Raw genomic sequence first — 43351 nt, forward strand, 5'->3', positions numbered from 1 at the left:
GCGGGCACGCGGCGGCCGGGGCAGCAGCGGCCTTGGCGGCGGAGTCGATACGGGCGATCAGCTCGCCCGAGGTCACCGAGCTGCCGTCACCCTTGACGATCTCGGCCAGCACGCCGGCCGACGGCGCGGGCACTTCGAGCACGACCTTGTCGGTCTCGATCTCGATGAGGATCTCGTCGATGGCGACGGCTTCACCGGGCTTCTTCTTCCAGGTGAGCAGCGTGCCTTCGGCAACGGATTCAGACAGTTGGGGGACGACGACGTCGATGTTGGCCATGGCGGGAATTCCTTAATCTGCGAAAAGACAATGCGGCGAAACAGCAAATCTGCGGCAAGCCAGGGCGCACCCCGCACGGGATGCACCCTGCTGAAACAGGATCAGCGGGTCAGCGCCACTCCTTTGAACTTGCCGAAAGCCTGTTCGATCAGTGCCTTCTGCTGTTCCTGGTGCTTGGCCAGGTAACCGACCGCGGGCGACGCCGACGGCGGACGACCGGCGTAGCCGAGCTTCTGGCCAGCACTCATGTTCTCGAACAGGTGGTGCTGGATGTAGAACCAGGGACCTTGGTTCTGCGGCTCATCCTGCGTCCAGATGAGTTCGGTGGCGTTCGGATAGCGCTTGAGCTCTTCGGACAGCGACTTGTGCGAGAACGGGTAGAGCTGTTCGACACGCAGCACGGCGACGTGGCTGGCTTCGCGCTCGGTGCGGGCGTTGATGAGGTCGTAGTAGACCTTGCCCGAGCACAGCACGACGCGCTTGACGTTCTCGTCCTGGATGTTGGCGTCGACTTCACCGATGATCGGCTTGAACTGGCCCGTGGCGAGATCGGCCAACGGGGAGCCTGCATCCTTGTTGCGCAGCAGCGACTTCGGCGTGAAGATCACGAGCGGCTTGCGGAACGGACGGATCATCTGGCGGCGCAGCAGATGGAAGATTTGCGCGGCGGTGGTGGGTTGCACCACTTGCATGTTGTTGTCCGCGCACAGCTGCAGGAAGCGCTCGATGCGGCCGGACGAGTGCTCCGGGCCCTGCCCTTCGTAGCCGTGCGGCAGCATCATCGTGAGGCCGGATTGACGGCCCCACTTGGCTTCGCCGGAGCTGATGAACTGGTCGATCAGCACTTGCGCGCCGTTCACGAAGTCACCGAACTGGGCTTCCCAGATCACGAGCGTGTTGGGCTCGGCGGCCGAGTAGCCGTATTCGAAGCCCAGCACCGCTTCTTCGGACAGCACCGAATCGATCACCGTGAACGCGGCCTGGTTCTCGGCGACGTTCTGCAGCGGGATGAAGGAGCCGTCGTTCCACTTCTCACGCTTCTGGTCGTGCAGCACGGCGTGACGGTGGGTGAAGGTGCCGCGGCCGGCGTCCTGACCGGTGATGCGCACGGGGTAACCCGAGGCCACCAGCGAGGCGTAGGCCAGGTGCTCGCCCATGCCCCAGTCCAGGTTCTGCTCGCCCAGCGCCATGTTGCGACGGTCGTTGATGACCTTCTGCACGATGGGGTGGACGTTGAAGCCTTCGGGCACCGTGGTGATGCGCTCACCCAGACGCTTCAATTCGGCCAGCGGCACGGCGGTGTCGGCGGCGTCCGTCCACTTGCGATTGAGGAACGGCGACCAGTCGACGGCGTACTTGCCCTTGTAGTCGGTGAGCACGGGCTCGATCGTGCGCTGACCATCGTCCATCAGGCGACGGTATTCAGCGACCATCTCGTCGGCTTCGCCTTCGCTCAGCACGCCCTGGGCTTCGAGCTTCTCTGCAAAGCGCTTGCGCGTGCCGGGATGCTGGCCGATGCGCTTGTACATCAGCGGCTGGGTGATGGCGGGAGTATCTTGCTCGTTGTGGCCGAGCTTGCGGAAGCAGATGATGTCGATCACGACGTCATGCTTGAATTCGCGGCGGAAATCCAGCGCGAGCTGGGTCACGAACACCACGGCTTCCGGATCGTCGCCGTTCACGTGGAAGATCGGGGCCTCGATCATCTTGGCCACGTCCGTGCAATACAGCGTGGAACGCGTGTCGCGCGGATCGGACGTGGTGAAGCCGATCTGGTTGTTGATGACGATGTGCAGCGTGCCGCCCGTACCGTAGCCGCGCGTTTGCGCGAGGTTGAGCGTTTCCATGACGACGCCCTGGCCGGCGAAGGCCGCGTCGCCGTGCACCAGCACCGGCAGCACCTGGCTGCCATCCTTGTCGCCGCGGCGTTCCTGACGGGCGCGGGCGCTGCCCTCGACGACCGGGTTGACGATTTCGAGGTGGGACGGGTTGAAGGCCAGCGACAGGTGGACGGGGCCTCCGGGGGTGGACACGTCGCTCGAGAAGCCCTTGTGGTACTTCACGTCGCCGTCGGACAGCTCTTCCTTGTACTTGCCTTCGAACTCGGCAAACAGATCGCCCGGCATCTTGCCGAGGATGTTCACGAGCATGTTCAGGCGGCCACGGTGAGCCATGCCGATGACGATTTCCTGGACCTGGTTCGAGCCCGCGTGCAGGACGACTTCGTCCATCGCGGCGATGAAGCTCTCGCCGCCTTCGAGCGAGAAGCGCTTCTGGCCGACGTACTTGGTGTGCAGGAAGCGCTCCAGGCCTTCGGCCTCGGTGAGCTGCTTGAGGATGTGCTTGCGCTTGTCGGCCGAGAAGGACGGGCTGCCCTGCGTGCTTTCCAGGCGCTGCTGCAACCAGCGCTTGACGGCCGGATTGCTGATGTGCGTCATTTCCGCGCCAATGGAGCGGCAGTACGTGTCACGCAGTGCCTTCACGATGTCGCGCAGCGTCATGTGCTCGGCGGTCGTGAAGTAGGTGTTCGTGGCCGAATAGACCTGGTCCATGTCGGCTTCGGTCAGGCCATAGAATTCCGGATCCAGTTCCGGGATCGCGGGGCGCTCCTGGCGCTGCAGCGGGTCGAGATCGGCCCAGCGCGAACCGAGCGAGCGGTAGGCGGCGATGATGGACTGGACGTGGACTTGCTTGCCGGCGACGGACAGATCGGCCTGCGGCTGCACGCGCGGCGCAAAGCCATTCTGGCGGGCGCGCTGGGCAAACGACTGGATGATCGGGGCGTGAGCGAAGTCGCGGGTGCTTTCCTGGCCGTCGACGGCAGGCGCCAGCTGGAGCTGGTCGAAGTACGCGCGCCACTTCTCCGAGACGGAGCCGGGATTGTCGAGGTATTGCTCGTAGAGCTCTTCGACGTACGGGGCGTTACCCGCAAACAAATAGGAAGTGGACTGACGTTCGGATTCAGAAGACATTTCTTACGCTTCACCTATCGGGTGTTTCACCCAAAACGATGCAGGACAAACCTTCCGCGTTACGGCCTGACCGGATGGCGGATAGCAAGTGAAAAGCAGAAGGCACCAACGCCGACATAAAGCCCCGGCGGATAAAACCAGGCCCAGCCGATTCCGGCTGGGCATTCTGACAAGGATAACACCCTTGTCATCTACGAAAAAGCCGCCTGGCAAGGCCAGGCGGCTTTTCGCAATGACACAACAGATCAGCGCTTGCCGATCTCAGCCACTTGACGCGGCTCGTGGCCGGTGAACAGCTGACGCGGACGACCGATCTTGAACTCCGGATCCGACAGCATCTCGTTCCACTGGGCGATCCAGCCCACCGTACGGGCCAGCGCGAAGATCGCGGTGAAGAGCGAGGTCGGGATGCCGATGGCGCGCTGGACGATGCCGGAGTAGAAGTCGACGTTCGGGTAGAGCTTGCGCTGCACGAAGTAGTCGTCTTCCAGGGCGATGCGCTCGAGCTCCATGGAGAGCTTGAAGAGCGGATCGTTCTCCAGACCCAGGGCCTGCAGCACTTCCTTGCACGTCTGCTGCATCAGCTTGGCGCGCGGATCGTAGTTCTTGTAGACGCGGTGACCGAAGCCCATGAGCTTGACGCCCGAGGACTTGTCCTTGACCTTCTCCATGAACTCGCCGACCTTCGCCACGCCGCCATTGGCCTGGATCTCTTCGAGCATGTTCAGGCAGGCTTCGTTCGCGCCACCGTGGGCCGGGCCCCACAGGCACGCCACGCCAGCGGCGATGGCCGCGAACGGGTTGGTGCCGGAGGAACCGCACAGACGCACGGTGGAGGTCGAGGCGTTCTGCTCGTGATCGGCGTGCAGGATGAAGATGCGGTCGAGCGCGCGCTCGACGACAGGGTTCACCTTGTACTCTTCGCACGGCGTGGCGAACATCATGCGCAGGAAGTTGCCCGTGTAGGACAGGTCGTTCTGCGGGTAGATGAAGGGCTGGCCTTGCGAGTACTTGTACGCCATCGCCACGAGCGTGGGCATCTTGGCGATCAGACGGATCGCGGAGATGTGACGGTGACGCGGATTGTTGATGTCGGTCGAGTCGTGATAGAAGGCCGACATGCCGCCCACCAGGCCCGTCAGCACGGCCATCGGGTGCGCGTCACGACGGAAGCCGCGCAGAAAGAAATGCATCTGCTCGTTGACCATCGTGTGGTGCGTCACCTGATGGTCGAAGTCAGCCTTCTGATCCGCGTTCGGCAGCTCGCCGTTCAGGATCAGGTAGGCCGTCTCGAGGAAATCGCAATTCGTGGCGAGTTGCTCGATCGGGTAGCCGCGGTACAGTAGCTCGCCCTTGTCGCCGTCGATGTACGTGATGCCCGAGGCGCACGCGGCCGTCGACAGGAAGCCCGGGTCATACGTGAACATGCCGGTCTGGCCGTACAGCTTGCGGATGTCGATGACTTCCGGGCCCACCGAGCCTTCGTAGACCGGGAATTCGATGGCTTCGCCACCATCGGAGAAAGACAGCGTGGCTTTCCTGTCGGACAGTTTCATCTCGATTTCCTTTGAGAATGGGGGTTAAGCCGAGCGCAAGCCTTGCAGCAGGCCGCGCATCGTCGCTGTATCCAGCGCCTGCGACGGCTCTTTGCGCCCCAGGAGCAGGTCCAACAAATCGTTGTCGGACAGCTCCAGCAAGGCGGTCAATGCAGCCACGTCCTCGTCGGTGAGACGGGTTTCGTGGGCATCGAGGAACCGCGTGATGATCAGGTCATTCTCGAGCATACCGCGCCGCGCGCGCCAACGCAGGCGCAGGCGGTCGCGTTCGCTGAGCGTACCAGTGGTCATCACACGGCCCGCCGGACCAGCATTTCCTTGATCTTGCCGATCGCGAGCGCCGGGTTCAGGCCCTTCGGACAGACGTCGACGCAGTTCATGATCGTGTGGCAACGGAACAGACGGTACGGATCGTCCAGGTTGTCCAGGCGGCTGCCGGTGGCTTCGTCACGGCTGTCCGCGAGGAAGCGATAGGCCTGCAGCAAACCGGCCGGGCCGACGTACTTGTCCGGATTCCACCAGAACGAGGGGCAGGACGTGGAACAGCACGCGCACAGAATGCACTCGTACAGACCATCCAGCTCTTCGCGCGCCTCAGGCGTCTGCAGGCGCTCGCGCTCGGGGGGGCGGCGTATCGTTGATGAGATACGGACGCACCGAGTGGTACTGGTTGAAGAAGTGCGTCATGTCCACGATCAGATCGCGGATGACGGGCAGGCCCGGCAGCGGACGCAGCACGATGGGCTCTTTGAGTTCGAGCAGGTTCGTGGTGCAGGCGAGGCCGTTCTTGCCGTTGATGTTCATGGCGTCCGAACCGCACACGCCTTCACGGCACGAACGGCGGATGGCCAGGCTGTCGTCCACGTCGTTCTTGATGCGCACGAGGGCGTCGAGCAGCATCTTGTCGGTGGGCTCCAGCTCGACATCGAGCTTCTGCATGTACGGACGCTCGTCCCGATCCGGGTCGTAGCGGTAGATTTCGAACTTGACGATTCGTTTCTTGCTCATGGCTCGATCCTGCTCAGAACGTCCGCGCCTTGGGCGGGACAGACTCGACGGTCAACGGCTGCATCTGCACCGGCTTGTATTCCAGGCGGCTGTCGCTGGAGTACCAAAGGGTGTGCTTGAGCCAGTTCTCGTCGTCGCGGTTCGGATGGTCGTCCAGGGCGTGGGCGCCACGGCTCTCGGTACGCATGGCGGCCGACTTGATGGTCGCGCGAGCGACTTCGGTCATGTTGGCCAGCTCCAGCGCTTCGATGCGCGCGGTGTTGAACACCTTGGACTTGTCCTTGAAATAGATGTGCTTGGCTTGCTGGGCGAGCTCTTCGATCTGGCCCACGCCTTCGTTCAGCAGCTTCAACGTGCGGAACACGCCGCAGTGCGCCTGCATGGAGGCACGGATCGAGTTGCCGACGTCCTGCGTCTTCTCGCCGGAGGTGCGCGCTTCGAGCTGGGCCACGCGGTCCAGGGAGAAGTTGAGCGACTCCTGCGGCACCGGCTGGTGCGAACGCTGACGTTCCGGGTGCGAGGCCACGATGTGGTTGCCGGTGGCGCGACCGAAGACGATCAGATCCAGCAGCGAGTTCGTGCCCAGGCGGTTGGCGCCGTGCACCGACACCGCGGCGCATTCGCCGATGGCGTACAGACCGTTCACGATCTTGTTCTGGCCGTTTTCGTACGTCAGGACCTGGCCGTGGTAATTGGCCGGGATGCCGCCCATCTGGTAGTGGATGGTGGGCACGACCGGGATCGGTTCCTTGATCGGGTCGACGTTGCCGAACTTGATCGCGATCTCGCGGATCGAGGGCAGACGCTTGTTGATGACGTCCGCGCCCAGGTGATCGAGCTTCAGGACGACGTAGCTGCCGTCCGGACCGCAGCCACGGCCTTCCTTGATTTCCTGGTCCATCGAGCGCGACACGAAGTCACGCGGGGCCAGATCCTTCAGGGTGGGCGCATAGCGCTCCATGAAGCGCTCGCCATCCTTGTTCAGCAGGATGCCGCCCTCGCCACGCACGCCCTCGGTGATGAGCACGCCCGCGCCGGCCACGCCGGTCGGGTGGAACTGCCAGAATTCCATGTCCTGCAGCGGGATGCCGGCACGCGCCGCCATGCCCAGGCCGTCACCGGTGTTGATGAAGGCGTTGGTCGAGGCTGCCCAGATCCGGCCGGCGCCGCCCGTGGCGAGCACGGTGGTCTTGGCTTCGAGGATGTAGATGTCGCCCGTTTCCATTTCGAGGGCGGTCACGCCCACGACGTCGCCCGCATCGTTGCGCAGCAGGTCCAGCGCCATCCATTCGACGAAGAACTGGGTGCGCGCAGCGACGTTGCGCTGATAGAGCGTGTGCAGCAGCGCGTGGCCGGTACGGTCGGCCGCGGCACAGGCACGCTGCACGGGCTTCTCGCCGAAGTTGGCCGTGTGGCCGCCGAACGGACGCTGATAGATGGTGCCGTCCGGGTTGCGGTCGAACGGCATGCCGAAGTGCTCCATCTCGTAGACGGCGCTCGGCGCTTCGCGGCACATGAACTCGATGGCGTCCTGGTCACCCAGCCAATCGGAGCCCTTGACCGTGTCGTACATGTGCCAGAGCCAGTTGTCCTCGCTCATGTTGCCCAGCGAGGCGCTCACGCCACCCTGTGCAGCCACGGTGTGCGAACGCGTGGGGAACACCTTGGACAGCACGGCGACGGACAGGCCGGCCTGGGCCAGCTGCAGCGAGCAGCGCATGCCGGCACCACCGGCACCCACGACCACCACGTCGAACTGGCGGCGCGGCAAAGAAGAATTGACAGCGACCACGGCTTAGAGACTCCAGAGAATGTTCGCGGCATACACGACGACGCCGAGCAGCCAGAGGATGGTCAGCACCTGCAGCAGCAGGCGGATGCCCGTGGGCTTGACGTAGTCCATCCAGATGTCGCGCACGCCGATCCAGGCGTGATAGGCGGTGGCGATCACAGCCAGCGTGGCCAGCAACTGCCCCGTCGGGAAGGCGCCCGTGCGGAAATTGAAGAGGTGCACCCAGGTTTCGTAGGTGAAGGCCGGCGCGAGTAGCGCCATGACACCCAGCACCAGCGTGTAGATGACCAGGATGACGGCCGTCACGCGTTGGGCGATGAAGTCCTTCACGCCATAGTGGGCGCCGACGACCAGGCGGCGCGAGCCGATCTTTTCAGGAGAGGCAGCCATGATCAGAAGGCTCCGAACAGTTTGAGAGCGAACACGGCGGTCAGGGCCAGGCTCACGACGAAGACGATGCCGGCGCTGCGCTTGCCGCCTTCCTTGGTCATGCCCATGTGCAGATCAAGAAGGAGGTAGCGGATGCCCGCACAGAAGTGATGCAGGTAGGCCCAGATCAGCACGAGCAGGACGAGCTTGCTGATCGGGTGCGCGGCAAAGGCACGGAAGCCTTCGAAGCCAGCCGGCGAGCTCACGCTCATCTGGAACAACGGCAGCAGCAGCACGGGCAATGCCAGGAACAGCAGAGCGCCGCTCACGCGGTGCAGGATCGACAGCTTGCCCGCGAGCGGCAGGCGGTAGCTGAGGATCTGGGGAACGGTGATGTTGCGAAACTCTTTGCGCGGCCTGGCAGCCGGAGTCGCGGTTGTGTTGGACATGAGAGACTACCTCGGGATGGAGAAAGCAGGCTGGCGACCTGGCACGTTTTCAAAGCTAAACGCGCTATTGTCGCCCATTGGCCCACCCGTATCAACTCGTACCATTTTATTGAGAATCACTATCGGGCAGGCTTCAGTTCATGCTGTTGCGGTAGTGGTGGCGATCCGTGCGGTACAGACCGCGACGGAATTCGACGGGACGCCCACCATAGGTAAAGGACACCCGATCCACCTGCATCAGCGGGGTGCCCACGGGCACCTGCAATACGTCGGCCGTGAGCGGCTCGGCCGCCACGGCACGCAATTTCTCGTCAGCCCGGATCATGCTCACGCCAAACCCGGCTTCGAAGAAGGCATACAGCGGCCCTTCGTTGCGCGCGAGACGCTCCTGAGTGAGCCCGCGAAAGAGCGCGCCCGGCAGCCAGATCTCGTCGAACACGGTCGGGATGTCGCCAAAGCTCAGCACCCGGCGGATGAGCACCGCGCTGTCGCCTGCGCGCAATTCCAGGCTACGGGCGACGTCCTGCGGGGCGCGCACGCGGCGGCACTCCAGGATGCGGCTCTGCGCCGGCGCAGGCTCCCCCTCGTCAGGGGCCAGACGCAGGAAACGATAGCGCACGCGCGCTTCATTGTGCGTGGCGACGAACGTGCCCTTGCCCTGACGGCGCAGCAGCACGCTTTCGGCCGCGAGCTCGTCGATGGCCTTGCGCACCGTGCCCTGGCTCACCTGAAAGCGCGCCGCAAGTTCGAGCTCGCTCGGGATGGATTCACCGGGCTTCCACTCGCCGCGATCCAGGCTCTGCACGAGCAGATCCTTGATCTGACGGTACAGCGGGCTGAAAGCCGCACCACCCGTGGCGAGCGCGCGTGCGGGGGCGCCGGACGCAGAAGCGTCGGAGGCACGAGGTGCGCGCACGGAAGGGTCGGAGCTGGCCATGGGCCGCGATTGTGTCACAGCAGGACATGACTGTCCAACTTCTGACAAAAGATATCTTATATAAGATACAAGACCATTGACGCTGTCCGCAGGGTTCACTATGATGCCGACGCGGAGTTAAACTGCGCGGTCGGTCGTGGCGTCGCCGCCCGCTTCGGGCGCCCCACGCGGCGTTTTCCTTCGCACTCTTACCGGAGATATTCATGTCCAAACCCGCCAAGCGCGTCGCCGTCACCGGCGCCGCCGGCCAGATCGGCTACGCACTGCTGTTTCGCATCGCTTCCGGCGAAATGCTCGGCAAGGACCAGCCCGTCATCCTGCAACTGCTCGAGATCCCCGACGAGAAGGCGCAGAAGGCCCTGAAGGGCGTGATGATGGAACTCGAAGATTGCGCGTTCCCCCTGCTGGCCGGCATGTCCGCCCACAGCGATCCGCGCGAAGCCTTCAAGGATGCCGACGTGGCCCTGCTCGTGGGCGCCGCCCCCGCGGCCCCGGCATGGAGCGTAAGGACCTGCTCAAGGTCAATGCCCAGATCTTCACGGCTCAGGGCAAGGCCCTGAACGACGTCGCCAGCCGCGACGTGAAGGTCCTGGTCGTGGGCAATCCGGCCAACACCAACGCCTACATCGCGATGAAGTCGGCCCCGGATCTGCCGGCCAAGAACTTCACCGCCATGCTGCGTCTGGACCACAACCGCGCTCTCTCGCAACTGTCCACCAAGGCCGGCGTGGCCGTGGCCGACATCGAGAAGCTGGTCGTGTGGGGCAACCACTCGCCCACCATGTACCCGGACATCCGTTTCGGCTCGGTCAACGGCAAGGCGCTGAAGGACCTGGTCAACGACGACGCCTGGAACAAGGACACCTTCATCCCCACCGTCGGCAAGCGCGGCGCGGCCATCATCGAAGCCCGTGGCCTGTCCTCGGCTGCCTCGGCCGCCAACGCTGCCATCGACCACGTGCGTGACTGGGTCCTCGGCTCCAACGGCAAGTGGGTCACGATGGGCATCCCGTCGGATGGCTCCTACGGCATCCCGGAAGGCATCATCTACGGCTTCCCCGTCACCACGCAGAACGGCGAGTACACGATGGTCAAGGACCTCGAGATCGACGCCTTCTCGCGCGAGCGCATGGATTTCACGCTGAACGAGCTGCTCGAAGAGCGCGACGGCGTGAAGGACCTGCTCGGCTAAGCCTGCCTGACGCCAAGGCTCCGCGCGGCGTCGCCGCGCGCGGGTGCGCCCCGGGCTCCGATCGTCATCGGGCCACCCGGGCGCCCCGGCCGGGGCGGCAGCGGGCCCACCAAGGTTTGCTGCTTCATCACACCAACACCTGGAGACCCTATGTCCCGCCCCGAATCCGCTGGCGCCCGCTTTCGCGCCGCCCTCGCTGCCGAGAAGCCTCTGCAGATCATCGGCGCCATCAACGCCAATCACGCCCTGCTCGCCAAGCGCGCCGGCTTTCGCGCCATCTACCTGTCCGGTGGCGGCGTGGCCGCGGGTTCCCTGGGCCTGCCCGATCTGGGCATCAACACGCTGGACGACGTCCTGACCGACGTGCGCCGCATCACCGACGTGTGCGATACGCCGCTGCTGGTGGACATCGACACGGGCTTTGGGCCCTCGGCGTTCAACATCGCCCGCACCGTCAAGAGCCTCATCAATTTCGGCGCGGCCGCCTGCCACATCGAAGACCAGGTCGGCGCCAAGCGCTGCGGTCATCGCCCCGGCAAGGAAATCGTCTCCACGCAAGAGATGGCCGACCGCGTGCGCGCTGCTGCGGATGCCCGCACCGATTCGGATTTCTTCATCATCGCCCGCACGGATGCCATTGCCTCGCACGGCGTGGATGCCGCCATCGAGCGCTCGCTCGCGTGCGTGGAAGCCGGTGCCGACGCGATCTTCGCCGAAGCCGCCTACGATCTGCCCACCTACGAGCGGTTCGTGAAGGAAGTGAAAGTGCCCGTGCTCGCCAACATCACCGAGTTCGGCAAGACGCCGCTCTTCTCGGTGGACGAGCTGAGCAGCGTGGGCGTGGGCATGGTGCTCTACCCGCTCTCGGCCTTCCGCGCCATGAACAAGGCCGCCGAGAACGTCTACACGGCCATCCGCCGCGATGGTCACCAGAAGAACGTCATCGACCAGATGCAGACGCGCGAAGAACTCTACGATCGCATCGGCTACCACGAGTTCGAATCGCGCCTGGACGCGCTGTTCGAGCAATCCAAGGGCAAGTGATGTCCACCGGGCGGCCGCCCGGCTGCCCCCACCGCCCCGGGTCCTGACGACGTTGGGCCCGCGGCGTAGGGCGCGAATGCGCTCAGGTGCCCGTTCGCCTGCGAAATTCAGTACCGCCTCACTTGAGGACGTGATAGATGATGACTTTTGGCCGCGTTGCGCGAAGTGGCGAAACCTACGGTCCATCATGATCAGACTCTGCAGGCACACAGAGTTTCCCAAGCTCTTGCCATCCCGACACGTAGATAGCTGCGTCTTTTGCCCTCGTCGACCGAATCAGCCCTGATTGCGCGGTGTCGCTGACGGCGACAAATCCCGCCGCTCAGCAGAGACGGACACACTGGAAAGGGAACCCAAGAGCACAGGATAAAGGTATGACCATTATGCCTGCGTCACTGCCGCTATGGGCTAGCCGAAGACTCTGAGCACAGTTTGGAAACGGTCGTTGTCGGCCGCTATGGCAACAAAGAGCGAACACGTCGCTACCACTACAGCAACCACCGTCAGCCACTCCATCCTTCTTTGTGCTCGAAGGCTTTCACGCACCGCCAGCACGCCCGAAAGCTGCTCCGAATAATCCCTCAGAGCGCGTTCCTCATCAACGACACTTGCAGCCAAGAATCGAGTCCGCCCCTGAAGAAACTTCGCCAAGCTTCGGTCAGCCGATTTGCTGTCCCAATTCGGTGAGGAGAAACCCGCACATTCAGTCTGATAGTAGATAGTCTGCTTAGCTCGTTCTAGCAACTCAGCAGCGACAGCAGGGGTACCTAATGATCGATCAAAAAAGCCTGTATTTTGTCCAACGCGCTAGAGGGATTTCGTCGGCCAGCCCCATGCATTGCGAATTCTGAGCGGCTAATTTTCAAGTCTTTGGACACCTCTTTGAGAAAGGCTATCGCTGCATGGTTTACCAAAATGCCATCTAGGGCCTCATGGCCGAAGTTTGCATAAGCGCGCGCACTGCGCTCTCCCCAAATACGCAAAATTTCATCCGGAACCTGTGAGGTACAAAGGTTAACGAGCAAATGATTGCTATCTTCTATCCAGGGGGCTGACTCAGCAGCGAAATGAAGGCCGGGGTGCGCCTGGTGGGTCCACACATCAAATTTCGATGGATAGCCGAAGAGGCGCCTCCAATCTCTGGGAATATTTTCGGCGTCGAGTAAGTTAGTGAATTGCGTCGACACTAGCTCTGCGGTTGGCAAGCGATCAGAAGGAAGCTTAGAAAAGAACCCCGGCAGATGCTCTCTAAACCAATTGTAAGCTACAAATCTCAGATCACCCCGAGCTTTCCTCAGGGCACGAGATTTTAAGTTCTCTGGATTCAAGATGAAAACAGAAGTCGCCCCTCTCCTTCTTTCCCTTTGCGACGTTCGATCCCTAAGAAGCTCGCATTCGTAGACCCGCGCCAACTCTTCTTTAAGAACGAAACCGATAAGCAAGCACGTAAGAGAGGGCGTTAATTGAAAGATGCGAACCAATAGATAATCCACTCCATTTGGAATGACCGCATGATTACCTACGCCGATAAACCTTTTCGCCCGACCCTCGTCGGATACATGCCCGACGTTGTACCAAGCGCCCGCGGCACCGTAGTTGCGTTGCTGGCGTATCCAGTGGTGGGCCCCCTCTTCTGCAGGTCGCCCGAACCCTGCAGTCCAGTTAAGACGATCAAGGCGCTCGTAAAGATTGTCGACCTCTCTTGGCCCATATAGCTCCATTCCCCAGATCACGGCAGCACGCAGGCACTCACCTTCTGGAACGCGCGAGAACTCGTTGTGCTTACGGTCGATTTCGTCGAAGTCGACGGCATCGTGCTCACAGAGAGCAGGAATAAAATTCGGTAATAATAGGTGCGCTTGCCAGTGCAGCTTTCTTTTAAAACGCCGCAACAAACTCGAATCCGAATTACTGAACTTCATTTATTTCGACTCCGTGCGCCCGCCGAAATCTCCGATTTCCAGCGAGTGAATCAATCTCAAAGATCGACACCCAAGCGAACTTCCATGCTTCATTAGCAACCTCCGCCTTTCCATAGGAACAATTGGTCGCCGCGATTCAGACACTATAAGACTAAGAGGCCATTCGCATCCAACTCGGCATTTAGCATAGGACGGTTGTGGGGAACAGGCGCACGCCGCGCGCTCAGCCCACGGCATAAGGCGCGAACGCGCTCACGTTTTCGTTCGCCTGCAATTCCCGCCCCACATACGGAAACGCCCGCTGCGGACACGCCAGCCGCTCGCACACGCGACAGCCCATGCCGATGGGCGTCGGCACGTCGGGATCCGTGAGATCCAATCCCTTCGCATAGATCAGCCGGTGCGCATCAGCCACATCGCAACCCAACGCCACGGCGAACGTCTGGCTCGGTTGACCAAAGCCCGTGGAGGGCCGCGCCACCGTGCGTGCCACCCAGAGGTAGGTGCGACCATCCGGCATGCGCGCCAGCTGCCGCAGGATGCGGCCCGGGTGCGAGAAGGCCTCGTAGACGTTCCAGAGCGGACAGGTGCCGCCCACGCGTGAGAAGTGGAAATGTGCCGCTGATTGGCGCTTGGACACGTTGCCCGCGCGATCCACACGGATGAAGAAGAACGGCACGCCCTGCCCTGGCGGGCGCTGCATGGTGCTCAGGCGGTGGCACACCGTCTCGAAACTCACGCCGAACTGCGCGGCGAGGCGGTCGATGTCGTAGCGCAGCGTCTTGGCTGTGGCCAGAAAGCGCCCTGCGGGCAGGATCAGGGCTGCGGCAAAGTGGTTGGCGAGGCCGACGCGCACCAGGCGGCGCACCGGCTCGGCGGAAAAGCGTGGCGCATCGGCCATGCGGTCCAGCGTGTCGCCACACTCCAGGAAGGCCAGTTGCACCGCCAGCTGGAAGGCCTGCTGGCCCGGCTCCAGCAGTGGCGAGACCGCCAACTGCCGCGTGGCGGGATCGAAGCGGCGCCGCACCTCGGTGTCCGGCGGCAACAGCACGAGCGTGATGCCATGTCGCTCGCGCAGGCGCTGAGCAAGCTTGGGCAGCACCTCGGCGGGCGGCAGCCCGGTCAATCCCCAGGCCGCATGGCACTGCTCCGCCTGCCCGTCGAGCTCGGCGAAGTGGTTGTGATGCGTGAAGAAGAAGTCGCGCGCTTCCTCGTAGGGCTGGGCGCGCATGGGCATGGTGACGCGGCCATCCTGCTCCGCATCCCCTGCCCGGTCCGAAAGATCTGCTACGGTCTCCAGACGATCGACTGCCTCCCGGTGCCGCCGGTGCAGCTGGATCAGCGCCCGCCCCACCGCCGGCATGCTGGCCGCGATCTCGCGGATCTCTGCGAGCGAGATGCGGGCGTCATCGTGGCCGCCCACCGCCGAGGCCGGCATGGTGGCCGCCACTTCGCGCAACGCGGCCACCATACGGGCTTCCTCGTCGTCCGAGAAGGCCTGCGCATCCACGCCGAAGACTTCGCCCAAACGCAGGAGCACCGGCATGGTGAGCGGCCGGTGATTCTGCTCAAGCTGGTTGAGATAGCTGGCCGACAGGCCGAGCGTGCGCGCGAGCGCCGCCTGGGTGAGGTTGTGCTCCTCGCGCAGACGGCGCAGCCGCATGCCCATGAACACCTTGCGCATGACAAAACCAGGTTGCGAATGTCAGCTCGCAGGATATTCGCAAACTTCGCAACCGGCAAACGCGGCCTTTGCGAATGTTCGCCTCGTTGGCCGTGACAGCACTGGACCCCTTGCGTAGACTGCGAATCCTGCCTGCCCTGCTATCGTCAGGGTGAACGACAACACCGATCAGGAGACCAGACCATGAGCGACACCCCCACGACGACCGGCTTCAAGCCCAAGAAATCCGTTGCCCTCTCCGGCGTGGTCGCGGGCAACACCGCCTTGTGTACGGTGGGCCGCAGCGGCAACGATCTGCACTACCGCGGCTACGACATCCTGGACATCGCCAAGACGAGCGAATTCGAAGAGATTGCCTACCTGCTGGTGCACGAGAAGCTGCCGACGGCCGCTGAACTGACCGCCTACAAGGCCAAGCTCAAGGCCTTGCGTGGCCTGCCCGCGCAGCTGCGCGCCGTGCTCGAGACCCTGCCGGCCGCGAGCCACCCGATGGACGTGATGCGCACCGCCGTGTCCGTGCTGGGCTGCGTGCTGCCCGAGAAGGAAGACCACAACATCCCCGGCGCGCGCGACATCGCCGACCGCCTGATGGCAAGCCTGGGCCCCGCCCTGCTCTACTGGTATCACTACGCCTTCAACGGCAAGCGCATCGAGATCGAGACGGACGACGACAGCATCGGCGGCCACTTCCTGCACCTGCTGCACGGCCAGAAGCCGTCGGACGAGTGGGTCAAGGCGATGCACATCTCGCTCATCCTCTACGCCGAGCACGAGTTCAATGCGTCCACCTTCACGAGCCGCGTCGTGGCGGGTACGGGCTCGGACATCTACTCGGCCATCACCGGCGGCATCGGCGCCCTGCGCGGCCCGAAGCACGGCGGCGCCAATGAAGTCGCCCTGGAGATCCAGCAGCGCTACGCCACGCCGGACGAAGCCGAAGCCGACATCCGTCGCCGCGTCGAAGCCAAGGAAGTCGTGATCGGCTTTGGCCACCCGGTCTACACCGTGAGCGATCCTCGCAACGTCGTCATCAAAGAGGTGGCGCACAAGCTTGCGAAGGCGCAGCGCAACACCAAGATGTACGACATTGCCGAGCGCCTGGAATCGGTGATGTGGGAAGTGAAGAAGATGTTCCCGAACCTGGACTGGTTCTCGGCCGTGAGCTATCACCTGATGGGCGTGCCCACCGCCATGTTCACGCCGCTTTTCGTGATCGCGCGCACCGCCGGCTGGTCCGCCCACGTGATCGAGCAGCGCATCGACAACAAGATCATCCGCCCCACGGCCAACTACACCGGCCCGGAAGACCAGAAGTTCGTGCCGATCAGCAAGCGCTGAGCAGGCCTGCGGACGCCATCGCCATGAATACTGACTACCGCAAGCGCCTGCCCGGCACCGATCTGGATTACTTCGACGCCCGCGAGGCCGTCGATGCCATCGAACCGGGCGCCTGGGCCAAGCTGCCCTATACCTCGCGCGTGCACGCCGAGAATCTCGTGCGCCGCTGCGATCCCGCCATGCTGGAACAATCGCTGCGCCAACTGATCGAGCGCCGTCGCGATCTGGACTTTCCTTGGTACCCGGCGCGCGTGGTGTGCCACGACATCCTCGGCCAGACGGCCCTGGTGGACCTGGCCGGCCTGCGCGACGCCATCGCCGAGAAGGGCGGCGACCCTGCCCTCGTGAACCCCGTGGTGCCCACGCAGCTGATCGTGGACCACTCGCTCGCCGTCGAGCACGCCGGCTTCGAGAAGGATGCGTTCGAGAAGAACCGCGCCATCGAAGACCGTCGCAACGATGATCGCTTTCACTTCATCAACTGGACGAAGACCGCGTTCAAGAACGTGGATGTGATCCCGCCGGGCAACGGCATCATGCACCAGATCAACCTGGAGCGGATGTCGCCCGTGATCCACGCCAAGGACGGCGTGGCCTATCCGGACACGCTGGTGGGCACCGACAGCCACACGCCGCACGTCGATGCCCTGGGCGTCATCGCCATCGGCGTGGGCGGCCTGGAAGCCGAGAACGTCATGCTGGGCCGCGCCTCCTGGATGCGCCTGCCCGACATCATCGGCGTCGAGCTCACGGGCCGGCTCGCCCCTGGTTCCACGGCCACCGATCTCGTGCTGGCGCTCACCGAGTTCCTGCGCAAGCAGAAGGTGGTGTCCGCCTATCTGGAGTTCTTCGGGGATGGCGTGCCCAGCCTCACGCTGGGCGATCGCGCCACGATCTCGAACATGACGCCGGAGTACGGCGCCACGGCGGCGATGTTCAGCATCGACCAGCAGACGATCGACTACCTGCGCCTGACGGGCCGCGACGACACCCAGGTGGCGCTCGTGGAAACCTACGCCCGTGTGGCCGGCCTCTGGGCCGATGATCTCGCCACGGCCGAGTACGAGCGCGTGCTGCGCTTCGATCTGTCGTCCGTGCAGCGCAATATCGCTGGCCCCTCGAATCCGCACCGCCGCGTGGCCACGAGCGAACTCGCCCAGCACGGCATCACGGGCGCGTACGCGGAAGAACCCGGCCTCATGCCGGACGGCGCCGTCATCATCGCCGCCATCACGAGCTGTACGAACACCAGCAACCCGCGCAACGTGATCGCCGCGGGCCTGCTTGCACGCAACGCCAACCGCCGCGGCCTCACGCGCAAGCCGTGGGTGAAGAGCTCGCTCGCACCGGGCTCCAAGGCGGTGGAACTTTACCTGCAGGAAGCCGGCCTCCTGCCCGAACTCGAAGCCCTGGGCTTTGGCATCGTGGCCTTTGCCTGCACCACCTGCAACGGCATGAGCGGCGCGCTGGATCCGGTGATCCAACAGGAGATCATCGACCGGGATCTGTACGCCACGGCCGTGCTCTCGGGCAACCGCAACTTCGACGGGCGCATCCACCCCTACGCGAAGCAGGCGTTCCTGGCGTCGCCGCCGCTGGTCGTGGCCTATGCGATCGCCGGCACCATCCGCTTCGACATCGAGCGTGACGTGCTGGGCACGGACGCCGAGGGCAAGCCGGTGACGCTGCAGGACATCTGGCCCACGGACGAGGAAATCGACGCGCTGGTGGCATCGAGCGTCAAGCCCGAGCACTTTCGCAAAGTCTACGAGCCAATGTTCGCCATCAGCGCGGCAAGCACCGAAGCCACGCCCCCCCTATACGACTGGCGCGGACAAAGTACCTACATTCGTCGTCCGCCGTACTGGGAAGGCGCGCTGGCCGGCGAGCGCACCCTCAAAGGCATGCGCGCGCTCGCCGTGCTGGGCGACAACATCACCACCGACCACCTCTCGCCCTCGAACGCCATCATGGCCGACAGCGCGGCAGGCGAGTACCTGACGAAGATGGGCGTGCCCGAGGAGGACTTCAACTCCTACGCCACCCACCGGGGGGATCACCTCACGGCGCAGCGCGCCACCTTCGCCAACCCCAAGCTCATCAACGAGATGGCGGTGGTCGATGGCAAGGTGAAGCAAGGCTCGCTCACGCGCCTGGAGCCGGAAGGCAAGGTGGTGCGCATGTGGGAAGCCATCGAGACCTACATGGAGCGCAAGCAACCCCTCATCATCATCGCAGGCGCGGACTACGGCCAGGGTTCCTCGCGTGACTGGGCAGCCAAGGGCGTGCGTCTGGCGGGCGTGGAGGCCATCGTGGCCGAAGGCTTCGAGCGCATCCACCGCACCAACCTGGTCGGCATGGGCGTCCTGCCGCTGGAGTTCCTCCCGGGCACCACGCGCACCACGCTGGGCCTGGACGGCACGGAGACGTACGACGTGGTGGGCGAGCGCACGCCGCGCGCCACGCTCACCCTGGTCGTGCATCGCCGTGATGGCGAGCGCCTGGAGGTGCCGGTGACCTGTCGCCTGGACACGGCCGAGGAAGTCTCGATCTATGGCGCAGGCGGCGTGCTGCAACGGTTTGCCCAGGATTTCCTGGAAGCCAACGCGGCCGCGTAAGGAGAATCCTATGGCACATGCACCCCAGATCCGCGTTCCGGCCACCTACATGCGCGGTGGCACGAGCAAGGGCGTCTTCTTTCGCCTGGACGAGCTGCCCGCGAGCGCCCAGACACCGGGCGCCGCGCGCGATGCCCTGCTCTTGCGCGTGATCGGCAGCCCGGACCCCTACGGCAAGCAGATCGACGGCATGGGCGGGGCCACGTCCAGCACCAGCAAGACGGTGATCCTGTCGCGCAGCACGCGCCCCGGACACGACGTGGACTACCTCTTCGGCCAAGTCTCGATCGATCGCAACTTCGTCGATTGGAGCGGCAACTGCGGCAATCTGTCTGCCGCAGTCGGCCCGTTTGCCGTGAGCCACGGCTTGATCGATGCCGAGCGCATCCCGGAGAACGGCGTCGTCACCGTCACCATCTGGCAGGCCAACATCGGCAAGACCATCGTCGCGCACGTGCCCATCACGAACGGCGCCGTGCAGGAGACCGGGGATTTCGAGCTCGACGGCGTGACCTTCCCGGCCGCCGAGGTGCAGCTGGAATTCATGGATCCCGCCGCTGACGACGACGATGGCGGTGGCGCCCTCTTTCCGACCGGCAATGTCGTCGACCAGCTCGAGGTGCCCGGCGTCGGCACCTTCGCGGCCACGATGATCAATTCGGGCATCCCGACGATCTTCGTGAATGCGGCTGACATCGGCTACACCGGCACGGAACTGCAGGACGCCATCAACGGCGACGCAGCGGCCCTGGCGCGCTTCGAGACGATCCGGGCCCACGGCGCACTGCGCATGGGGCTCATCCAGGATCTGGCCGAAGCCGGCACCCGCCAGCACACGCCCAAGATCGCCTTCGTCGCGCCCGCCACGGGCTATACCGCGTCCAGCGGCAAGACGATTGCGGCCGGCGACGTGGATCTCGTCGTGCGCGCGCTGTCCATGGGCAAGCTGCATCACGCCATGATGGGCACGGCAGCCGTGGCGATCGGGACGGCCGCCGCCATCGATGGCACGCTGGTGAACCGCGCGGCGGGCGGCGGCGAGCGCGAGGCGGTGCGCTTCGGCCACCCCTCCGGCACGCTGCGCGTGGGCGCCCAGGCCCAGCGCGTGAACGGGCAATGGACGGTCACCAAGGCCATCATGAGCCGCAGCGCCCGCGTACTGATGAGCGGCTGGGTGCACGTCCCAGGCGACGCCTTCTGAGCCGAGAGGTCATGCTCAGCCTGCCTGAGCATGACCTACCGCACGTTTTCCCTAGGCATTGTTCACCCCCGCGAACAATCTTTTCAGGCTTTCGCCCTAGGCAGCCCACGGGGTTGTTCCTATAGTCATCCATAAGGGACGCCCGCACGACAAGACGTCCTCAGCCCTGCCCCGTGCTGGCCCATGTGCCGCGCGAGCGCGCAGGTGGCCGCGACCGATGCGCCTCACGCGCGCCCCAGGCCTGCCTCGATGACTTCCTCTTCTGCTGCGACGCCCCGGCTGCAACGGGATCCCATGACGTCCGGATTCGGCGCCTTCGTGCGCGGCGCGGATCTGCCGCATCTGGCCGAGCGCCCCGAGGCCGCCGCGCAAGTGCGCGCCTGGCTGGACGAGCATCAGGCCCTCGTCCTCACGGACGTGGACGTGGATCCCGAAACCTTCGTCGCCCTGGCGGGCACGTTGGGCCCCGTGCGGCCGGCGCGGGTTCGGCATCCCAGCCTGACCGGGCCGGCCGGCGAACACCTCTTTGTGAGCGTGCGTGAGGGGACGAGTGCCCCGCGCGCTGCCATGCCGGACGACGCGGGCCATGTCTGGCACGTTGACTACACCTTCGTCGACCCGCCACCCCGGCTCTCCATGCTGTACGCGAAGACCGCGCCCGAGGGCGGCAGCCGCACGTGGTTCGCCGACATGACGCGCGTCTACGCCGCGCTGCCTGCCGAGCTCAAAGCCAGGATCGACGGCCTTCAGGCCTGCCACTACTCGCACCCCCAGGGCGCGAACGAGCTCACCCCGGACACGCCACCGGTGCCCCTTGCCCAGCGCCAACAAGGCGTGCGCCATGCCCTGGTGATGCGTGACGACCATGGCACGCCCTTCCTGTGTCTGCCCGCCCGCCCGGATTCGCTGATCGACGGCCTCAGCGAGGGCGAGAGCCGCGCGCTGCTCGAGGCGCTGTGGCCGTACGTCTTCGCGCACGGGCAGATTTGGGACTACGAACTGAGGTCAGGCGAGATCCTGGTCTGGAATAACCAAAAGCTCATGCACAAACGAAGCGCATGGCCCACCCACGAGGAGAGACTGCTGTGGTTCCTGACGACACAATGAAAAAGCGGCCCGGCGAGGCACGCACACAGCCGGCCTCCGCGGGCGCCGGGCCACGATGCTGGCGCTGGCCGCCCTGGCCGCGCCAAGCGTGCTCCTGCCGCGCGCCGCCCGTGCGCAAAGCTGGCCCGATGGGCCCGTGCGCATCATCGTCCCCTTTGCTGGCGGCACGCCGCCCGATACGTATTGCCGGGTGTTCGGCGAGAAGTTGAGCCACCGCATCGGCCAGCCCGTCATCGTCGATCTGCGCCCCGGGGCCAGCACCACGATCGGCACGGCCTTCGCCGCCAAGGCGAAGCCGGACGGCCAGACAATTGCCTACCTCACCAACTCCTCGCTCACGGCGGCGCCCAATCTCTTCAAGTCGCTGCAATACGATCCGGAGAAGGATTTCTCGGCCATCACCGTGATGCTCGAATCCTACTTCTGCATCGGCGTGCGGCCCGAGGATGCTAAGCTCACGCTGCAGGACTTCGCCGAGCGCGTGCGCCAGAACCCGGGCAATGCGATGGGCGGGGGCAGCTCCACGGCAGAAGTCGCCAACATGCTGTTCACCAAGGCGGCCGGCCTGAACCACTCGTACGCGCGCTACAACTCCAACCAGTCGTACAACGATCTCTTTGGTGGCCGGCTGTCTGCCGTGTGGGCACCGCTCAATTCGGCGCTTGCCATGGCGCGCCAGGGCAAGCTGCACATTCTCGCCATCACCGGGCCGCGCCGCGTATCAGTGCTGCCGGACGTGCCCACGCTCAACGAGGTCTATCCCGGCGTGATCGTGGAGAGCTGGAGCGGCTTCTTCGTGCCGTCCAGTACACCGCGGCCGCTAGTCGCCACGCTGTACGAGCACGTGGATGCCGTGGTGCGCGATCCTGAGATCCAGGAGCGCGGCCGCCAGGATGGCACCCAGCCGCTCAAGCTCAGCCCGGAGCAATCGGACGCCTACGTGACCAAGGACTTCCCGCGCTGGAAGGACTTGCTCACGAGCGCCGGTATCGAACCCCAGTGAGGCCGAGCGAGACGATCAGACCGGGAACCCGGGCTGCATCGTCTCGCGCAGGTGTGCCACGAGCAGCTGCACGGCCCGTGGCACATGCACGCTGTACGGCCGGATCGCGTAGATCTGGCCGCCGAAGGCGCCCACCGAGCGCCAATCCGGCAGCACGCGACGCAACGCGCCGGCGGCAAGCGCCTGCGAGGCGCTGAAATCCGGCATCAACGCGATGCCGCAATCGGCGAGCGCCAGCTCGCGCAGGGTCTCGCTGTTATTGGCCGTGAACGTCCCGCGAATCGACACGCTCACCCGCTCGCCGGCCTGCTCTGGCTTCTCGAAGCTCCAGACCGGCGTCGTCGCGCCCCGCATGTAGTGCAGACAATTGTGCTGCCCCAGATCCGCCGGCGCGCGCGGCGTGCCCTTCTCTGCCAGGTAGGCCTCGCTGGCCACCAACACGGATTCGGTCGGGCACAAGGTCCAGGCCACGTGCGTATCGGGTACGGCCTCCACATGCCGGATGGCGAGATCGAAGCCTTCGTCCGCGAGCGAACTCAGCCGATCGGAGAGCTCCAGCTGGAGCTGGATCCCGGGATAGGCTTTCAGGAAGGACGTCATGTGCGGCACGATGTGCTGCCGGCCCAGGGCCACGGGCGCCGTCACGCGCACGGAGCCCGCGGGTTCGCCGGAGAGATCGCGCACGCTGGAGAAGCCCTGCTCGATCTGCACGAAGGCATCGCGCGTGGAGGCCACCAACTGCAGGGCAGCCTCCGTCAGCCGCACGCTGCGCGTGGTGCGGCGTACGAGCAGCAGCCCCGTGGCCTGCTCGAGCTCGGCAATGCGATAACTGACCGCAGCCTTGCTCACGCCCAGCCGCGCCGCGGCCGCCGTGAAGCTGCCTTCCACCTGGAGCACGCCCAGCCAGTGCAGGTGCGACCAGAGCGCGTCCACTTTCTTCGTCTTCATGCGGGCATTGTTCAGGATGCCAAACAGTTCGTCCAGTCCTGCGGCGTTGTCCCTCATCCCCCGCGCTTTTAGACTGGGGCATTGTTCAATCACCAGGGAAACGCATCATGGGCGCCATCGACACTCTCCGGACCGCCAGCCCCGTCGGCCATTTCATCGACGGGCGCGTGCACGCCGGCCAGAGCGGCCGGACGCAAGCCGTCTGGAATCCGGCCACGGGCACCGAGGCCACTCAGGTGACGCTCGCCACGGCCGACGAGGTCGACGCCGCCGTGCAAGCCGCGGCCCGCGCCTTCCCGGCCTGGGCGGACACGCCTGCCATCCGCCGCGCGCGCATCCTGAACACCTTCCTCGGCCTCTTGAACCAGCGCAGCGACGAACTCGCCGCGATCATCACCGCCGAGCACGGCAAGGTCTTCTCCGACGCCCAGGGCGAGGTGGCCCGAGGCATCGAGATCCTGGAGTTCGCGTGCGGCGCACCGCAATTGCTCAAGGGCGACTTCTCGGACCAGGCGTCCACCGGCATCGACAACTGGACGCTGCGTCAGCCCCTGGGCGTCGTCGCCGGCATCACGCCATTCAACTTCCCGGTGATGGTACCGATGTGGATGTTCCCGGTGGCGCTGGCATGCGGCAACACTTTCGTCCTGAAGCCCAGCGAGCGCGACCCGAGCGCCTCGCTCTTCCTAGCGGACCTGTTGCGCGAGGCGGGCCTGCCGCCCGGCGTCTTCAACGTGATCCAGGGCGACAAGACAGCGGTGGACGCCCTCCTCACCCATGACGAGGTCAAGGCCGTGTCGTTCGTCGGCTCCACGCCGATCGCCCGCTACATCTACGAGACGGGCGCGCGCCATGGCAAGCGCGTGCAGGCCCTGGGCGGTGCAAAGAACCACATGGTGGTGATGCCCGACGCGGATCTGGACAAGGCCGTGGACGCGCTCGTGGGCGCAGCCTACGGCTCGGCCGGCGAGCGCTGCATGGCCATCAGCGTGGCCGTGCTCGTGGGTGACGTGGCGGACCGTCTGATGCCGCTGCTGGCCGAGCGTACCCGCCAGCTTGTCATCAAGAACGGCATGGCGCCCGATGCCGAGATGGGCCCGGTGATCACGCGCGATGCGCTCGAGCGCATCGAAGGCTATATCGCCGCCGGCAAGGCCGAGGGCGCCGAGCTGGTGGTGGACGGGCGCGGGCACACGGTGCCGGGTCACGAAGCCGGATTCTTCATCGGCGGCACGCTCTTCGACCGAGTCACGCCCGACATGCGCATCTATCGCGAGGAGATCTTCGGCCCGGTGCTCGCCTGCGTGCGCGTGAACAATCTGGGAGAAGCCATCCACCTCGTCAACGGCCACGAGTTCGGCAATGGCGTGGCGTGCTTCACCCGCGATGGCGCCGTGGCGCACGAGTTCACGCGGCGCATCGAGGTGGGCATGGTGGGCATCAACGTGCCGATCCCGGTGCCCATGGCCTGGCAGGGCTTTGGCGGCTGGAAGAAGAGCCTCTTTGGCGACATGCATGCCTATGGCGAAGAAGGCGTGCGCTTCTACACGCGGCAAAAGAGCGTGATGCAGCGCTGGCCCGAGGGCGGCGCGGGCGGCGCGGAATTCGCGATGCCGTCGTCGCGTCAGGGCTAGGCCCAGAGCCCGCGGCTGACGGCTGACGGGAGCGTATGCCGGCAGCCGCCCGCGCGCGTTGCGTGAGCGTCAGGTGCCCCGAGACGCCGCCACGCGATACCCGCCATCCGGCGCGCGCCGGATGTCACGACGCTGCACGAGATCGTCCAGCAGGCGGGCGGCAACATCCACGTTCTCCTGCTGCGCAAGTCGGGTCACGATCGCCAGCGCGCGCCCACGCACCCCGCTCGAGAGCTTGCCATTGCGCACCACCTCGCCCAATGCCTGCACGGCCTGCGGCGAGCCCTGGCGGCCGAGATCCGCCAGGTGCCAGAAGGCGCGCGAGTAATCGCGCGACTCGGGCTGCTCGTTGAGGAGCACCGAGACGAGGCCCAGCCGCGCGGCCACGTGACCGCGCGCGACGGCGCGCTCATACCACTGCTCGGCCTGCTCCAGGGACGTGCGCACCCCATAGCCGCGCTGGTACGCCACCGCGAGGTTGTACATACCCCCCGGCAACCCGTTCTCGGCAGCCATCCGAAAGCTCTCGAATGCCGCATCGCGGTCGGGCTCGCCGCCGACGCCGTCAAGGTAGGCCACGCCCAGGTTGTTGGCGGCCGCCGCGTCACCGGCTTGTTCGCCTGCACGATAGGCGTCGATGGCCCGCTCGATGGGTATGCCGGGCAGTTTGCCTTCGGCGATCAGATCGCCCAGAAAGCGGTGGGCCAAGGGCTCGCCAGCGGCGATGGCATCCCGGTAGTGCTGCGCGGCGCGAACGGGATCCGGCGCATCGCCCAGTCGGCCCTCCGCCACGGCGCCGCCCAGCAGCATTAGCGCCCGCCCCCGCTCGGGGCCATCCAACCGCGCCTGCAGCATCGCCAACGTCGCCCGTTGCCCGCCTGGCTCGGTGCTGGCCTCGTACACCTGGCGCAAGGCCTGCGCCGCCAGCGCACTGCGCGTGCGCTCCATCGCATCGACGAGCACGAAGAGCGCGCGTTCTCGCACCTCGGTTGTCGTGGGCAGATCCCCTTGCCCTGTCGCCAGCGCGACGAGCGTGCCTGCCGCCCAACCGTTGCGGGCTTCCAGTGCGCGGGTCAGCCAGTCGAAGGCGGCATCCACGTCCGCAGGCTGCCCGGGCGTGCCGAGATACCGGTGGCGGGCATGCAGCGTCATGGCTTCCGCGTTGCCGGATTCCGCGCTGCGCCGCGCCCAGCGCGCCGCTTCGGCCAGATCCTGCGGGCCATCGTTGCGCTCGGCATAGCTCACGGCCAGGTTGTAGGAGGCAGCAGAGTCTCCTGCTAGCGCCGCCTGCTGCCACAGGCCCACGGCTCTGGGCACATCCTGCTCCACGCCGCTACCGAGCTTGTACATCGCGGCCAATTCGGACGCCGCGGCGGCGCTGCCTTCGTTGGCGGCCCGGCGATACAGCCGCACGGCTCGGGCCGGATCGGCCGGCACGCCAATGCCCTTCTCCACCATCTGCGCGAGCTTGAACGTGTAGTCACCATCACGGGCGGTATCGAGCACCTTCGTCAACCCCGCCGCCCCTTGGACGGGATCGGGAAAGCTCGTGAGCAGGCCGTTGTTGGCCAGCACCGCCAGCGACGCCTGCGCCCGTGCATCGCCCTGCCCGGCGGCACGCCGATACAGCGCGATCGCCCGATCCACGTTGCGACGAACGCCGACGCCGTGCTCGAACACCACGGCCAGATGCCGCGTGCCGATCGGATCCCCCAGCGCAGCCGCGCGTCGATACAGGGCCACGGCTTCGTCGCGATCGCGGTCGCGGCCCACGCCATTCTCGGCGGCGTGGCCGAGATCGGACAGGGCTTCGGTCTCACCCGCGGCTGCTGCCCGCCGGAACCAGATCAACGCCGCGGCCGGGTCGGCGGCCACGCCCCGACCTTGCTGCAGCTGGCGGGCCAGCAACAGCATGCCGCGCGGGCTGCCCCGCTCGGCCGCCTGACGCGTGAGCGCATGGGCCTTGACCAGATCCGCAGGCTCGCCGCGGCCCTCGCCTGCCATGCGCGCCTGCTCCAGCAAGGCATCGACGTTGCCCGCGCCCGCTGCCCGCTCGAACCAGAACGTGGCCTCACGATCGTCGTGCTCGGCCAACTGCGGATCGGCGTACACCCGCCCCAGCACCACCATCGCCGCCACGTTTCCCTGAGTCGAGCGCTCGCGCAACTGCTTCAGCGTGGCCGCGCGATCGAGCTTCGCATCCATCGCGAACCGTAGATTGAGATCCAGGTAGCGCGCGGCTGCCGGGTCATGCCCGGCGCTCATCGCGCGGCGATACCAGGCAAACACCTGAGAGCCTGGACGCTGGCCGTCGGCCAGCTTCGCCATGTCGAGCTCGGCGAGCCGATACCAGGCCTCGGCGCTGCCCGCATCCCCCGCCTTCAGATACCAGTCACGCGCGGCATGCCCAGGCTGCAGGGCATTGCGATCGCGCTCGGCCTCGAAGGCGCCCAGCGCCAGCATCGCCTGCGAATCCCCCAGCCCGGCAGACTGGCGCAACAGCTCCAGCCCGCGCTCCACGTCGTGTCGACACCCTCGCCATACAGGTAGGCATAGCCCAGGTCGCGCGCCGCCAGTGCGTCCCCCTTCAAGGCCTTGCCGTAGAGATCGAAAAGCGCGGGCGTCACAGGTGCCGCATTGAGCACCAAGGGCCCGGTGAGCGCATCCTCCGTCCAGGGGATCTGCTCGCCCTGGGTATCGCGCGAGACGCGATCGCGCACCTTGCGCATGATGATGCCGATGTCCTGGCCTGGCACGAGCAGCTCGTCGATGAGGGCATAGGTGAACGGGCTCAGCTCCCGATCCTCCCAGCCCGCGTCGTCGTAGGCCAGATCGCCCGGGGCCGCAGCGTAGGCGAAGAACGCGCCGGTCGCGCGCGGCGGCGGCGCCAGCCCTGTCTTGCCACCGCGAATCAACTCGGCATCGTCCTCGCGGCAGGCATCGAGCACGAACACTGTGGCCGCGGCCTTCAAGGCGCCCAGCCGCGTGGAGAGCGCGGCCAGATCCAGCGTGCGGTATTCGCCCTCGGCATCGGCGTCGCCCAGGATCAACTGCGAGACGCCGTTCCGCTGCCCGCCGTGACCTGAGAAGAAGAACAGCAGCGATTCGAGCGGCACGGACTCGGCCTTGACCTGCGACTCCAGCGTGGCCACGGTGGACTCGACCTTGGCCTGCGTCGGATTGACGAGCACCCGCACGTCATACCCCAGGCGGGCCAGCGTCTCGCCCATGCGGGTGGCGTCCCGGCCCGGATTGGCGAGGTTGTCGCCCGGACCGTATTCCGTGACGCCGATGAGGACGGCGACCCGCCTGCCCAACGGGGAATCCGCCGCCTGGGCAGGCTGCCACGCGGCACTGACGGCCACGACGAGGACGACAAAGGCACGACGGATTCGGCGGCGCATGCGAGACGAGTCGAGTTGCGGGCCTTTGACTGTATCCGAAATGGCCGGGGGCCTGCACCGGCAGGCGTCAGGCCCCGGTTGCGTCGCCGCTAGCGAAAGCGTGCGGCGAGGCTCTCCGTCTGGCGGGCCAGGATGGCCGCGTCGACGCCCACGGCCGTGAAGAGCGAACCCAACTCGATGTAGCGTCGCGCCAGCGATTCGTCCGTCGTGAGGATGCCAGGCGCCTTGCCTGCAGCACGAATGCGACGAATGGCGTCCTCGATCGCGGACTGCACCTCGGGGTGAGCCTGGTTGCCTAGGTGCCCCAGGCTTGCCGAGAGGTCCGCCGGCCCGATGAACACGCCGTCCACGCCATCGACCTTCAGGATGTCGTCCAGCGCATCCAGGGCTTCGCGCGTCTCCACCTGCACCAGGAGGCAGAGCTCCTCTTCGCAGCGGCGCAGGTAATCCGGCACGCGGCCGAATCCACTCGCCCGGGTCGTGCCGCTCACACCCCGTACGCCGCGCGGCGCATAGCGCATGCCGGCCACGGCGTTGGCGGCTTCCTCCGCGCTCTGGATGTAGGGCAGCAAGAGGGTCTGCGCCCCGGCATCCAGGAAGCGCTTGATGCGCACGTTGTCGCCCCAGGCCGGCCGCACGATCGGATGCGAGCTCGGAAAGCGCGCTGCCGCCTGCAATTGCGACACCACCGTCTCCAGGCCGGCGGGCGAATGCTCGGTGTCGATCAGCAGCCAGTCGAAGCCGGCGCCGGCCACCAGTTCCGTCGTGAAGGCATTGGCCAGCGTCACCCACAGGCCCAGCTGGTGCTCGCGCTTCTGGATGGCGCGCTTGAAGTGATTGACGGGTAGATCCATGCTGCTCTCCTCAGGCGAAATGGACCGCGATGCTGCCGAGCGGCCCGTAGTCCGCATGGATCGTATCACCGGCCTGCACGGACACCATCCGCGTGAAGGAGCCGGCCAGCACGACGTGCCCGGCTTCCAACGCCGTATCGAAAGGCGCCAACTTGTTGGCCAGCCAGGCCACGCCCATGGCCGGGTGACCCAGGACCGCGGCAGACACCCCCGACTCCTCGATGACGCCGTTGCGCGAGAGGACGGCAGCCACCCAGCGCAGATCCACGTCCATCGGCCGCACCGGCCGGCCGCCCAGGATTACGCCACCGCAGGCAGCGTTGTCCGAAATGTTGTCCACGAGACGACGTGGATACTGGCTGCGCCCATCGATCAACTCCAGGGCCGGCACGACATACTCCGTGGCCCGCAGCACGTCGAAGAGCGTCACGCCCGGCCCGCGCAGGGGCTCACCCAGCACGAAGGCGAGCTCGACTTCCACGCGCGGCACGATGAAGCGCGCCACCGGAATCGTGGCGCCGTCCTCGAAGAACATGTCGTCAAGAAGATGCCCATAATCCGGCTCGTCGATACCCACGGAGCGCTGCATGGCCTTGGACGTGAGGCCGATCTTGTGGCCGCGCAGCTTCGCCCCGCCGGCCATCTTCTCGGCCACCACAGCCTGCTGGATGGCATAGGCATCCTCGATGTCGATGCCCGGGAAGGTCACGTCCAGCTGCGTCACGGGTTTGACCTCGCGCTCCGCCTGCAAGAGCAGTCGGGCCGCTTCCTGGCGTTGGTCGGCGCTCAGCATGGGCTCACCTCCTCGTCGCGGACCTCGTTGACGAGCACGCCGATGCCCGGCACGTCCACCTCGACACGATCTCCCGGCTGCAGAAAGCGCGGCGGATCGAAGCGCACGCCAGCGCCCACCGGCGTGCCCGTGGAGATGATGTCGCCCGGCACCAGCGTGGTCCAGGTGGAGATGTAGTGGATGAGCCGACGGAACGAAAACATGAGGTTGGCCGTCGTGTCGTGCTGACGCACCTCGCCGTTCACGCGCGTGGTGACGGTGAGATCGTCGTAGCCGGCAAAGGCATCGGCCGTCACGAGCCAAGGCCCGATCGACCCGCTCGCGTCCCAGTTCTTGCCCTGGGTGACGTTGAACTTGCCATGACGCAGCCAATCCCGGATCGTGCCCTCGTTCAGGCAGGTGAGCCCGGCGATGTGGGACTCGGCCTCAGCCTCGGGAATCCGGCGGCCGGGCTTGCCGATCACGATGGCGATCTCGCCCTCGTAGTCCAGCTGGGCGGATTCGGGTGGCCGGCGCAAGGCATCGCCGTGGCCGACGAAGGAGCGTGTGAAGCGGGGAAAGACGCTGGGATACGCGGGCGGCGCGGAGCCGTCCTTGTATTCCTCGTTGCGATTCCCGTAGTTCACCCCGACGCAGATGATCTTCTCGGCATCCGGAATCGGCGAGACGAGCCGCACCGCGTCCAGGCGGTGATCCGGCGCCGTCTGCTCGGCGATCTGGGCGATGCGCGGCAGCAGGTCAGCCGCCAAGGCGGCGCGCAGGGTCGTGATGTCAGCGCCCAGCCGCGTCGTGAGATCGACAACGCCTTCGCCGGCCACCACACCAAAGCGGGCTTGCCCACCAGTTTCAAAAGAGACGAGTTTCATGCGGCGAATCCGAAGAGATGGGCAGGGTTGGTGACCAGGATGCGCTCGAGGGTGGCCTCATCGCGGGCATAACGGCGCAGCTGATCGAGCAGATGGCCTTCGTTTGGCGTGGCATTGACCGAGACGGGATGCGGCCAGTCGCTGCCCCAGACCACGCGCTCAGGCGCGGCGTCGATCAAGGCATGGGCGATCGGCAGCACGTCGTCCCACGGATGCCCGGCGCGGGAGATCTTTTCTGTCAACGAGAGCATCACCCAGACGTTGCCGCGCCGCACGAGCTCCAGCAACGCCGAGAGCGTCGGGTCGGCCTGGCCGTTACGGGGATCCGCGCGCCCCATGTGATCCAGGAGCACGGGGATGTCCAGCGTCTCGAAGAGGGCGAGCTGCGCCACCATGCCATCGGGTTCGGGCTGGTACTTGGCGTACCAGCCCAGCTCACGAATGCGCGCCAGGGCGCGCTGGTACTCGGCATCGCTCATGCGGATGCCCAGCGCCTGCCGCGTGAACCGTGCGCCCCGCACGCCCGCGGCGTGCAGTCGCTCGAGATAGGCATCGTTGCCTTCCAGCAGCACCGCGGCGTTGGCACAGCCGCGGTAGTTCGGGCCGGCCGCAGCCAGGCCGTCCAGCACCACCGCATGGTCGGCGCCATACGTCGTGGCCTGCACGATCACGCCGCGCTCGATACCGAGCAGGCGATGCAGTGCAAGCGCCTTGTCGATGGTGGCACTGGGCATTTCATAGGCGGCCTCCGGACGCACCGGATAGCGTTCGCGCGGACCGAACACGTGGAACTGGCTGTCGCAGCTGCCAGCCGGCAGCGTGAAGGACGGCGCGGTCGGATTCGGGTGGAAAGCTTGATAGTCAGGCATGCTCGCCTCCCTGGATCACCGCCACGATCTCGCACTCGATGAGCTTGTCGCCATCGAGATCCGCTTGCATCGTGTGTCGCGCGGGCCGGTCGTTTGGGTCGGGGAAGGCCTGCAGCCACACGGCGTTCAACGCAGCCCGCTGCGAGCGGTCGCGCATCCACACGGTCATCTTGATGATGTCGTGCATGGAGCCGCCGCCGGCCTGCATGACGCGCGCCATCTGCGCGAACATCAGCTCGCACTGCTCGGCAAGCGTGGCGCCGTAGGCGCCGGTGGCCGGATCCGTGCCCAGGATGCTGCCCGAGTACAGCATCGGGCCGATGCGGCAGGCCGACGGAATGGGGTTCTTGTGGCTGAATCCTTCAGCGTGGATGCTCTTGCGTGTCATGGGTTGGGTGCCTCAATTGGCTTTGATGCCGGCTTTTTGGATGATCGGCGTCCAGCGGGCGTCCTCGCTGGCCAGGTACTCGGTGAAGTCGGCTGGCGTGCTGCCCTTGGCCTGGGCACCCAGGCCTTCGAAGCGCTCGATGACGCCGGGCTCCTGCAAGATCTTCTGCACGGCCTCGCTCAGCCGCTCCACCACCTCGGGCGGCGTGCCCTTGGGTGCGAGAAGCCCCGTGAAGGTCGCGGCCACCATGTCCTCGACGCCCGCCTCGGCAAATGTCGGCACATCCGGCAGCGACGGCAGACGCTCGGCGCTGGTCACGGCAAGCCCCTGGGTGCGGCCTTCCTGGATGTAGGGCAAGGCCACCGAGATCTGGTCGAAGTTGAAATCCACCTGGCCGCCCAGCAGATCCTGCGTGGCCGGGGCATTGCCGCGGTAATGCGCCGTCGTCCACTTGGCGCCACTCACCGATTGCAGCAGCTCGCTCACCAGGTGATTGGTCGTGCCGGCGCCCGGCGACGCCATGTTCAACGCGCCCGGCTTGCTGCGCGCCAGATCCAGGAATGCCTGCACCGTGCTCACACCCACCTTGGGGTGCACCTGCAACACCAGCGGCGTGTGGGACACCGAACTGATCGGGGCGAAATCCTCGTTCCACCGGTAGGGCGTGCGCCCGAAGATGAGCGGACTGAAGAGCAGCGGCCCGTTTGCCGCCATGAAGAGCGTGTAGCCATCGGGCTCGGCCCGCGCCACGTATTCGCCCCCGATCATGCCGCCCGCCCCCGCCTTGTTCTCCACGACGAAGGGCTGGCCGAAGGCCTTCTGCAGCCCGGGCGCGATGAGGCGCGCAGCCACGTCGACGTTCCCGCCGGGCGGATATGGCACGACGATCTGCACGGGGCGATCCGGCCAGGCGGCCAGCGCAGGGGCAGCGATGGCGCCCATCACGAGGGACAGGCAGAAGCGGACAGGCAGTCGGGGCATGGCGGTGTCTCCGGATTGTTGGTGTCCGGAAACTGTAGAAGTGCCCCCCAACGATGCCAACGCGAAAGCACGAATTACGTCCACATAGCGGACGCAAAACGATCTTGGATCTGGCGACCCGGGCTCGACCAAGGCGATGATAGGATGTGGGCCAAGGCTTTTTCACGAGAGCGAACCGGTACGTCACCGACGTCGACCTGCCGCTTTTCCAGCCCCGGCTCCGCACCCACGACCCCACGGATAGTCCACAGTCCGTACCTACTGGAGACACGCATGCGGATCAGCGCCCAAGATCTCGACCCTGAACAGACCTACAAGCTCATGACCGGCCTGGTCGTGCCCCGCCCCATCGCCTGGATCACCAGCACGTCGGCCGAGGGCCTGGTCAACCTCGCTCCATTCAGCTGCTTCACCATCGTGTCCAACAAGCCGCCCATGCTGGGCGTGAACATCGGCCGCAAGGCGGGCGTGCGCAAGGACACGGCGCTGAACATCACGGGCAACGGGGAATTCGTCGTGAACGTGGCGCACGAAGACTTCGTCTCGGAGGTGCACCTGAGCGCCGTCGAGCACCCCCCGCAGGTGAGCGAACCGGCGCTGCTGGGCTTGGCGCTCGCGCCCTCCAGCATCGTCCAGACGCCGCGCCTCGCGGATGCGCCGGCAAGCCTGGAGTGCCGCCTGCACAGCATCACGCCTTACGGCGACACCGGCGCGGAATTCTTCGTCGGCGAAGTCGTGGCCTTTCACGTGCGCGACGCGCTGATCCAGGACGGCAAGGTGGACTCAGGTGCGCTGCGCCCGCTGGCACGGCTGGGCGGGCCGCACTATGCCGGGCTGGGCACCATCGTGCGCCAGCAGAGCATCGCGCAGACGCCCAAGAGCATCCTGCGGCCCGAGGAGCGCTGATGACAACCGGCCCGCTCGACACCCGCGATGACGACGCTGAGGATGCGGCCCCGGGCGGTCAATCCGTACGCCGCGCGATGGGCATCCTGCGGCTGGTGGCGTGCGGTCAGGAGCACGGCGTGCGCCTCACCGATCTGGTCACGATGTCCGGCCTGAACCGGCCCGCGGTGCACCGCCTGCTCAAGGCCCTGGTGGCCGAGGGCGCCGTGGAGCAGGACGCGGCCTCGCGCCGGTATCGTGTGGGCCCAGAGATCGCCCTGCTGGGCCTCGCCCGTACGCGCCGCTTTCCGCTGCTCGCCCTGGCCGAGCCCTACCTGGCCGAGCTCGCCAGCCAGGTTGGCGATACCGTCTTTCTGAGCGTGCAGCGCAGCACGGACTCGATCTGCATCGGGCGCCGCACGGGCACCCATCCCATCCAAGTGCTGTCGATCGAGGTCGGCGTGCGCCGGCCGTTGGGCCTCGGGGTCTCCGGCATCGCGCTGCTGTCGTGCCTGCCCGAAGCGGCGTGCGAGCGCATCATGCAGGCCAATGCCCGGCGGCTGGCGCTGCACCATGAGGATCCCGTGGCGCTCCTTGAGCGAGTGGCGACGGCGCGCAGCAGCGGCTTCGCGCACGCGCCCATCGGGCTGATGCCGGGCACGAGCGCCATTGCCGTGCCCGTGCGCGAGCCCGATGGTGCCCCGCTTGCGGCCATCACCATCACGGCCATGGCCGAGCGCCTGCGGGAAACGCGGCTGGCCCAGGTCAAGGCGCACATGCTGGGCGTCGCACAACAAGTGGCGCGCCGGCATGCCGAAGTCGAACAGGCGCGCAGCCTGGAGCCACGCTGAGCGCCCGCCTCAGGTCGTGATGCCGAACACCTGCTTCAGGTAGGTGAGGAAGGTTTCGTCCACGGCCATCGCCTTGCCCGGCGAATCGGACACCTTCGCCACCGGCTGGCCATTGCACTGCACGAGCTTCATCACGATGCTGAGCGGGGTGATGCCCACGTCGTTGGTCAGATGCGTGCCGATGCCAAAGCCCAGTTGTGTGCGATCGGCGAAGTGCGCGTGCAAGGCCAGCGCGCGCGACACGTCGAGGCCATCGGAGAACGTGAGCCGCTTGTTGTGTGCGTCGATGCGCAGCGCCGTGTAGTGCGCCAGCGCCTTCTCGCCCCAGACGATCGGGTCGCCCGAGTCGTGACGCAGGCCGTCGAAGAGCTTGGCGAAGTACAGGTCGAAATCCGCTAGGAAGGCGTCCATGCCGACCACGTCGGTCAACGCCACGCCCAGGTCGCCACGGTACTCCTGCACCCAGCCTTCCAGCGCCTCGCGCTGGAAGTCGCGCAGGCGCACGTTCTGCGCCTGGTAGGACTGCAGGTACTCGTGCGCCATGGTGCCGATGGGCACGAGATCCAGGCGGCGGGCCAGATCCACGTTGGACGTGCCCTTGAAGAGATCGGGCACGGCCGTGCGCAGCGTCTGCGTGACTTCGTGGTGCCACTGCCGGCTGTAGCGCCGGCGCAGGCCGAAGTCGAAGAACTCGAAGGGATGGCGGCGCGCCTGCACGGCCGGGTCGCGCGCGGCCTTCTGCAACTGGTCGATCTTCGCGTGCAGGCGCTTGCGGCCTTCGGCCAGTGCCGCCTGCGCGTCGAAGCGGCGAAAGTACAGCTCGTTGATGATGGCGAGCACGAAGATCTCGAAGCCCATCACGTGCACCTGCGGGCCCTCGGCTTCGACGCACAGCCGCTCGCCCTCCGTCCACACGCGCAGGAAGCGCGACTGGAAGTGGAAGATGCTCAGGAAGTCGATGAAATCCGGCTTCATGAATCGCAGACCGGCGAGGTACGCGAGCTCGTCGGGCTGAAAGCGCAGCGCGCACAAAGCATCGAGCTCGGCCCGGACGTCGTCCACCAGCTCGGCCAGCGGATACGCCGGCACGTTGCGGCAGTCGAACCGATACACCGCGTGGTTGCCAGGATGCCGATGCAACATCGCCTGCCACATCGTGAACTTGTACAAGTCCGTGTCGAGGAGGCTCTGGATGACCGGGCCGGCCGCGCCCGTCTTTGCTATTGGGGTGCCGTTAACGCTCACCGCCCGCCCCCGGGCTCGCCCTGACGGATGGGCTGCACACGCCAGATGCGCTCGCGGTATTCCTCGATCGAGCGATCCGACGAAAAGATCCCCGACCGGGCACAATTGAGGATCGACATACGCGTCCACAGCGCCGGGTCGTTGTAGGTCTCGTCCACCCGGCCCTGCGCGCTCACGTAGGACGCGTAATCCGCCAGCAGCATGTAGCGGTCTTCGTTCATCAGCTCGTCGAGCAAGGGCGCGAAGACGTTGGTGTCGCCGCGCGAGAAGAAGCCCGAGCGGATGAGATCGATCACCGCGCGCAGCTCGCCGTCGTCGCGGTAGTACTGCGCTGGCACGTAGCCCGTGCGGCGCAGCGCCACGGCCTCTTCGGCCGACATGCCGAAGGGGAAGAAATTCTCGTCGCCCACCTGCTGGCAGATCTCGATATTGGCGCCATCCATGGTGCCGATGGTGAGCGCACCATTCATGGCGAACTTCATGTTGCCTGTGCCCGACGCCTCTTTGCCTGCGAGCGAGATCTGCTCGGAGAGCTCGGCCGCCGGATACAGCGCCTGCCCCTTGGACACGCTGAAGTTCGGCACGAACACCACCTTCAGCAGATCGCGCACGTCCGGGTCGTGGTTGATCACATCCCCGATCGCGGTGATGAGCTTGATCATGAGCTTGGCGCGCGCATAGCCGGGCGCTGCCTTGCCGCCAAAGATGAAGGTGCGCGGCGTCATGTCGCGATTGCGCTGCGCCTTGATGCGGTGATAGCGCGTGACGATGTGCAGCACCGCCAGATGCTGGCGCTTGTATTCGTGGATGCGCTTGACGAGCACGTCGAACATCGAGGACGGATCGACGACGACGCCCGTCTGCTCGCGGATCATCTCGGCCAGATCCGCCTTGTTCGCGAGCTTGACCTCGCGCCAGCGCTCGCCAAAGGCGGCGTCGTCGGCCAGGGGCTCGATTTCACGGATGCGTGACCAATCTTTCACCCAGCCGTCATCCAGCGATTCGTTGAGCAGGCCGCACAACCGGCGGTTGCTCAAAGCCACCCAGCGGCGTGGCGTGACGCCGTTGGTGACGCTGTCGAACTTCTCCGGCCACATGGCATGGAAGTCCGGCAGCAGCTGATCCTTGATGAGCGCCGAATGGAGTTCGGCGACGCCGTTGATGGCGTGGCTGCCCACGCAGGCCAGGTGCGCCATGCGCACGTAGCGCTCACCGCTCTCGTCGATGAGCGACATGCGCGCGATGCGCGACTCGTCACCAAAGAAGTGGATACGCACTTCGTTCAGAAAGCGCCGGTTGATCTCGTAGATGATCTCGAGGTGACGCGGCAGCACGCGCTGGAAGAGCTTGAGCGGCCAACGCTCCAGTGCCTCGGGCAGCAAGGTGTGGTTCGTGTAGGCGAACATCGCCCGCGTCGTGTCCCACGCCTCGTCCCAGGGCACGAGGTATTCGTCCACCAGCAGGCGCATCATCTCGGCCACGCCAATGGCCGGGTGGGTGTCGTTCAACTGCACCGCGAAGGATTCGTGCAGCTTCTCGGCCGGCAGGCCGCGGTGCTGCTGGATGCGCAGCATGTCGCGCAGCGAGCACGACACGAAGAAGTACTGCTGCTCCAGGCGCAGCTCCTTGCCCTGCTCGCTCTCGTCGTTCGGATAGAGCACCTTGGTGAGGTTCTCCGACGTCACCTTCTTGTTCACCGCGCCGAGGTAATCGCCACGGTTGAAGACGGAGAAGTCGAATTCCTCGGTGGCTTCGGCGCGCCACAGGCGCAGCGTATTGACGGTGCCCACCTGGTAGCCCGGGATCGGCATGTCGAAGGGCGTGCCCCACACCGTCTTTTCCGGTACCCAGCGCACGCGAAAGCGTCCGGCGTCATCGGTGTAGGGCTCGGTGTAGCCCCCCAACTTCACGTCGATGCCCCACTCCGGATGGTGGATGGCCCACGGGTTGCCGAAGCGCAGCCACTTGTCCGTGTTCTCCACCTGCCAGCCATCCACAATGGTCTGGAAGAAAATGCCGTACTCGTAATAAATGCCATAGCCCAGCGCCGGAATCTCCAGCGTGGCGAGCGAATCGATGAAGCAGGCAGCCAGGCGTCCCAGGCCGCCATTGCCCAGCCCGGGCTCTGCCTCCTGATCGAGCAAGTCGTCCAGCCGCACGCCCAGTTCATCCATGGCCTGGCGCACTTCCTCGGTGATGCCCAGATTGAGGAGGTTGTTCCCCAGTGATGGGCCCATGAGGAATTCGGCGGACAGATACGCCACCGTGCGCGCGCCGTGGCGCTTGTGCACCGTGGAGGTATCCGACCAGCGGCGCAGCAGGCGATCACGCACGGTACGGGCGAGCGCCTGGTACAGATCGCTGGAGGAGGCGAGCTCCAGGGTCTTGCCCTGCGTGTAGAGGAGGTGATCCAGGAAGGCCTTCTTGATGGCCTGAGGATGGGACGACGTACGGATGTCGGCGCCGCTGTCAGGGGCGGCGTGGCGGGGGTCCGGGGCTTTCAACGACGGTTCCTCTCGTTCGGGGCAAGCCAGGCGAATGGCAAAGCGGCTCCAGTAGCAAGCCGGATGCCGCAGTGCACAAGCGGACGCGTCAGGACGCATCCGATATCATGAGGCCTGCCCATCTTACGGCAGGCCGCGCCCACCGTGCATTCTGGGCACGGCAATTGCAATCTCGCCGCCCGTCAACGGCGCCCTCGCGCCCGGATTCAGGAGTTCTCATGCGTTTCTCGTTGCTTGCCTCGACTCTCGCCGCCGCCGTGCTGGCAGGCTGCTCCAGTACCCCTTCCGGCAGCCTGACGGCCAGCTCGGGCAGCGCTGCCAGCTCGGGCGGTGGCATGACGTCTTCGGCGCCCGCCGGCCAGGGTGACCGCATGTGCAATGCCGATCCAGTCATGAACATCGTGGGCAAGCCGCTGAACGATCGCGCCGCCAACGACGCCCAGCAGCGCGCCGGCGCCGCCACGCTGCGTGTGATGCGCCCTGGCCAAGTCATGACGATGGAATACAACCCGCGCCGCCTGACGGTGGTGATGGATGAGAAGAGCGTGGTGAGCTCGGTCCGCTGCGGCTGATCGACGTAGCACGCCGGCCGGTAATGCCTTTTGCGGGCATCCCGGCCGTTTCTTATCGGCGCGCCCCGGTCAGCCCGTCAGGAGGCGGCCGCACCTCGCGTGGGGTGGCGCCCGGCACCTGCAGGGTCAACGCCCCCGCAGCCCGCGCTACACACGGCAAGATCCAACCCGCGTCCCGCTCCTCCGGCATCAAGCCCGGACGCACACCCGCGGGATACGTGACCGGGCCCTCGGCCTGGCACAAGCACGCGCGGCACGTGCCATTGCGGCAAGCTGCGGGCAGGCGAATCATGGCCGCAGCGGCGGCCTTGAGCAGCGAGACCTCCGACGACGCCATGAAGCGCCATCCAGAAGGTTGCAACAACACCTCGTGATCGGTAGCCAGGGCGTGGGTCATGGCGCTATGTTACAGGCAAGGCTCGCCCCGACACCGGGGCCGAGCGACTCACCCGTCGGAGCGCCATGATGGAACGCCTTCCTCTCTTTCCCCTGGGCAACGCCCTCTTTCCCGACGGACTCCTGCACCTGCGCGTCTTCGAAGTGCGCTACCTGGACATGGTGCGCCAGTGCCAGGCCGACGGCACGCCCTTTGGCGTGGTGATCCTGCTCGATGGCCGCGAGGTGCGGCGCCCGGATGGCCAGGACGTGCTGGCCGACGTGGGCACGCTGGCCCGCATCGATGCCTGCGATACCTTGATGCCCGGCGTGCTCGCCCTGCGCTGCACGGGCCTCACCCGCTTTCAGCTGACCGACACGGAAATTGGCAAGTACGGCTTGTGGACCGGCGTGCCGACCGCCATCGAGAACGACACGGCGCAAGACATCCCCGACGAACTCCAGGGCTGCGCCGACGCCCTCGGCCGCTTCATTGCCCGCCTGCAGCGCGAATCCCTGCCCGCCGAACGCTGGCCGCTTGCCCCGCCCTTCCGGCTGGACGAATGCGGCTGGGTGGCGGACCGCTGGGCCGAGCTCCTGCCGCTGCCCGCGGGCGACAAGCGCGACCTGCTCGCCGAGCGGGATCCCCAGGTGCGCCTGGCCCGCATCGACGAGCGGCTGAGAGCTCAAGGCCTGCTTCAGTGAGCCAAAACAGCTAGCCGGTTGTCCCCATCCGCTGTGGACAACCCTTTGGGCAACCCTGTATGAAAGCCGCGGATCCAGCATCCATGCGGCCTCCAGAGGCGTGCTGAAAAAATGGGCAGGGATGCGATCCATTCTCATCTCTTATATAAGACACAAGAGTTTGCCCCACGGCGTCTGGAGCACTACAATCGCCGCCGACGTTCCTTTCCCGCCACCTCCCTTTCCGCGAGTTCCGATGCTGGATATCTACCGCCAACACGTGGCCGAGCGCGCCGCGCTGGGCATCCCCCCCCTGCCCCTGTCCCCGCAACAAACCGCCGACCTGGTCGAGCTGCTGAAGGCGCCGCCCGCGGGTGAGGAAGCGTTCCTGGTCGAACTGCTGACCCACCGCGTGCCTGCCGGCGTGGACGAAGCCGCTAAGGTGAAGGCTGCCTTCCTGGCCGACGTGGCCAAGGGCAAGACCGCCTGTGGCCTCATCTCGCGCGCCAAGGCCACCGAGCTCCTCGGCACGATGCTGGGCGGCTACAACATCGGCCCGATGGTCGAGCTGCTGGAAGACGGCGAAGTCGGCACCATCGCTGCCGACGGCCTGAAGAAGACCCTGCTGATGTTCGACGCCTTCCACGACGTGAAGGAGAAGGCGGACAAGGGCAATGCCAACGCCAAGGCCGTGATGCAGAGCTGGGCCGACGCCGAGTGGTTCACGAGCCGCCCGGAAGTGCCGCAAAGCCTGACGATCCGCGTCTTCAAGGTGCCTGGCGAGACGAACACGGACGATCTGTCGCCCGCGCCTGACGCCACCACGCGCCCGGACATCCCGATGCACGCGCTGGCCATGCTGAAGAACAAGCGCGAGGGCGCCGCCTTCACGCCGGAAGAAGACGGCAAGCGCGGCCCGATCAAGTTCATCGAAGACCTGCGCGCCAAGGGCGAGCTCGTCGCCTACGTGGGCGACGTGGTCGGTACCGGTTCGTCGCGCAAGTCCGCCACCAATTCCGTGCTCTGGTTCACCGGCGAAGACATCCCGTTCGTGCCGAACAAGCGCTTCGGCGGCGTGTGCCTGGGTGGCAAGATCGCCCCCATCTTCTACAACACGATGGAAGATGCCGGCGCCCTGCCGATCGAACTCGACGTCTCCAAGATGGAGATGGGCGACGTGATCGAGCTGCGCCCGTATGAAGGCAAGGCGCTGAAGAACGGTGAAGTCATCACCGAATTCGAAGTGAAGTCCGACGTGCTCTTCGACGAAGTGCGCGCCGGTGGCCGCATTCCGCTGATCGTGGGCCGTGGCCTGACCGCCAAGGCGCGCGAAGCCCTCGGCCTGCCCGCCTCCACGCTGTTCCGCCTGCCGCAGAACCCGGCAGATTCCGGCAAGGGCTTCACGCTGGCCCAGAAGATGGTTGGCCGCGCCTGCGGTCTGCCGGAAGGCCAGGGCGTGCGCCCGGGCACCTACTGCGAGCCGCGCATGACGTCGGTGGGCAGCCAGGACACCACCGGCCCCATGACCCGCGACGAGCTGAAGGACCTGGCGTGCCTGGGCTTCTCGGCCGATCTGGTCATGCAATCGTTCTGCCACACCGCGGCCTACCCCAAGCCCGTGGACGTGAAGACGCACCACACCCTGCCCCAGTTCATCAGCACCCGTGGCGGCATCTCGCTGCGCCCGGGCGACGGCGTGATCCACTCGTGGCTCAACCGCATGCTGCTGCCCGATACGGTCGGCACGGGCGGTGATTCGCACACGCGCTTTCCCATCGGCATCTCCTTCCCCGCCGGCTCGGGCCTCGTGGCCTTTGCCGCCGCCACCGGCGTGATGCCGCTGGACATGCCCGAATCCGTGCTGGTGCGCTTCAAGGGCAAGCTGCAGCCCGGCGTCACCCTGCGTGACCTGGTCAACGCCATCCCGCTGTACGCCATCAAGAGCGGCGGCCTGACGGTGGCCAAGGCCGGCAAGAAGAACATCTTCTCCGGCCGCATCCTGGAAATCGAAGGTCTGCCGGATCTGAAGGTCGAACAAGCCTTCGAACTCTCCGACGCGTCCGCCGAACGTTCCGCCGCAGGTTGCACCGTGCACCTGAACAAGGAACCGATCATCGAGTACATCAACAGCAACATCGTGATGCTGAAGTGGATGATCGCCAACGGCTACGAAGACGAGCGCAGCCTGACGCGCCGCATCCAGGCCATGGAAGCCTGGCTGGCCAACCCCCAGCTGCTGGCCCCCGATGCCGACGCCGAATACGCCGAGATCATCGAGATCGACTTGGCCGACGTGCACGAGCCCATCGTGGCCTGCCCGAACGACCCCGACGACGTGAAGACCCTGTCCGAAGTGGCCGGCGCCGTCATCGACGAAGTGTTCATCGGCAGCTGCATGACCAACATCGGCCACTTCCGCGCAGCCTCCAAGCTGCTGGAAGGCAAGCGCGACATCCCGGTCAAGCTCTGGGTGGCCCCGCCCACCAAGATGGACGCGCAGCAACTGACCGAAGAAGGCCACTACGGCGTCTTCGGCACCGCCGGCGCGCGCACCGAAATGCCCGGCTGCTCGCTGTGCATGGGTAACCAGGCCCAAGTGCGCGAAGGCGCCACCGTGATGTCGACCAGCACGCGTAACTTCCCGAACCGTCTGGGCAAGAACACGAACGTGTACCTGGGCTCGGCTGAATTGGCCGCGATCTGCTCGAAGCTGGGCCGGATCCCGACCAAGGAAGAGTACATGGCCGATATCGGGGTCATCAACGAGAACGGCGACAAGATCTACCAATACTTGAACTTCGACAAGATCGAAGAGTACAAGGAGATGGCGGATTCTGTGGGTTGAGGTAGGGGTGTGGCTTCAGGGTCGCACTGGAAGTGAAAAAGCCAGGCGAGATGAACTGACCCCCGAAAGTTGGACGGTTGGTTGATAGGCTGGGCTATGAGGGCTGAGTCCTGTACTGCACAGGACTCAGCCCTTTGAGTTTGAGCTTGATGCGCTCGTGGTTGTAGTAGTGGATGTAGCGATC

General features: G+C 65.8%; 35 protein-coding genes and 2 pseudogenes. 13 read left to right on the forward strand and 24 right to left on the reverse strand.

Features of this window, described 5'->3' with window-relative positions; all coding sequences use genetic code 11:
• The 9 genes and pseudogenes from IMZ29_RS17525 to IMZ29_RS17565 form a co-directional block, all read right to left on the reverse strand.
• Window positions 1-277, reverse strand: a 277-nt coding sequence (locus IMZ29_RS17525) for a biotin/lipoyl-containing protein (RefSeq protein ID WP_305852520.1), incomplete at its 3' end; no start/stop codon positions are given.
• A gap of 101 nt (window positions 278-378) precedes the next feature.
• Window positions 379-3249, reverse strand: a complete 2871-nt coding sequence (locus IMZ29_RS17530) for a 2-oxoglutarate dehydrogenase E1 component (protein WP_216186490.1) — start codon at window positions 3247-3249, stop codon at window positions 379-381.
• A 245-nt stretch (window positions 3250-3494) separates the two neighbouring features.
• Window positions 3495-4805 carry a citrate synthase gene (gene gltA, locus IMZ29_RS17535; protein WP_216186492.1) on the reverse strand — a complete coding sequence of 437 codons (1311 nt, stop codon included), beginning with the start codon at window positions 4803-4805 and terminating at the stop codon, window positions 3495-3497.
• A gap of 24 nt (window positions 4806-4829) precedes the next feature.
• Entirely contained in the window at window positions 4830-5096 is a 267-nt protein-coding gene (locus tag IMZ29_RS17540) for a succinate dehydrogenase assembly factor 2 (protein ID WP_216186494.1), read from the reverse strand.
• Window positions 5096-5813 (reverse strand): annotated as a pseudogene (locus IMZ29_RS17545) (succinate dehydrogenase iron-sulfur subunit). Before IMZ29_RS17545 ends, IMZ29_RS17540 begins: the two are co-directional and overlap by 1 nt.
• Window positions 5814-5826: 13 nt before the next feature.
• The gene (gene sdhA / locus IMZ29_RS17550; protein ID WP_216186495.1) at window positions 5827-7605 is read right to left on the reverse strand and encodes a succinate dehydrogenase flavoprotein subunit; all 1779 of its coding nucleotides are present in this window, start codon (window positions 7603-7605) and stop codon (window positions 5827-5829) included.
• A 3-nt stretch (window positions 7606-7608) separates the two neighbouring features.
• On the reverse strand, window positions 7609-7995 hold the full coding sequence (gene sdhD, locus IMZ29_RS17555) for a succinate dehydrogenase, hydrophobic membrane anchor protein (protein WP_216186497.1): 387 nt from the start codon (window positions 7993-7995) through the stop codon (window positions 7609-7611).
• Window positions 7996-7997: 2 nt separating this feature from the next.
• Window positions 7998-8423, reverse strand: coding sequence for a succinate dehydrogenase, cytochrome b556 subunit (gene sdhC / locus IMZ29_RS17560; protein WP_216186499.1), 426 nt, complete (start codon window positions 8421-8423; stop codon window positions 7998-8000).
• 133 nt (window positions 8424-8556) lie between these two features.
• Window positions 8557-9360, reverse strand: coding sequence for a GntR family transcriptional regulator (locus tag IMZ29_RS17565; protein WP_216186501.1), 804 nt, complete (start codon window positions 9358-9360; stop codon window positions 8557-8559).
• A gap of 203 nt (window positions 9361-9563) precedes the next feature.
• On the opposite strand from IMZ29_RS17565, the pseudogene IMZ29_RS17570 reads away from it, so the two are divergent.
• Window positions 9564-10552, forward strand: a pseudogene (locus tag IMZ29_RS17570) (malate dehydrogenase).
• Between the two features lie 150 nt (window positions 10553-10702).
• Window positions 10703-11596: a methylisocitrate lyase gene (prpB, locus tag IMZ29_RS17575; protein WP_216186503.1), complete on the forward strand. Its 894-nt coding sequence runs from the start codon at window positions 10703-10705 to the stop codon at window positions 11594-11596.
• Window positions 11597-12363: 767 nt separating this feature from the next.
• On the opposite strand, the gene IMZ29_RS17580 is transcribed toward prpB, so the two are convergent.
• The gene (locus IMZ29_RS17580) at window positions 12364-13518 is read right to left on the reverse strand and encodes a death domain-containing protein (protein WP_216186505.1); all 1155 of its coding nucleotides are present in this window, start codon (window positions 13516-13518) and stop codon (window positions 12364-12366) included.
• A gap of 223 nt (window positions 13519-13741) precedes the next feature.
• Complete coding sequence (locus tag IMZ29_RS17585) at window positions 13742-15202, reverse strand: short-chain fatty acyl-CoA regulator family protein (RefSeq protein ID WP_216186507.1); 1461 nt, start codon at window positions 15200-15202, stop codon at window positions 13742-13744.
• Window positions 15203-15385: 183 nt separating this feature from the next.
• Here IMZ29_RS17585 and prpC point away from each other — a divergent pair, with 183 nt between their 5' ends.
• The 5 genes from prpC (at window position 15386) to IMZ29_RS17610 (ending at window position 22469) form a co-directional block, all read left to right on the forward strand.
• The gene (gene prpC / locus IMZ29_RS17590) at window positions 15386-16540 is read left to right on the forward strand and encodes a bifunctional 2-methylcitrate synthase/citrate synthase (protein WP_216186509.1); all 1155 of its coding nucleotides are present in this window, start codon (window positions 15386-15388) and stop codon (window positions 16538-16540) included.
• 23 nt (window positions 16541-16563) lie between these two features.
• A complete protein-coding gene (acnD, locus tag IMZ29_RS17595) occupies window positions 16564-19158 on the forward strand; it encodes a Fe/S-dependent 2-methylisocitrate dehydratase AcnD (protein WP_216186511.1) in 2595 nt (864 codons plus the stop codon).
• A gap of 10 nt (window positions 19159-19168) precedes the next feature.
• Entirely contained in the window at window positions 19169-20359 is a 1191-nt protein-coding gene (gene prpF / locus IMZ29_RS17600) for a 2-methylaconitate cis-trans isomerase PrpF (protein ID WP_216186512.1), read from the forward strand.
• A 249-nt stretch (window positions 20360-20608) separates the two neighbouring features.
• The gene (locus IMZ29_RS17605) at window positions 20609-21466 is read left to right on the forward strand and encodes a TauD/TfdA dioxygenase family protein (protein ID WP_216186515.1); all 858 of its coding nucleotides are present in this window, start codon (window positions 20609-20611) and stop codon (window positions 21464-21466) included.
• Between the two features lie 55 nt (window positions 21467-21521).
• A complete protein-coding gene (locus tag IMZ29_RS17610) occupies window positions 21522-22469 on the forward strand; it encodes a Bug family tripartite tricarboxylate transporter substrate binding protein (protein ID WP_216186517.1) in 948 nt (315 codons plus the stop codon).
• A gap of 15 nt (window positions 22470-22484) precedes the next feature.
• Here the strand turns inward: IMZ29_RS17610 and IMZ29_RS17615 are convergent, their stop codons facing one another.
• Window positions 22485-23474, reverse strand: coding sequence for a LysR family transcriptional regulator (locus IMZ29_RS17615; RefSeq protein ID WP_253207219.1), 990 nt, complete (start codon window positions 23472-23474; stop codon window positions 22485-22487).
• Window positions 23475-23524: 50 nt separating this feature from the next.
• Here IMZ29_RS17615 and IMZ29_RS17620 point away from each other — a divergent pair, with 50 nt between their 5' ends.
• Window positions 23525-25051: a CoA-acylating methylmalonate-semialdehyde dehydrogenase gene (locus tag IMZ29_RS17620; protein WP_216186519.1), complete on the forward strand. Its 1527-nt coding sequence runs from the start codon at window positions 23525-23527 to the stop codon at window positions 25049-25051.
• Between the two features lie 69 nt (window positions 25052-25120).
• Here the strand turns inward: IMZ29_RS17620 and IMZ29_RS17625 are convergent, their stop codons facing one another.
• From IMZ29_RS17625 to IMZ29_RS17660, 8 genes are all read right to left on the reverse strand, one after another.
• Window positions 25121-27550, reverse strand: a complete 2430-nt coding sequence (locus tag IMZ29_RS17625) for a tetratricopeptide repeat protein (protein ID WP_216186521.1) — start codon at window positions 27548-27550, stop codon at window positions 25121-25123.
• The gene (locus IMZ29_RS17630) at window positions 27433-28455 is read right to left on the reverse strand and encodes a caspase family protein (protein ID WP_216186523.1); all 1023 of its coding nucleotides are present in this window, start codon (window positions 28453-28455) and stop codon (window positions 27433-27435) included. Before IMZ29_RS17630 ends, IMZ29_RS17625 begins: the two co-directional genes overlap by 118 nt.
• 89 nt (window positions 28456-28544) lie before the next feature.
• A complete protein-coding gene (locus IMZ29_RS17635; protein ID WP_216186525.1) occupies window positions 28545-29309 on the reverse strand; it encodes an aldolase/citrate lyase family protein in 765 nt (254 codons plus the stop codon).
• 10 nt (window positions 29310-29319) lie between these two features.
• Window positions 29320-30102 carry a 2-oxo-hept-4-ene-1,7-dioate hydratase gene (gene hpaH / locus IMZ29_RS17640; RefSeq protein ID WP_216186527.1) on the reverse strand — a complete coding sequence of 261 codons (783 nt, stop codon included), beginning with the start codon at window positions 30100-30102 and terminating at the stop codon, window positions 29320-29322.
• Window positions 30096-30968 carry a fumarylacetoacetate hydrolase family protein gene (locus tag IMZ29_RS17645; protein ID WP_216186529.1) on the reverse strand — a complete coding sequence of 291 codons (873 nt, stop codon included), beginning with the start codon at window positions 30966-30968 and terminating at the stop codon, window positions 30096-30098. Before IMZ29_RS17645 ends, hpaH begins: the two co-directional genes overlap by 7 nt.
• On the reverse strand, window positions 30965-31837 hold the full coding sequence (locus tag IMZ29_RS17650) for an amidohydrolase family protein (protein ID WP_216186531.1): 873 nt from the start codon (window positions 31835-31837) through the stop codon (window positions 30965-30967). Before IMZ29_RS17650 ends, IMZ29_RS17645 begins: the two co-directional genes overlap by 4 nt.
• Entirely contained in the window at window positions 31830-32225 is a 396-nt protein-coding gene (locus tag IMZ29_RS17655; protein ID WP_216186533.1) for a RidA family protein, read from the reverse strand. The genes IMZ29_RS17650 and IMZ29_RS17655 overlap by 8 nt, the downstream gene beginning before the upstream one ends.
• 12 nt (window positions 32226-32237) lie before the next feature.
• Window positions 32238-33206: a Bug family tripartite tricarboxylate transporter substrate binding protein gene (locus IMZ29_RS17660; RefSeq protein ID WP_216186535.1), complete on the reverse strand. Its 969-nt coding sequence runs from the start codon at window positions 33204-33206 to the stop codon at window positions 32238-32240.
• A gap of 273 nt (window positions 33207-33479) precedes the next feature.
• On the opposite strand from IMZ29_RS17660, the gene IMZ29_RS17665 reads away from it, so the two are divergent.
• Complete coding sequence (locus IMZ29_RS17665; protein WP_216186538.1) at window positions 33480-34112, forward strand: flavin reductase family protein; 633 nt, start codon at window positions 33480-33482, stop codon at window positions 34110-34112.
• The gene (locus IMZ29_RS17670) at window positions 34112-34942 is read left to right on the forward strand and encodes an IclR family transcriptional regulator (RefSeq protein WP_216186540.1); all 831 of its coding nucleotides are present in this window, start codon (window positions 34112-34114) and stop codon (window positions 34940-34942) included. The genes IMZ29_RS17665 and IMZ29_RS17670 overlap by 1 nt, the downstream gene beginning before the upstream one ends.
• A gap of 9 nt (window positions 34943-34951) precedes the next feature.
• On the opposite strand, the gene pncB is transcribed toward IMZ29_RS17670, so the two are convergent.
• Both pncB and IMZ29_RS17680 read right to left on the reverse strand, forming a co-directional pair.
• Complete coding sequence (gene pncB, locus IMZ29_RS17675) at window positions 34952-36166, reverse strand: nicotinate phosphoribosyltransferase (protein ID WP_216186553.1); 1215 nt, start codon at window positions 36164-36166, stop codon at window positions 34952-34954.
• A gap of 17 nt (window positions 36167-36183) precedes the next feature.
• Window positions 36184-38691 (reverse strand): glycogen/starch/alpha-glucan phosphorylase, encoded by a 2508-nt coding sequence (locus IMZ29_RS17680; protein ID WP_256445194.1) that lies wholly within the window; start codon window positions 38689-38691, stop codon window positions 36184-36186.
• A 218-nt stretch (window positions 38692-38909) separates the two neighbouring features.
• On the opposite strand from IMZ29_RS17680, the gene IMZ29_RS17685 reads away from it, so the two are divergent.
• A complete protein-coding gene (locus IMZ29_RS17685) occupies window positions 38910-39263 on the forward strand; it encodes an I78 family peptidase inhibitor (protein WP_216186543.1) in 354 nt (117 codons plus the stop codon).
• A gap of 52 nt (window positions 39264-39315) precedes the next feature.
• Here IMZ29_RS17685 and IMZ29_RS17690 read toward each other — a convergent pair whose 3' ends face one another.
• Window positions 39316-39660, reverse strand: coding sequence for a 2Fe-2S iron-sulfur cluster-binding protein (locus IMZ29_RS17690; RefSeq protein WP_216186545.1), 345 nt, complete (start codon window positions 39658-39660; stop codon window positions 39316-39318).
• Window positions 39661-39728: 68 nt separating this feature from the next.
• Between IMZ29_RS17690 and IMZ29_RS17695 the strand changes: the two genes are divergently transcribed.
• A complete protein-coding gene (locus IMZ29_RS17695; RefSeq protein WP_216186548.1) occupies window positions 39729-40343 on the forward strand; it encodes an LON peptidase substrate-binding domain-containing protein in 615 nt (204 codons plus the stop codon).
• A gap of 235 nt (window positions 40344-40578) precedes the next feature.
• Entirely contained in the window at window positions 40579-43167 is a 2589-nt protein-coding gene (gene acnB / locus IMZ29_RS17700) for a bifunctional aconitate hydratase 2/2-methylisocitrate dehydratase (protein ID WP_216186550.1), read from the forward strand.
• 94 nt (window positions 43168-43261) lie between these two features.
• Here acnB and IMZ29_RS17705 read toward each other — a convergent pair.
• Window positions 43262-43351, reverse strand: a 90-nt coding sequence (locus IMZ29_RS17705; protein ID WP_216183664.1) for an IS3 family transposase, incomplete at its 5' end; no start/stop codon positions are given.

The organism is Verticiella alkaliphila (assembly GCF_018904615.1).
Taxonomy (GTDB): Bacteria; Pseudomonadota; Gammaproteobacteria; order Burkholderiales; family Burkholderiaceae_B; genus Verticiella; species Verticiella alkaliphila.

Excerpts from the sequence above, each read along its gene's own strand:
- IMZ29_RS17635 (WP_216186525.1), bottom strand. The coding sequence starts at position 29,309 with ATGGATCTACCCGTCAATCACTTCAAGCGCGCCATCCAGAAGCGCGAG.
- IMZ29_RS17665 (WP_216186538.1), top strand. The coding sequence starts at position 33,480 with ATGCGGATCAGCGCCCAAGATCTCGACCCTGAACAGACCTACAAGCTC.
- IMZ29_RS17650 (WP_216186531.1), bottom strand. The coding sequence starts at position 31,837 with ATGCCTGACTATCAAGCTTTCCACCCGAATCCGACCGCGCCGTCCTTC.
- acnD (WP_216186511.1), top strand. The coding sequence starts at position 16,564 with ATGAATACTGACTACCGCAAGCGCCTGCCCGGCACCGATCTGGATTAC.
- hpaH (WP_216186527.1), bottom strand. The coding sequence starts at position 30,102 with ATGCTGAGCGCCGACCAACGCCAGGAAGCGGCCCGACTGCTCTTGCAG.
- prpC (WP_216186509.1), top strand. The coding sequence starts at position 15,386 with ATGAGCGACACCCCCACGACGACCGGCTTCAAGCCCAAGAAATCCGTT.
- IMZ29_RS17605 (WP_216186515.1), top strand. The coding sequence starts at position 20,609 with ATGACTTCCTCTTCTGCTGCGACGCCCCGGCTGCAACGGGATCCCATG.
- IMZ29_RS17530 (WP_216186490.1), bottom strand. The coding sequence starts at position 3,249 with ATGTCTTCTGAATCCGAACGTCAGTCCACTTCCTATTTGTTTGCGGGT.
- IMZ29_RS17655 (WP_216186533.1), bottom strand. The coding sequence starts at position 32,225 with ATGACACGCAAGAGCATCCACGCTGAAGGATTCAGCCACAAGAACCCC.
- IMZ29_RS17585 (WP_216186507.1), bottom strand. The coding sequence starts at position 15,202 with ATGCGCAAGGTGTTCATGGGCATGCGGCTGCGCCGTCTGCGCGAGGAG.
- IMZ29_RS17660 (WP_216186535.1), bottom strand. The coding sequence starts at position 33,206 with ATGCCCCGACTGCCTGTCCGCTTCTGCCTGTCCCTCGTGATGGGCGCC.
- IMZ29_RS17670 (WP_216186540.1), top strand. The coding sequence starts at position 34,112 with ATGACAACCGGCCCGCTCGACACCCGCGATGACGACGCTGAGGATGCG.
- sdhD (WP_216186497.1), bottom strand. The coding sequence starts at position 7,995 with ATGGCTGCCTCTCCTGAAAAGATCGGCTCGCGCCGCCTGGTCGTCGGC.
- prpB (WP_216186503.1), top strand. The coding sequence starts at position 10,703 with ATGTCCCGCCCCGAATCCGCTGGCGCCCGCTTTCGCGCCGCCCTCGCT.
- IMZ29_RS17685 (WP_216186543.1), top strand. The coding sequence starts at position 38,910 with ATGCGTTTCTCGTTGCTTGCCTCGACTCTCGCCGCCGCCGTGCTGGCA.
- IMZ29_RS17615 (WP_253207219.1), bottom strand. The coding sequence starts at position 23,474 with ATGAGGGACAACGCCGCAGGACTGGACGAACTGTTTGGCATCCTGAAC.
- acnB (WP_216186550.1), top strand. The coding sequence starts at position 40,579 with ATGCTGGATATCTACCGCCAACACGTGGCCGAGCGCGCCGCGCTGGGC.
- IMZ29_RS17630 (WP_216186523.1), bottom strand. The coding sequence starts at position 28,455 with ATGCGCCGCCGAATCCGTCGTGCCTTTGTCGTCCTCGTCGTGGCCGTC.
- prpF (WP_216186512.1), top strand. The coding sequence starts at position 19,169 with ATGGCACATGCACCCCAGATCCGCGTTCCGGCCACCTACATGCGCGGT.
- IMZ29_RS17540 (WP_216186494.1), bottom strand. The coding sequence starts at position 5,096 with ATGACCACTGGTACGCTCAGCGAACGCGACCGCCTGCGCCTGCGTTGG.
- IMZ29_RS17610 (WP_216186517.1), top strand. The coding sequence starts at position 21,522 with ATGCTGGCGCTGGCCGCCCTGGCCGCGCCAAGCGTGCTCCTGCCGCGC.
- sdhC (WP_216186499.1), bottom strand. The coding sequence starts at position 8,423 with ATGTCCAACACAACCGCGACTCCGGCTGCCAGGCCGCGCAAAGAGTTT.
- IMZ29_RS17645 (WP_216186529.1), bottom strand. The coding sequence starts at position 30,968 with ATGAAACTCGTCTCTTTTGAAACTGGTGGGCAAGCCCGCTTTGGTGTG.
- IMZ29_RS17695 (WP_216186548.1), top strand. The coding sequence starts at position 39,729 with ATGGAACGCCTTCCTCTCTTTCCCCTGGGCAACGCCCTCTTTCCCGAC.
- IMZ29_RS17620 (WP_216186519.1), top strand. The coding sequence starts at position 23,525 with ATGGGCGCCATCGACACTCTCCGGACCGCCAGCCCCGTCGGCCATTTC.
- IMZ29_RS17690 (WP_216186545.1), bottom strand. The coding sequence starts at position 39,660 with ATGACCCACGCCCTGGCTACCGATCACGAGGTGTTGTTGCAACCTTCT.
- IMZ29_RS17565 (WP_216186501.1), bottom strand. The coding sequence starts at position 9,360 with ATGGCCAGCTCCGACCCTTCCGTGCGCGCACCTCGTGCCTCCGACGCT.
- gltA (WP_216186492.1), bottom strand. The coding sequence starts at position 4,805 with ATGAAACTGTCCGACAGGAAAGCCACGCTGTCTTTCTCCGATGGTGGC.
- IMZ29_RS17580 (WP_216186505.1), bottom strand. The coding sequence starts at position 13,518 with ATGAAGTTCAGTAATTCGGATTCGAGTTTGTTGCGGCGTTTTAAAAGA.